The 57,671-nt window shown below is 46.8% G+C and carries 47 protein-coding genes and 1 tRNA gene (2 of these 48 cut by a window edge); 27 read left to right on the forward strand and 21 right to left on the reverse strand.

Annotated elements, in window-relative coordinates:
* The 4 genes from HHL16_RS06720 to HHL16_RS06735 form a co-directional block, all read right to left on the reverse strand.
* A protein-coding gene (locus HHL16_RS06720; RefSeq protein ID WP_169424359.1) for an ATP-dependent Clp protease proteolytic subunit crosses the window boundary here: on the reverse strand, window positions 1-359 show its 5' portion. The gene continues 280 nt to the left of window position 1, outside the view; the window shows 359 of its 639 coding nt (coding positions 1-359); the start codon lies at window positions 357-359; the stop codon falls past the left edge of the window.
* A 26-nt stretch (window positions 360-385) separates the two neighbouring features.
* A complete protein-coding gene (locus HHL16_RS06725) occupies window positions 386-1,078 on the reverse strand; it encodes an ATP-dependent Clp protease proteolytic subunit (RefSeq protein ID WP_169424360.1) in 693 nt (230 codons plus the stop codon).
* Window positions 1,079-1,300: 222 nt separating this feature from the next.
* Window positions 1,301-2,680, reverse strand: a complete 1,380-nt coding sequence (tig, locus tag HHL16_RS06730) for a trigger factor (protein WP_169424361.1) — start codon at window positions 2,678-2,680, stop codon at window positions 1,301-1,303.
* A gap of 146 nt (window positions 2,681-2,826) precedes the next feature.
* Entirely contained in the window at window positions 2,827-3,642 is an 816-nt protein-coding gene (locus HHL16_RS06735) for a universal stress protein (RefSeq protein ID WP_169424362.1), read from the reverse strand.
* Window positions 3,643-3,885: 243 nt separating this feature from the next.
* On the opposite strand from HHL16_RS06735, the gene HHL16_RS06740 reads away from it, so the two are divergent.
* On the forward strand, window positions 3,886-4,677 hold the full coding sequence (locus HHL16_RS06740; RefSeq protein ID WP_169424363.1) for a S1/P1 nuclease: 792 nt from the start codon (window positions 3,886-3,888) through the stop codon (window positions 4,675-4,677).
* 73 nt (window positions 4,678-4,750) lie between these two features.
* Here the strand turns inward: HHL16_RS06740 and HHL16_RS06745 are convergent, their stop codons facing one another.
* Window positions 4,751-5,938: a C1 family peptidase gene (locus HHL16_RS06745; protein WP_169424364.1), complete on the reverse strand. Its 1,188-nt coding sequence runs from the start codon at window positions 5,936-5,938 to the stop codon at window positions 4,751-4,753.
* Between the two features lie 227 nt (window positions 5,939-6,165).
* Here HHL16_RS06745 and HHL16_RS06750 point away from each other — a divergent pair, with 227 nt between their 5' ends.
* From HHL16_RS06750 to HHL16_RS06765, 4 genes are all read left to right on the forward strand, one after another.
* Entirely contained in the window at window positions 6,166-7,269 is a 1,104-nt protein-coding gene (locus tag HHL16_RS06750) for a histidine kinase (RefSeq protein WP_169424365.1), read from the forward strand.
* Window positions 7,266-8,021, forward strand: coding sequence for a LytTR family DNA-binding domain-containing protein (locus HHL16_RS06755; protein WP_169424366.1), 756 nt, complete (start codon window positions 7,266-7,268; stop codon window positions 8,019-8,021). Before HHL16_RS06750 ends, HHL16_RS06755 begins: the two co-directional genes overlap by 4 nt.
* A 137-nt stretch (window positions 8,022-8,158) precedes the next feature.
* Window positions 8,159-9,304, forward strand: coding sequence for an efflux RND transporter periplasmic adaptor subunit (locus HHL16_RS06760; protein ID WP_169424367.1), 1,146 nt, complete (start codon window positions 8,159-8,161; stop codon window positions 9,302-9,304).
* Window positions 9,305-9,339: 35 nt separating this feature from the next.
* Entirely contained in the window at window positions 9,340-13,884 is a 4,545-nt protein-coding gene (locus tag HHL16_RS06765; protein ID WP_169424368.1) for an efflux RND transporter permease subunit, read from the forward strand.
* Between the two features lie 64 nt (window positions 13,885-13,948).
* Here HHL16_RS06765 and mqo read toward each other — a convergent pair whose 3' ends face one another.
* Window positions 13,949-15,439: a malate dehydrogenase (quinone) gene (gene mqo, locus HHL16_RS06770; RefSeq protein ID WP_169424369.1), complete on the reverse strand. Its 1,491-nt coding sequence runs from the start codon at window positions 15,437-15,439 to the stop codon at window positions 13,949-13,951.
* 195 nt (window positions 15,440-15,634) lie between these two features.
* Here mqo and HHL16_RS06775 point away from each other — a divergent pair, with 195 nt between their 5' ends.
* The gene (locus HHL16_RS06775) at window positions 15,635-16,108 is read left to right on the forward strand and encodes a hypothetical protein (RefSeq protein WP_169424370.1); all 474 of its coding nucleotides are present in this window, start codon (window positions 15,635-15,637) and stop codon (window positions 16,106-16,108) included.
* 72 nt (window positions 16,109-16,180) lie between these two features.
* Here HHL16_RS06775 and HHL16_RS06780 read toward each other — a convergent pair.
* Window positions 16,181-16,262: transfer RNA gene (locus HHL16_RS06780), tRNA-Leu, on the reverse strand.
* Window positions 16,263-16,378: 116 nt separating this feature from the next.
* Between HHL16_RS06780 and HHL16_RS06785 the strand changes: the two genes are divergently transcribed.
* The 6 genes from HHL16_RS06785 (at window position 16,379) to HHL16_RS06810 (ending at window position 26,896) form a co-directional block, all read left to right on the forward strand.
* Window positions 16,379-18,607, forward strand: a complete 2,229-nt coding sequence (locus HHL16_RS06785) for a bifunctional (p)ppGpp synthetase/guanosine-3',5'-bis(diphosphate) 3'-pyrophosphohydrolase (RefSeq protein WP_169424371.1) — start codon at window positions 16,379-16,381, stop codon at window positions 18,605-18,607.
* 492 nt (window positions 18,608-19,099) lie between these two features.
* On the forward strand, window positions 19,100-22,030 hold the full coding sequence (locus HHL16_RS06790; protein ID WP_169424372.1) for a SusC/RagA family TonB-linked outer membrane protein: 2,931 nt from the start codon (window positions 19,100-19,102) through the stop codon (window positions 22,028-22,030).
* 18 nt (window positions 22,031-22,048) lie between these two features.
* Window positions 22,049-23,383, forward strand: coding sequence for a RagB/SusD family nutrient uptake outer membrane protein (locus HHL16_RS06795; protein WP_169424373.1), 1,335 nt, complete (start codon window positions 22,049-22,051; stop codon window positions 23,381-23,383).
* 191 nt (window positions 23,384-23,574) lie between these two features.
* Window positions 23,575-24,840 carry an adenylosuccinate synthase gene (locus HHL16_RS06800; RefSeq protein WP_169424374.1) on the forward strand — a complete coding sequence of 422 codons (1,266 nt, stop codon included), beginning with the start codon at window positions 23,575-23,577 and terminating at the stop codon, window positions 24,838-24,840.
* Between the two features lie 244 nt (window positions 24,841-25,084).
* A complete protein-coding gene (locus tag HHL16_RS06805; RefSeq protein WP_169424375.1) occupies window positions 25,085-25,558 on the forward strand; it encodes a hypothetical protein in 474 nt (157 codons plus the stop codon).
* A 126-nt stretch (window positions 25,559-25,684) separates the two neighbouring features.
* Window positions 25,685-26,896: an anthranilate synthase component I family protein gene (locus tag HHL16_RS06810; protein ID WP_240965877.1), complete on the forward strand. Its 1,212-nt coding sequence runs from the start codon at window positions 25,685-25,687 to the stop codon at window positions 26,894-26,896.
* Between the two features lie 80 nt (window positions 26,897-26,976).
* On the opposite strand, the gene HHL16_RS06815 is transcribed toward HHL16_RS06810, so the two are convergent.
* From HHL16_RS06815 to rny, 5 genes are all read right to left on the reverse strand, one after another.
* On the reverse strand, window positions 26,977-28,005 hold the full coding sequence (locus tag HHL16_RS06815; RefSeq protein WP_169424377.1) for a lytic transglycosylase domain-containing protein: 1,029 nt from the start codon (window positions 28,003-28,005) through the stop codon (window positions 26,977-26,979).
* Window positions 28,006-28,212: 207 nt separating this feature from the next.
* On the reverse strand, window positions 28,213-29,661 hold the full coding sequence (gene gatA / locus HHL16_RS06820; protein ID WP_169424378.1) for an Asp-tRNA(Asn)/Glu-tRNA(Gln) amidotransferase subunit GatA: 1,449 nt from the start codon (window positions 29,659-29,661) through the stop codon (window positions 28,213-28,215).
* A 77-nt stretch (window positions 29,662-29,738) separates the two neighbouring features.
* Window positions 29,739-29,966 carry a twin-arginine translocase TatA/TatE family subunit gene (locus HHL16_RS06825; RefSeq protein ID WP_169424379.1) on the reverse strand — a complete coding sequence of 76 codons (228 nt, stop codon included), beginning with the start codon at window positions 29,964-29,966 and terminating at the stop codon, window positions 29,739-29,741.
* A gap of 592 nt (window positions 29,967-30,558) precedes the next feature.
* Window positions 30,559-30,969 (reverse strand): 50S ribosomal protein L19, encoded by a 411-nt coding sequence (gene rplS, locus HHL16_RS06830; protein ID WP_169424380.1) that lies wholly within the window; start codon window positions 30,967-30,969, stop codon window positions 30,559-30,561.
* Between the two features lie 167 nt (window positions 30,970-31,136).
* Window positions 31,137-32,702: a ribonuclease Y gene (rny, locus tag HHL16_RS06835; RefSeq protein ID WP_169424381.1), complete on the reverse strand. Its 1,566-nt coding sequence runs from the start codon at window positions 32,700-32,702 to the stop codon at window positions 31,137-31,139.
* Window positions 32,703-32,967: 265 nt separating this feature from the next.
* Between rny and HHL16_RS06840 the strand changes: the two genes are divergently transcribed.
* The 4 genes from HHL16_RS06840 (at window position 32,968) to HHL16_RS06855 (ending at window position 36,618) form a co-directional block, all read left to right on the forward strand.
* Window positions 32,968-33,432 (forward strand): hypothetical protein, encoded by a 465-nt coding sequence (locus HHL16_RS06840; RefSeq protein WP_169424382.1) that lies wholly within the window; start codon window positions 32,968-32,970, stop codon window positions 33,430-33,432.
* Between the two features lie 20 nt (window positions 33,433-33,452).
* Window positions 33,453-33,788: a hypothetical protein gene (locus tag HHL16_RS06845; RefSeq protein ID WP_169424383.1), complete on the forward strand. Its 336-nt coding sequence runs from the start codon at window positions 33,453-33,455 to the stop codon at window positions 33,786-33,788.
* A gap of 81 nt (window positions 33,789-33,869) precedes the next feature.
* A complete protein-coding gene (pheT, locus tag HHL16_RS06850) occupies window positions 33,870-36,314 on the forward strand; it encodes a phenylalanine--tRNA ligase subunit beta (protein ID WP_169424384.1) in 2,445 nt (814 codons plus the stop codon).
* Window positions 36,315-36,330: 16 nt separating this feature from the next.
* Window positions 36,331-36,618 carry a hypothetical protein gene (locus tag HHL16_RS06855; protein WP_169424385.1) on the forward strand — a complete coding sequence of 96 codons (288 nt, stop codon included), beginning with the start codon at window positions 36,331-36,333 and terminating at the stop codon, window positions 36,616-36,618.
* A 4-nt stretch (window positions 36,619-36,622) separates the two neighbouring features.
* Here the strand turns inward: HHL16_RS06855 and HHL16_RS06860 are convergent, their stop codons facing one another.
* Window positions 36,623-36,877, reverse strand: a complete 255-nt coding sequence (locus HHL16_RS06860; RefSeq protein WP_169424386.1) for a hypothetical protein — start codon at window positions 36,875-36,877, stop codon at window positions 36,623-36,625.
* Between the two features lie 158 nt (window positions 36,878-37,035).
* Here HHL16_RS06860 and HHL16_RS06865 point away from each other — a divergent pair, with 158 nt between their 5' ends.
* A complete protein-coding gene (locus HHL16_RS06865) occupies window positions 37,036-37,332 on the forward strand; it encodes a cell division protein ZapA (protein WP_169424387.1) in 297 nt (98 codons plus the stop codon).
* Window positions 37,333-37,338: 6 nt separating this feature from the next.
* Here the strand turns inward: HHL16_RS06865 and HHL16_RS06870 are convergent, their stop codons facing one another.
* Together HHL16_RS06870 and HHL16_RS06875 are read right to left on the reverse strand one after the other, a co-directional pair.
* On the reverse strand, window positions 37,339-38,196 hold the full coding sequence (locus HHL16_RS06870; protein WP_169424388.1) for a DUF6263 family protein: 858 nt from the start codon (window positions 38,194-38,196) through the stop codon (window positions 37,339-37,341).
* Between the two features lie 130 nt (window positions 38,197-38,326).
* A complete protein-coding gene (locus HHL16_RS06875; protein WP_169424389.1) occupies window positions 38,327-38,578 on the reverse strand; it encodes a hypothetical protein in 252 nt (83 codons plus the stop codon).
* Between the two features lie 609 nt (window positions 38,579-39,187).
* On the opposite strand from HHL16_RS06875, the gene dnaB reads away from it, so the two are divergent.
* Both dnaB and HHL16_RS06885 read left to right on the forward strand, forming a co-directional pair.
* Window positions 39,188-40,759, forward strand: a complete 1,572-nt coding sequence (dnaB, locus tag HHL16_RS06880) for a replicative DNA helicase (protein WP_169424390.1) — start codon at window positions 39,188-39,190, stop codon at window positions 40,757-40,759.
* A 27-nt stretch (window positions 40,760-40,786) separates the two neighbouring features.
* On the forward strand, window positions 40,787-41,503 hold the full coding sequence (locus HHL16_RS06885) for an RsmE family RNA methyltransferase (RefSeq protein WP_169424391.1): 717 nt from the start codon (window positions 40,787-40,789) through the stop codon (window positions 41,501-41,503).
* Window positions 41,504-41,566: 63 nt separating this feature from the next.
* Here the strand turns inward: HHL16_RS06885 and HHL16_RS06890 are convergent, their stop codons facing one another.
* Window positions 41,567-42,385: a TerC family protein gene (locus tag HHL16_RS06890; protein WP_169424392.1), complete on the reverse strand. Its 819-nt coding sequence runs from the start codon at window positions 42,383-42,385 to the stop codon at window positions 41,567-41,569.
* A 73-nt stretch (window positions 42,386-42,458) separates the two neighbouring features.
* Window positions 42,459-43,505 (reverse strand): quinone-dependent dihydroorotate dehydrogenase, encoded by a 1,047-nt coding sequence (locus HHL16_RS06895; RefSeq protein ID WP_169424393.1) that lies wholly within the window; start codon window positions 43,503-43,505, stop codon window positions 42,459-42,461.
* A 118-nt stretch (window positions 43,506-43,623) separates the two neighbouring features.
* Here HHL16_RS06895 and HHL16_RS06900 point away from each other — a divergent pair, with 118 nt between their 5' ends.
* On the forward strand, window positions 43,624-44,802 hold the full coding sequence (locus HHL16_RS06900) for an acetyl-CoA C-acyltransferase (RefSeq protein ID WP_169424394.1): 1,179 nt from the start codon (window positions 43,624-43,626) through the stop codon (window positions 44,800-44,802).
* Window positions 44,803-44,887: 85 nt separating this feature from the next.
* Here the strand turns inward: HHL16_RS06900 and HHL16_RS24790 are convergent, their stop codons facing one another.
* Complete coding sequence (locus HHL16_RS24790; protein WP_206022272.1) at window positions 44,888-45,217, reverse strand: hypothetical protein; 330 nt, start codon at window positions 45,215-45,217, stop codon at window positions 44,888-44,890.
* A gap of 350 nt (window positions 45,218-45,567) precedes the next feature.
* Entirely contained in the window at window positions 45,568-45,750 is a 183-nt protein-coding gene (locus tag HHL16_RS06910) for a hypothetical protein (RefSeq protein WP_169424396.1), read from the reverse strand.
* Between the two features lie 682 nt (window positions 45,751-46,432).
* On the opposite strand from HHL16_RS06910, the gene HHL16_RS06915 reads away from it, so the two are divergent.
* The 7 genes from HHL16_RS06915 to HHL16_RS06945 all read left to right on the forward strand — a co-directional run bounded on the left by HHL16_RS06915 (window position 46,433) and on the right by HHL16_RS06945 (window position 55,993).
* Entirely contained in the window at window positions 46,433-48,112 is a 1,680-nt protein-coding gene (locus HHL16_RS06915) for a DUF1800 domain-containing protein (protein ID WP_169424397.1), read from the forward strand.
* 55 nt (window positions 48,113-48,167) lie between these two features.
* Window positions 48,168-49,754, forward strand: a complete 1,587-nt coding sequence (locus HHL16_RS06920; RefSeq protein WP_169424398.1) for a DUF1501 domain-containing protein — start codon at window positions 48,168-48,170, stop codon at window positions 49,752-49,754.
* A gap of 101 nt (window positions 49,755-49,855) precedes the next feature.
* Window positions 49,856-50,500 carry a response regulator transcription factor gene (locus HHL16_RS06925; RefSeq protein WP_169424399.1) on the forward strand — a complete coding sequence of 215 codons (645 nt, stop codon included), beginning with the start codon at window positions 49,856-49,858 and terminating at the stop codon, window positions 50,498-50,500.
* A 90-nt stretch (window positions 50,501-50,590) separates the two neighbouring features.
* Window positions 50,591-52,423 (forward strand): tetratricopeptide repeat-containing sensor histidine kinase, encoded by a 1,833-nt coding sequence (locus HHL16_RS06930; RefSeq protein WP_169424400.1) that lies wholly within the window; start codon window positions 50,591-50,593, stop codon window positions 52,421-52,423.
* Window positions 52,424-52,500: 77 nt separating this feature from the next.
* Window positions 52,501-52,857 (forward strand): hypothetical protein, encoded by a 357-nt coding sequence (locus HHL16_RS06935; protein WP_169424401.1) that lies wholly within the window; start codon window positions 52,501-52,503, stop codon window positions 52,855-52,857.
* 102 nt (window positions 52,858-52,959) lie between these two features.
* Complete coding sequence (locus tag HHL16_RS06940; RefSeq protein ID WP_169424402.1) at window positions 52,960-55,398, forward strand: TonB-dependent receptor; 2,439 nt, start codon at window positions 52,960-52,962, stop codon at window positions 55,396-55,398.
* A gap of 154 nt (window positions 55,399-55,552) precedes the next feature.
* Window positions 55,553-55,993 carry a DUF2721 domain-containing protein gene (locus HHL16_RS06945; protein ID WP_169424403.1) on the forward strand — a complete coding sequence of 147 codons (441 nt, stop codon included), beginning with the start codon at window positions 55,553-55,555 and terminating at the stop codon, window positions 55,991-55,993.
* Between the two features lie 31 nt (window positions 55,994-56,024).
* Here HHL16_RS06945 and HHL16_RS06950 read toward each other — a convergent pair whose 3' ends face one another.
* Window positions 56,025-56,477: a DUF983 domain-containing protein gene (locus HHL16_RS06950; protein WP_169424404.1), complete on the reverse strand. Its 453-nt coding sequence runs from the start codon at window positions 56,475-56,477 to the stop codon at window positions 56,025-56,027.
* Window positions 56,478-56,519: 42 nt separating this feature from the next.
* On the reverse strand, window positions 56,520-57,671 hold the 3' portion of the coding sequence (locus HHL16_RS06955) for an ABC transporter ATP-binding protein (protein ID WP_169424405.1). 633 nt of this gene lie beyond the right edge of the window; 1,152 of the gene's 1,785 nt are visible here — the last part of the coding sequence; its start codon lies beyond the right edge, outside the window; the stop codon is at window positions 56,520-56,522.

Below are 57,671 nucleotides of genomic sequence, written 5' to 3' on the forward strand. Positions count from 1 at the left end.
AACAGTGATCCCATGCTTGCTGCGAGACCCATACAAATGGTGCTCACAGGGCTTTTGATCAGTTTCATGGTATCATAAATAACCATGCCGCTGGTTACAACACCACCGGGGCTGTTGATGAAGAATTTGATTTCTTTACCGGGATCGTCGTTATCCAGCAACAACAGTTTGGTGGTAACGTCTTTGGCAGATTTATCGTCCACAACACCCCAGAGATGAACGGCGCGTTGTTCGAAGAAATATTTTTCGAGTTTTTTAGCGAACATCATCAGGTCAGACTTCGGCTGTTCTTCCTTTTCTTCTTCTTCCCCATCATCCATGCGGTATGGATTGGTCAGGTATTTTGAATACTTGCTCATGCTATTCGTTTAGTGTTTTTAGTTAGTTAGTCTTTCTTTTCCTTGCGTGGGTTGATCAGCAGTACTTCGTCTACAACGCCGTATTCTTTGGCCTCTTCAGAAGTGAGCCAGTAATCACGGTCACTGTCTTTTTCCACGGTCTTAACCGGTTTGCCGGTGTGGTAAGCAATGATGTCGTAGAGATTTTTCTTGATCTTTCTGATCTCGTTCACGGTGATTTCGATATCACTCGCCTGTCCACCGATGGCGCCGCTTGGCTGGTGCATCATGATGCGGCTGTGCTTCAGTGCAGTACGTTTTCCGTTTGTTCCTGCACAGAGGAGAACAGCTCCCATAGAGGCGGCCATTCCGATACAGATGGTAGATACATCGGGTGTGATGTACTGCATGGTATCATAAACACCGAGACCGGAGTAAACGCTTCCGCCGGGTGAGTTGATGTACATCTGAATATCGCGATGACGGTCTGTGCTTTCGAGGAAGAGCATCTGCGCTGTAATGATGTTGGCCACTTCATCATTGATGGGGTAGCCGAGGAAAATGATACGATCCATCATTAGGCGGCTGTATACGTCCATCACGGCAACATTCATTGGCCGTTCTTCGATGATATTGGGAGTGAGGTTAGTGACCTGGTGTTTAGTATAAGAGTCCAGGGTATTGCTCGAAATGCCCCTGTGTTTCACTGCATATTTTTCAAATTCTTTTCCAAGGTTCATAACGTATTCCTATTGATTTAGTTAGCAATATAAGTCATTTGACAGACCAAATACCGTGCTACTTCAAAAATCCGACATTTTGCCACGAAATCAAATGGGGAGGGCAGAAATAGCGGATTGGACGGGTAATTATTGGCAGGGGAAGTGAGAGATAGGTGACGTATTGGTGGAAAAAAAAGAGCGTACCATCGGTACGCCCCTTCTATATCTTCACATCACCTGTTAATGATGATGGTGCTGATGTTTTTCCAGTTCTTTTGTGAACTCATCGATCGTTACAGGCTTATCTGTAGGTTTCACCTGGGTTTCTGCCCATCCGAATACTTTTTCAGTTTGTACACGGTGGTATGCATCTTCCACAAACTTCCTGTCCTGCATCATACGATTCACGTAGTCTGCAATCCATGGTTGTTCTTCGTCTCCTGCATTCATTCCCATGTATCCGAACAGCTGTTGCTTAGCGAATGCCTGAATGTCTTCGGGTTTCACTTCAACACCATGCTCACGAACGATCTTGTCGATGATTACAGTCCATTTCAGCTGATTTGCAAATGAAGGGAACTCCTGTTCTGCCTGTTCTGCAGTTTTAGGTTGTTCGCCACCTTGCTGGATCCAGCGTTTCAGGAAAGTCTCAGGGAATTCGATCTTGGTATGATCGAGCAGCACGTGATAGATCTCGTGTTGCATATGATTGCTCGCCTGCTTATCCCAGTATGATTGAATTTCTTCTTTCACTGCATTGCGGAAATCAGCTTCGTTTGCGATCTCTTTTCCGGGGAATGCTGCTTTGAAGAACTCTTCGTTCAGTTCTGCTTTTTCAACGTGACCAACTTTAGTGATCAGCATTTTGAAAGTCTTTGCTGCTGCGGCTGCATCGTGTTTGTCGAAACCGAGGTCTCCGAGGATCCACTCTCTTTCTTTCTCATCGAATGCAGAAGCCAGTGTGAGCACAACGCTGTCGTTGTTCTTCTTGCCGGTGAGGCTTGCACGGAATGATGGTGCAAAATATTTTACCAGCAGGCTGTTGTCTTTCTTCACGCCACCTTCTACTTCGTTGCCATCAGCATCGCTTTCGATGAAGGTTACGTTCAGTACGTTGTCGTCGCCGGCAACTGACTCAGGCTCGGTCATTTTACCATGACGCATACGGAGACGATCTTCTTCTTCGTTGATCATCTCTTCTGTAACAGACACTTTATAACGCGTGAGTTTTTCACTACCGAGATCAGCTACTTTGAAGTCGGGTTTCAGTCCGATTTCAAATGCGAATGCATATTCCGCAGGATTGTTCATGTTGAGCTGACGGGCATCATTCTCAGACATGGGAAGAGGCTGGGCAAAGATCTCCAGGTTCTCTTTTGTCATGTACTCGGTGAGTTCTTTCTCCACAGTGCGGAGAACCTCATCGGTAAATACGCTCTGACCGTGCATCTTTTTGATCATGCCGGCAGGCACCATTCCCTTGCGGAAACCTGGGATGGTAGCGGATTTGCTATATTGTTTCAGAGCCTTCTCAAAAGAAGGCAGGTAATCTTCCTTTGCTACTTTTACTGTGATTTTGTCGTTCAGCAGCCCTATATTCTCTCTGGTAACGGTTGCCATATTACAATTTTTAATTGGGGTGCAAATGTATGGAAACTCGCGCTCAATTGGGCAAATAACCCAAAAAGATGGCCGTAAGTCCATCATTTTTATGGCTTTTTTCACTAAGAAGACCGTTTCAGGAGGAATTTCCGGCCTTCCGGCGGCTATTCTTTGTTGTGCAGTATCAGCAGCGGAATGCTGGTTTCGTAGGCCATAGCGGTGGTATTGCTTTTGGAAAATACCCGCTCGAAGAAATTATGACGATGCGCCACCATCGCCAGCAACTCGCAGGGGTGCTGGGCCAGATATTCGCTGATCCCCTTGGTTACATTGCTGTCTTCCGCAGTCACAAACGAAACCTGACGCCCATTGAACACCTGTTCCAGTGCGGAAATTGCTGCTGAACTGGACTCATTTTCTGAGGGCGACTGCACATGCAGCAACGAAAACCTGCTCTGGTAGCCCGACGCGAGATCCAGCAGCGGCTGAAACAACGCCACATTGGAAGGATCATTCAGATCGTAAGCATAAGTTATATGAAGTATCTGCTGGTAGGTTGCTTTCTCCGGAATCACCAGTACCGGTACTTTCAGTTTGCGGATCACATTGGTGGTGGTGCTTCCGATGATCTTATCCAGTCCACCTGCACCCTTCATGCCCATCACAATCAGGTCTGCTCCTTTTTCGGCGGCCAGCGCCTTCACTTCATCCGACGCAATGCCTATCCGAACCTGCCACTCCACTTCAACCTGATAAGTTGTGTGCAGATGTGCTGCTTCATTTTTGATGAACTCCTCATTCTCTTTTTGCATCTCATCGGCTGTTACCATCACATAAGGCACTTCGCTTACCGGTGTTGGAAGCATGTAGGCATGGAACAACAAAAGTTTTGCATTGAATTTCTTTGCCAGCTCTGCAGCATAGATCGCGGCATTCCGGGAAACAGGAGAGAAGTCAACAGGAACAAGGATATTTTGCATGGTATCTGGTTTATATAAAGTTACGTGCAAGTTGTGATAATTGGACCTATGTATTTATGATACTCATCAGGTGTTTCTATGACCTGCAGCAGCTTGCTGCAAACCTGGTGCCGGCATACGGGTATCCGGACAATCATTTCGCTCACTCAGGGTACAGAACGCAGGTGTAGTCGATGCCACATACAATCGCATCCCCTTTTGCATGAAGAAATGATCTATTTTAGCGCAGCAAAATCACCTTTCATGAAAGTATTGAGAAAATTGCTGCTGGCAGCAGCGTTGTTTTATTTGCCATTTCAATCGATGGCATGGGGAATGCTGGGGCACAGGATTGTAGCGGAGATCGCTGAATCTTACCTCACAAAGAGAGCGTGCAGACAAGTCAAGGGCATTCTCGGATTCGAATCGATGGCCATCACCAGCAACTGGCCCGATTTCATCAAATCGGACACTACCTTCAATTATCTCGGCCCATGGCATTACATCAATCTGAGAGAAGGATTGGCGGAAGCCGAAATCGAAGCCATCCTCGCAAAGGATACCACCGTTAATGCGTATACGAAAATTAATTTCCTTACCCAGCAACTGAAAAATCATAAACTGCTGACGCAGGATAAGAAACTGATGTACCTGCGATTGCTGATCCATATTGTAGGAGATGTACACCAGCCAATGCATGTAGGCAGGTTTGAAGATCTGGGCGGCAACCGCATCAAACTTTACTGGTTCAACGAACCTTGCAACCTGCATAGTCTTTGGGACGAAAAACTGATCGATTACCAGCAGCTCAGCTATACAGAATATGCTGCATCTATCAATCATACTACCAAAGAACAACGCAGAGAACTGCAGAGCCAGCCTGTAAGCGCATGGATCATCAACTCTTACAAAATTGCGCAGGATCTGTATGCAGGAGTAAAGCCTGAACAGAAACTGAGCTACCGTTACAATTTCGATCACGTTCAAACCATGAATGATCAGCTGCTGAAAGGCGGTGTTCATCTCGCCGGTTTGCTGAACGAGATCTTCGGATAATCGAATTACTTCTTCCAAAAAAGAAAGCCGTTCCATCTGATGGAACGGCTTTCTTTTTATGAGGTAACTCCAATTAGAGTTTCAGTTTCTGAGCCATGCCTTTGGGCAGGGAATTCTTATGCACCATCAGCGCAGTGGTTTTGTACTGCACGTAGTTCTTGGTTACATAGAGGAATCCTTTGTAGTCGTTAGACAGTCCCCATGAGTTCTTCACCATATAGTATTCTTTACCATTCTGGTCTTTGGTGATGCCTACGATCTGCATACCGTGATCGTCCTGAGTTTCGTAGTTGTCGAATGCTTTCTGACGAAGCTCGGCAGTGATAGCCATTTCTTTCTTAGGTCCGTTGAAAAGTTCAGCCTGCTCTGCAGGGCTCATTTTTTCTACCGGAGTTTCGGGAACGTATGCTACACCATTCTTCCAGCTGAAATATTTTTCGCTTACGTCTGTTGCCCAGCCTACAGTGTAGCCGGCTTTCAGTGCGTTGTCGATGATATCGGTAAGATCAGTGGGAGTTACGTTGTACACCTGGCTGAAGCTCCAGTTATCAGGAACAGGCAGGAAGGTTTGTGTGTAGTAAGGAGCGGTAGTGAGTGAACCCAGCTCGATGTAATCAGCAGCGTTGATGCCGATCACTTCTTTCGCAAATGATTGCGGAGTGTAAGTTTTTCCTTTGTAGCTGAAGCTTTCAGGAACTTTTCCGAGATAGGAATCCAGCACTGCAGTGAAGGCGGTGAGCCAGTTTGGAGTGAGGGTTCCGTTGCTGTTTTTGATGATGCCGTCGAGCATGCCTTTCAGCACATCCTGCATTTCACCGAATTTGTTTTTGTCGGTTCCGTAGTTGAGACCGGTATAAACTTCCTGTGGAAGCGCGCCATAAGCGGCATAGATATTAGTTACATCATGAAGTGCACCACCATCTCCCCAGCTAACGGCACCGTGCATGCGAACATAGTTCTTTGCTTTTTCGATGTATACGCAACGGGCAGTATAGATCTCTGCAATGTCCACTGGCTGTTTGCCCATGCGGATCATTTCTGATTCGAGGAATGAGTTACCGGAATAGCTCCAGCAGGTACCGCTGCTTCCCTGATTCTTCACATCTGTACAGCTGAGGCTGATAACGGGTGTAAATTCAAATTTCTGTTTGGCATTGGCACTGGCGTTTCCGTTCAGTGAGTTCACCAGGTTATCCTGGCCATACGAGGCAATCGCAGCAAAACTTGTAAGAGCGATCAGTGAGGCTTTCTTAAAGTTCATGTAGTAATCAATTTTGAGGGGCCAAAGATAGGGGCATTGTAAAAACCGCCGTTACCGTACCTGTAAGTTTTATGAATTTTAATTTGTTTCGGTGCCCCCAAAAGCTGTTTTGGTAGCAGGTTTATGACGTTTAGGTTTATTTTTACGATACGCTGTAAGCACATATAAGTAGCTTCGCAGGTGAAATTTTACCCGGCGAAAGCCGCTGGCAGCTTCAAAAAAACTACATGGGATACTTCGAAGGCAATAATCTGGTGAGTAATAAAAGAAGAAGAGTGGCGATCATTCTTGTTACTTTTCTAATGTACTACCTGATGTTTTTTCTGTTGCATCCCGACGCCAAATTCTGGAAAGAATATCTGAAAACACCTACAGGAGAGATTATTATCGAATTGTCACTCGCACTGTTTTACAGCCTGTTGATATCTGAAACCAGCTTCTTCATCAATGAAAAGCTGAACAGGAAAATCTCCTGGACAGACAATGCCAGCAGAAGATTGCTGGTTCAGTGTTTCCTGCAATTGATAGCTGTGCTGGTGATCAGCTGTATACAATTCGGATTACTGCTCTTCTTCTTTTATGATAAGATCAAGGATGAAGAGATCTCGTGGCGCGACCCCGAACTCTGGCAATGGCTGACGGTTAGTTTTCTCCTCGGCCTCATGACCAGTACCCTCTATGCCGGGCAATACCTCATCGCGAACTGGAAAAAAACTGCGATGGAAGCCGCTGAACATAAGTTGAAAGCCGCCGAGCACAAGCAGGCTGCAGTTGAGGCGGAATTGCAGGCCTTGAAACTCCAGATCGATCCGCACTTTGTTTTCAATAATCTCAGTGTGCTTTCCGAACTGATTCTCACCGACCAGCAACTGGGATACGAGTACTCCGAAAACTTTTCCAAGGTTTATCGTTACCTGCTGATGAATGCAAAAAAAGACATCATCACTCTGGAAGAAGAGCTGAAATTCCTGAATGCTTATATCTTTCTCATTCAGCAAAGAGCAGGTGAAGGCGTACAGTTCGATGTACAGGTGGATGATGAATGCCTGCACCTGTACCTTCCTCCCATGTCGCTTCAGTTACTGATCGAGAACGCTTTGAAACACAATAAGACCATCAAGGCTGATCCGCTGAAAGTGAGTATCCGCGGTACTTTATCCGATGGGCTGGTGGTTTCCAATGCAGTGAAACCATTGGAACATGCAGCCCGTTCGTCCGGTATCGGACTGAGCAATGTGATAGAACGATACAGGCTTCTTTCAGATAAAGTGCCGCAGGTAAGAAAAGACCGTCATTCATTTGTTGTTTCATTACCATTGCTCGAATTATGATCAAAAACGTGCTGATACTCGAAGATGAAAAGCTGAACGCAGACAGACTCAAAAGGTTGATCACCGATCTGCGCCCTGATCTGAAGATACTGGGTGTGCTGGAAAGTGTTGCAGAAGCAGTGGATTGGATCGAAAACAACGATTCGCCTGATCTCATCATGATGGATGTTCGTCTCGCCGACGGACTCAGCTTCGATATCTTCGAAAAAGTGAACATCAAAAGTCCGATCATCTTCACCACTGCTTACGATGAATATGCAGTGCGCGCCTTCAAATTCAACAGTGTAGATTATCTGCTCAAGCCGGTGGAGAAAACCGAGCTCGATGCAGGTTTCAGAAAAGTAGAGGCACAGGCGATGGCAGCCGCACAGAAGTCCATCGAAGGACTCATGAATTACTTCCACAAAAAAGACTATCGCACCCGCTTTCTGCTTCCCTTTCGTGATGGATACAAAACCGTGCTGGTATCCGAAGTGGAATATTTTTTCTCAGAGCAAAAGATCACGAGAGCGAAATTGCTCAATGGTAAAACAGAAGTGCTTCCCCAAACGATGGAAGAACTGGAGCAGCAGCTCGATCCCAAATTATTCTTTCGTGCCAACAGGCAATTTATTATCCATATCGATTCAGTAGCGCAGATCTACAATTACTTCAACGCAAAGATCAAGGTGGTGTTGAAGCAAAGCCCGGCAACAGAGATCATCGTAAGCCGCGAGAAAGCCGGCGTATTCAAGAACTGGCTTGATTCTTAGGCAATCTGTATCCTCGCTCATTAAAAATATTCTCCTTATTCCGTTTCGGTAACCGATTATGACGCTTGGGTTGCTTTTGGCCAACTGATCCGCTCATGTTTCAGTCAATTTGCCTTAAATATTTCAACTCAAGAAAAATGAAAAGGCAAATCATCGGCACAGAACGCACATTGCTCGGATTTCTCATCTTGTGCGCTATGGTTGTACTCGCATCATGCGGAGCATCAACTGCCGGAAACGAAATGACACAGGCCCCTGCGCCTGAAGTGAACTTTATTCAAGCCACTGCTGCCAATACAACATTCGAAAGCAAATATCCCGGCATAATTGAAGGAAGCATTAATGTGGATGTACGCCCGCAGGTGACCGGTTATCTCGAAGCGATCTACGTAAAAGAAGGTGACTTCGTTACGAAAGGACAACCATTGTTCAAGATCAACGACAAGCTGTTATCCGAACAGGTGAACAACGCAGCCGCTGCCCTAAAATCGGCACAGGCTGCACAAACGAAGGCCTCAATAGAGTTGGAGAATCTGAAACCACTGGTGCAGGAAAAAGTAGAGTCTGGCGTTCAGCTTCGCACAGCGCAGGTGAGCTATGATGCAGCTACAGCCGATGTTGAAAGAGCCAGAGCAGAATTGGGCACTGCGAAAATCAATGCAGCCTTCAGTTTGATCCAGGCACCTGTAAGCGGATACATCGGACGCATCCCCAACAGAATTGGGAATCTGGTTGGTCCGGCAGATGCAGCGCCGCTCACTGCCCTCTCAGAGATCAATTCAGTACTGGTGTACTTCTCTATGAGCGAAGCAGATTATCTGGAGATGATGAAATCGAAATCGTCCAATGGCATTGCCAATACTGCCGAACTGATAATGGCAGACGGAACAAGGTATGCCCACAAAGGAACGATTGAAATGGCCAGCGGAAATATCGACCGAACCACAGGAAGCATCGCTATGAAAGCAGTGTTTGCTAATCCTGATAAACTCCTTCGCTCAGGTGGCGCAGCCAGAGTGGTACTCACCAGATCTGTATCCTCTGCTATCACAATCCCCATGGAATGCGTGCGCGATCTGCAGGATAAATATTTCATCTATACACTCGGCGACAGCAACAAAGTTGCCATGCAACTGATCACCGTAGGTGGAAAGAAAGGCAATCGCTTCCTCGTAAAAGAAGGTGTAAATGCAGGAGATAAAATTGCCATTACCGGCACAGAATTGCTGAGTGATGGTGCACCTGTAAAACCGCAGATGGTGGCCGATTCAACCGGACTGTAAGGCAAGAAAAATCACAGACAACAAACAGACTAATCATGTTAAGAAGAATTATAGACAGACCAGTACTGGCCACAGTAATTTCTATTGTGCTGGTGATACTGGGAGTGATAGGATTGACGCGGCTTTCCGTGACGAGATTCCCGGATATTTCTCCGCCTACAGTAACGGTGAGCGGAGCATATCCAGGCGGTAACAGCGAAGCTGTGATCCGCTCGGTAGTAACGCCACTCGAAGAATCCATCAATGGTGTGGAAGACATGCAGTACATCAAATCCACTGCAAGCAATGATGGAACATTTTCTATCAGCATCATTTTCAAACAGGGAGTGAATGCAGATCAGGCAGCAGTGAATGTGCAGAACCGTGTGTCGCAGGCAACACCAAAGCTGCCGGTGGAAGTGATCCGTCAGGGATTGACCACTTCGAAGCAACAGAACAGCATGATCATGATCTTTAACCTCTACACCGAAGACAATAATAAGTATGATGAACTGTTTTTGCAGAACTATGCGAACATCAATCTGATTCCGCAGATCAAACGTGTGCCGGGAGTAGGACAGGCGCAGGTTTTCGGGATGAAGGATTACTCTATGCGCATCTGGCTCGATCCGAGAAAGATGGCGAATGCAGGTCTTGTTCCGGATGATATCAAAGCAGCGATTGCAGATCAGAGTCTCGAAGCGGCTCCGGGTAAACTGGGCGAAGAATCGAATGCAGCACTTGAGTATGTGATCAGATACAAAGGGAAGAAAAACCAGACCGAGCAGTATGAGAACATGATCATTAAGACAAACAATGGTCAGGTACTTCGACTGAAAGATGTGGCGAGAGTGGAGTTTGGATCAATTGCCTACAGCGGTGATAACACATCCAACGGACAAAATGCAGTAACGCTTGCCATCCTCCAGACCACTGGGTCCAATGCAAACGAAATTGAGATAGGTGTAAAGAAGGAGATTGAAAGATTATCGAAATCGTTTCCTCCGGGAATTAAGTTCGCCAATGTAATGAGTACCAAAGAGCGATTGGATGAAGCGATCGGGCAGGTGAAAACCACACTGATAGAGGCTTTCATACTGGTGTTCATTGTGGTGTTCCTGTTTTTGCAAGACTTCAGGTCAACGCTCATTCCTGCCATTGCAGTGCCGGTGGCGATTATCGGAACATTCTTCTTTCTGCTCGTATTCGGATTCACCATCAACGTACTTACACTTTTTGCTTTGGTACTCGCCATCGGAATTGTAGTGGATGATGCCATTGTGGTGGTGGAAGCAGTGCACAGTAAAATGGAAGGATCTGATCTGTCTGCCAGAGAAGCAACGCGCAGCGCGATGAGCGAAATTACAGGAGCAGTTATCTCAATCACCATGGTGATGGCGGCAGTATTCATTCCGATCGGCTTCATGACAGGCTCTTCGGGCATCTTCTACAAGCAGTTTTCCTATACGCTGGTGATTGCCATCATCATCTCTGCGGTGAATGCGCTTACGCTGACGCCCGCGCTTTGTGCATTGTTCCTGAAGAATCATCATGCGGATGCACATGGAAAGAAATTGAGTATCGGTAAAAGATTTTCCACAGCATTCAATGCGGGATTCAATAATCTCACCGGAAGATATGTTCGTGGATTGCAGTTTCTGGTAAAAAGAAAATGGCTGGCCGCTTCATTTGTAGTGGTGATCGGTACGCTGGCAATCGGCATCATGTCGGTGATCCCGAAAAGTTTTGTACCGATGGAAGACGATGGATTCATCATCTACAGTGTAACGATGCCAGCCGGTACAGCATTGGATCGTACTACAGCTGTTGCGCAAAAGATAAACGGTTTGATGAAAGAAGTGGAAGCCGTCGATAACAATACAAGCATTACAGGATACAACCTGTTAAGCAGCAGTGCCAGCACTTCGTATGCGATGGGATTTGTAAAGTTGAAAAAGAAAAACGAGAGAGGAGCAGTAAAAGACATCGACGAGATCTTAGGCATCATCAATGCGAAGCTGAGTACAGTTAAGGAAGGTTCGATCATGGCCCTGCGCATGCCTCCGGTTGAGGGTTATGGGGTTGCCAGTGGGGCAGAGATTGTGTTGCAGGATAGAATGGGCCGTGATCTGAACTCTTTCAAAGCGCAGGCTGATAAAGTGATTGGTGAGATTATGCAGCAACCCGGAGTGATGATGGCATATACGATGTTCCGGTCGGACTATCCGCAGTTCGATCTTGAAGTGGATGAAGACAAAGCCAAACAGATGGGAGTAAGTGTTGCAGGATTGCTGTCTGCCATTCAAACTTACCTCGCGGGAGATCAGTCAGCTGATTTTTCAAGATTCGGAAAATTCTATCGGGTTTCTGTAAAAGCCGATGGCGTGTTCAGAACTGATGAAGATGCGTTCAATGAAATTTTCGTGCGCAACGACAAAGGTGGGATGGTGCCCGCAAAATCGTTGATCTCATTGCATAAAGTGTATGGTCCGGAATCGGTGAGCAGATACAATATGTACAATGCCATCAACATAAATGTGGTAGGTATTCCCGGATACAGCAATGGACAGATGATGGAGAATCTCGAAAAGCTGCTCGATAAACTTCCATCGGATTACAGCTACGAATGGACCGGACTTAGCCTGGAAGAAAAATCAGTGGGCAATCAGACGATCCTGATTTTCGGACTCTGTCTTTTGTTCGTGTACTTCCTGCTTGCAGCGCAGTACGAAAGTTATCTGCTGCCGTTGAGTGTGTTGCTCTCTATTCCAACCGGTATACTCGGAGCATTCAGTGCCATTGCATTGGCAGGTCTGGATAACAATATCTATGTGCAGGTAGGATTGATCATGCTGGCAGGATTGCTGGCGAAGAATGCAATCCTGATTGTGGAGTTTGCTGTGCAGCGCAGAAAAGCAGGAATGAGTTTGCTGGATGCTGCGATGCTTGGTGCGAAGGCAAGGCTGCGCCCGATTGTAATGACCTCGCTGGCATTCATTGTAGGGTTGATTCCGCTGATGTTTGCACAAGGTGGAATGGCAGTCGGTAACAAATCGATCAGTATTGGTGCGGGTTTCGGAATGCTGAGTGGTGTGGTGCTGGGAATATTTGTAATTCCCATTCTGTTCATCTTCTTCCAATACCTGCATGAAAAAATTGCAGGTAGCGAAAAACAGTTTCAAACAATAAAAGCAGGAGTGATGAATAACACAACGATGATATTGCTGCTGGCAACTGTGGTGACGTTCTCTTCTTGTGTGGTTGGTAAAAAATACAGCAAGCCGGATTTGAATATGCCGGCGCAGTTCAGACAGGAGGTTCCGGTAACAGCAGACACGGTGCTGCTTCCATGGAAAACGTTCTTCAAAGATCCGCTGCTCACGAATCTGATCGATTCGGCTTTGAAGAAGAATTATGACATGCAGTATGCCGCCATCACTTTGCAGCAGCTCGATCTGAATTATAAACAGGCGAGGCTTGCATTGCTTCCAACTGCGGATTTCAATATCGGGGCAAACAGGAACTATCCTTCTAAGAATTCAATGAATGGCGCACTGGGCGAGCAGTTCATCGGAACGAGGTATATCGATGATTACAATGCGAATGTGCAGCTGTCGTGGGAAGCTGATATCTGGGGGAAGGCAGCGATGCAGAAGCAGGGCGCGAAAGCAGAGTACGTCCGCCAGAAAGAAATGATCACTGCCACTAAGACCCGCATCATTGCTGAAGTAGCACAGGCTTACTATAATCTGGTGAGCCTCGATGAACAGCTGTTATTCGCAAAACGCAGTGTAGAACTGGCTGACAGTACATTCAGAATGGTAGAGCTGCAATACAATGCCGGAAGAGCCAATTCACTGGCTTTAGAGCAGGTGCGGGCACAAAAAAATACAGCAGAGCTGTTGGTTCCGCTGACCATTCAGAATATCGAAGTGCAGGAGAATGCGTTGAGTATTTTATGTGGAAGTTATCCGGCTTCGATTGCGCGGAGTAATAGCCAGTTGCAGGTTTCAGAATCATTCAGTACCGGTGTGCCGGCACAGCTGCTGAGCAGAAGACCCGATGTGAGATCGGCAGAGCAGGCTGTTGTATCTGCTTACTCTAAAACAGGATTGGCGAAAGCCGCGATGTATCCATCGTTGAGCATTTCAGTACAATCTGGTTTGAATGCTTTCAAATCACATCAATGGTTTATGATTCCGGCATCGCTATTTCACACTTTTGCTGGAAATCTTACGCAGCCGATCTTCCAAAAAAATGAACTGAAAACAAATTACAGAATAACGCAGTTGGAAGAAGAAAGACTGGTAACGCAGTTCCGGCAAACAGTAATGGTGGCGGTGGGAGAAGTATCAGATGCAATGTCGAAGGCTTCGCATGCTGCAAAAAGACTAAAAATAATTGAAGAGAAAACTGCTTCGCTGGATAAAGCAGTGGTTGATGCATTATTGCTCTACAGAACAGGAAAGGCCAATTATCTGGAAGTGATCACGGCGCAGAATAATGTGTTGCAGAACGGAGTGGAAGCGATCAGTATCAGGCGTGAGCAGCTGCTGGCGCAGACTGATCTGTATCGTGCGCTGGGCGGTGGAGCAGAATAACGCCCCGGCTTCATTTGGCGGTTTTAACGCAACACCGGTGCAGTCCTGCACCGGTGTTTTTTTGTCAGAGATTCAATGTCTTTGCATTCTCTGCTCTGAGCTTGAGGCAGAGATCGGGTTGCTGCAACAACGATACACCGTAGCTGGGAATGATCTGTTGCAGTTTATCTTTCCATCCTTTGTTTTTCAATTGATCTGCAAAACAAGTTTCGATCACACCAAGCATAATCGCAATTGCAGTGGAAGCACCGGGCGAGGCTCCCAGCAAGGCTGCCACAGTATGATCTGCAGAACTGATGATCTCTGTACCGAATTTCAATACGCCACCATGCTCCTTGTCTTTCTTGATGATCTGAACACGTTGCCCTGCCTGTTCGAGACGCCAGTCGCTTTCTTTGGCGAGCGGATAGAATTCCTGCAATGCATCGAAGCGTTTCTCATCCGATTCGAGCAACTGGCCGATAAGATATTTCTCCAAAGACCAGTTGTCGCGGCCCACGGCCAGCATGGGCAATATGTTGTGTATGTCTATCGATGTAAAAAGATCGAGGAAAGAACCATGCTTCAGAAATTTTGTAGAGAAGCCTGCATACGGGCCGAAGAGCAGCGAAACCTTTCCGTCGATATTGCGTGTATCGAGATGCGGCACAGACATGGGAGGTGATCCTTCTGCTGCATTGCCATATACTTTTGCATGATGTTTTGATGTGATGGCCGGATTGTCTGTACGAAGCCAGATGCCGCTTACAGGGAAACCTGCATAGCCATCGCCTTCGGGTATATCTGATTTTTGCAGCAGATGTAATGCACCGCCACCGGCACCGATAAATACAAAACCGGCATGTACATAAAAATGATCTCCGCTTTTCTCATCCCTGATCTTCACTTCCCATCCATTGCCTGAACGTTGGAGGTCTTCAACGCGGCTGTTGTACCGGATGGTGAAACCTTCCGTATTTTGAAGATGTGACAGATAGAGTTTGGTGAGGCTGCCATAGTCTACATCCGTACCAGTACTCATTTTGGTGGCGGCTACTTTATCGTTGGGATCACGGCCTTCCATTACAAGTGGGAACCATTCGCTGAGAAGGTTGCGGTCTTCGGTATATTCCATCCCCTTGTACAACGGATGCGCAGTAAGCGTTTCAAATCTTTTTTTCAGAAAAGCAATGTCTTTATCTCCGCGAACAAAGCTGTGGTGTGGCACCGCATGTATGAAGGCCTGCGGATCACTGATAATGTCCTGCTTCACAAGGTAAGCCCAGAATTGACGGGAGAGATCGAACTGAGTGTTTACGTCGAGTGCTTTGGATATATCGATGCTGCCATCCGGTTGCTCGGGAGTGTAGTTGAGTTCGCAGAGTGCAGCATGACCGGTTCCTGCGTTGTTCCAGGCATTGGAGCTTTCGAGAGCGGGGCCATTCAGAATTTCATGAATGGAGATTTTCAGTGAAGGGTCAAGCTCTTTCAGCAGCATGGCAAGAGTGGTGCTCATGATGCCTGCTCCAACGAGCAGTATGTCTGTGGAATACTGGTGTTGTTGGTTCCTTATCATTTCTATTGGATTATGAAAGGAAAAGGTAAGGATTTTTTCAGCTACCTGATGTAAAGTTGTGTTGCGATCTATGCGTGAGCATGTAGGAGTTTGTGTTGCGGACAATTTTATGATCAGCAAAAGAGGAGTAATAGATAATTAGATTCTACTTTTACATCCATCGGCGCTTGCCGGTACCAGAAAACGAATACAATTATGCACGCTGCATCCAGTGATACCATCAAAACCGAGTTGAAACAACTTCCTCCCAAACAGCTGCTCGAACTGCTGCTTCGGCTTGCAAGATTTAAAAAAGAAAACAAAGAGTTGCTCACCTACCTTTTATTTGAATCTGCAAATGAGAGTGAATATGTAGAGCAGGTTAAAAAGGAAATTGCCGGGGAGATGGAAGAAATTGATACGCTTCCGGGTTATCAGTATAAAAAACAATTCAGGAAGGTTCAGCGAAAAATAAACAAGCCTGTAAAATATATCGGCAGTAAATCTGCCACGGCTGAATTGTACCTGCACATGGCAACCCTGATCAGCGAAAAGAAAAAAACAACCTATCTGGCTCCTTTTCTGGAGAAAGCAGTGCAGCAATACACCTCCAAAATTGAAAAATTGCTGCCGGGCATCGAAGATGATCTCGCAGCGGACATCCGAAAAAAGCTGAAGCAAATCAAGTAGCCAGGGGACCATACAGGCAATAGTGCACAACATAAAAAAAACGGGAGCTCATCAAAGCTCCCGTTTTCTCTGTCCGCACGGAGGGACTCGAACCCCCACGGATCACTCCACCAGATCCTAAGTCTGGCGCGGCTACCAATTACGCCACGTGCGGAAATTATCTCCCTTTTTTCTCTTACTTTTCTGCACCTAACCGTTTCAGGGACAGCAAATGTATATGATTTGGCCCATAACTGGAAAAACAGTTCTTTTATCGTAAATTCGTACGTTATGGCAACGACAGCCGCGATACCAAAATATAACCTCAACGACGACCAGGAGAAGAAGCTGATCCTGCGTGAATACCGTGCCCTGCTCAGAGGTCTGAAGCCCAAACTCAAGCCCGGCGACAAGGAACTCCTTCGCCATGCTTTTGAAATGGCGGCCGATGCCCATAAAACCATGCGCCGGAAAAGTGGCGAACCCTACATTCTTCACCCCCTTGCGGTAGCCCGCATTTGCGTGGAAGAGATTGGTCTTGGTGTTCGCTCAACCATTTGCGCACTCCTGCACGATACCGTTGAAGACACAGATATCACTTTAGAAGATATTGAACGTGAGTTCGGCGGAGAGATCGCCCGCATTGTGGATGGACTTACCAAGATCTCCACTGTAATCGACGTGAATGCTTCGCAGCAGGCAGAGAACTTTAAGAAGATCCTGCTCACGCTCACGGATGATCCCCGCGTTATCCTCATCAAACTGTCCGATCGCCTGCACAACATGCGCACGCTCGACAGCATGAAACGCGAGAAGCAGCTCAAGATCGCTTCCGAAACCGTTTATGTGTATGCGCCCCTCGCTCACCGCATGGGTCTCTACAATATCAAAACGGAGATGGAAGATCTGGCGATGAAATACCTCGAACCAGAGGCTTACAGAGAGATCGCCCGCAAACTCGCTGAAACAAAAAGAGAACGCTCCCGATACATCAACGAGTTCATCAAACCAATTAAAGAGAAGCTAGACCATACCAGTTTTCCTTTCGAGATCTATGGCCGCCCCAAAAGCATCCACTCCATCTGGAACAAGATGAAGAAGAAAGCCGTAGCCTTCGAGGAAGTGTACGATCTCTTCGCTATTCGTGTGCTGCTCGATGTTCCGCAGGAACTGGAGAAAGAAGCCTGCTGGAAAGTGTACTCATTTATCACAGACGAATACACACCTGCACCAGAAAGGCTGCGCGACTGGCTCTCCGCACCCAAATCGAACGGATACGAAGCGCTGCACACCACCGTGATGGGCCCACAGGGTAAATGGGTGGAAGTGCAGATCAGAACCAAGCGGATGAATGAAATCGCAGAGAAAGGACTTGCCGCCCACTGGAAATACAAAGAAGGCGCTACCGATGAAAGCCGCTTCGATAAATGGTTTCAGCAGATCAGGGAAGTACTCAACGATAAAGACAACGACTCTATCGACTTCCTGCAGGATTTCAAAACAACCTTCCTCGCAGAAGAAATATATGTGTACACACCGAAAGGTGATGTAAAAATGCTGCCCGTCAATTCCACTGCACTGGACTTCGCATTTGCCATCCACAGTATGGTAGGGGCGCAGTGTATCGGTGCGAAAGTGAATCATAAACTGGTTCCCATCAGTCATAAACTGCGAAGTGGGGATCAGGTGGAGATCATTACTTCTGCCAAGCAGAAGCCAAACGACGGTTGGCTCGACATAGTAGTAACCGCCAAAGCAAAGAGCAAGATCAAGGATGCGCTGAAAGAAGAGAAAAGGAAAGTGGCAGACGAAGGCAAGTACACGCTTCAGCGCAAACTCGAACAATCCGGTGCTGCCTTCAATCAGCACAATGTGGATGTGCTTACGGTGTTCTACAAACTTCCTTCGCCGCTCGATCTGTACTATCAGATATCCATCAAGGCGATCGATTTAAAAGAGCTCAAAGAGTTTCAGATACTCGGCGATAAGCTCGAGCCGCCCAAGCCTGTTAAACCGGTAGAGCATAAGGTGGAAGTGCAGACGGTGAAGCCAAGCAAAGACACGGAGCTGATCATCTTCGGAGAGAGCAGCGACAAGATCGTGTACACGCTCGCGAACTGCTGCAAACCCATTCCCGGAGACGACGTATTTGGTTTTGTTACAACCGGCAAGGGACTTACCATCCATCGTACGAACTGCCCTAATGCCACGAAACTGCTGTCTAACTACGGACACCGCATCGTTAAAACAAAATGGGCGAAGAATAAAGAGATCTCGTTCCTCACCGGTCTCAAGATTGTGGGGCTCGACGATGTGGGTGTTATTCATAAGATCACCAACCTCATTTCGGGCGAAATGAAGATCAATATCAATGCCATGACCATCGAAGCCAAGGAAGGGCTTTTTCATGGAAATGTAAAAGTTTACGTTCATGATAAAGAAGAACTGGAAGAATTGGTAGACTATCTGAAAAAACTTCCGGGCATTGAAACAGTTGATCGCTACGATGCAGAAGCGTAACTGCATTGATAACTCAACCGATCAGAATTCCACTAAAATTTAATGTATATCAGCCTGCCATCTAGGTTTTTTAAGGCGGGCTGATCTATGAAATGCAGGTAATGCAGTATGAACTGCAAAAGCAGTGTACTGTAGTATAGTGCAATCTTTTGTCTGCGAATTGTTTTTTTATATCTTTAGAAGCCGGCTTATCCCCCGGTGAACTATTTCTTTCCCGATATAGTCAGGTTCATTATCGTGCAGCTATGGGCAAATAAAATTTGTCTGACTGTGAGATCCTTTTAAACACATTTATTATTTTAAAACCTTTCCACCATGAGCGAATCACATAACATAGACACCTGTTAATCTTTTTCAGCTTTCTCCTGCACATTTCAGATTTCAATTTCACAAACCCCGCTCCGTATCCCTGTGTAATTCACGGGCAGGCTTTTCGTGTGCCTGCATGTGGATCCTTTTAAACACAATTCAAAAACAAAAAGTTACACCAGCATGAGACATCTGCTCAAACATGCAGTGCTAGCCATTATTTGTGCTGCATTGCCAACGCTGCTATTGGCTCAGGTCAGCGTTACCGGTACTGTAACGGATGCTGCCAACAATCCATTGGCGGGGATTTCCGTTAAAGTCAAAAATTCCAACCTGGGAACCTCAACTGACGCTTCAGGAAAATTCGTTCTCACCATTCCTTCAAAAGGAGCTACACTTGAATTTACTTCTGTGGGTTATAAAACACAGAGTGTTCAGGTTTCTGAAAACAACGCCATTGTTTCCATCAAAATGCTTGAAGATATCGGCAGATTGGATGAGGTGGTTGTAACTGGTCTGGCTACCAGTGTGAAAAGAAAAAATCTTGCCAATGCCGTAGTAACGGTATCCAGTAAAGATCTGACCGGTACTGCTCCCGCTCAGACCTTCGATGCTGCATTGAACGGTAAGGTGCCCGGTGCGCTCATTAATGCCAACTCCGGCGCTCCCGGTGGTGGTATTTCCGTGAAGCTCCGCGGTGTTACCTCTGTATTCGGAAACACGCAGCCACTCTTTGTGGTGGATGGTGTGTTTATCGATAACCGCTCCACACCTGCAGGTTTGAATACCGTTACAGGTGCTGCTAGAGGCGGTAATGCTTCCAATCAGGATAACCCATCGAGCCGTGTTGCCGATATTAAGGCAGAGGATATCGAGAACGTGGAAATCCTGAAAGGCGCATCTGCTGCTGCTATCTATGGGTCGAAAGCTGCTGCCGGTGTGGTGCTCATCACCACCAAACGCGGCAAAACAGGAAAAACAAAACTCACTGTTTCTCAGGATCTCGGCATCATGAAGGCCAGCAAGCTGCTGGGCCAGAGAGAGTGGACGGAAGAACGTGCACTGGACTTCGGTAAAGCCGCTGCAAAAGCAGAATACATTGCGGCAAAGAATGCCGGTAAGATCTACGATTACGAAAAAGAATTGTATGGTGAAACCGGCTTTACCAGAAACACCAATATCAGCCTGGTAGGCGGTAACGAAAAAACCAGCTTCTTCCTTTCCGGTGGTGTGAAAGAAGAAGATGGTATCATCAAAAGAACAGGTTACGGCAGCAAATCGCTGCGCGTAAACGTAGACCACAGAATTACAGACAATATCAAGGTGGGCGTGTCTACTTCTTATCTCAATTCAACAGCAGACCGCGGCCTTACCAATAACGATAACAACTCGGTTACTTTCGGTGTGGCACTTTCTTCTACACCCGGTTTTACTGAGTTGCACGCAACAGAAGCAGGTTACCCAGACAACAATTACAGCGCATCGAACCCTCTTCAGACAAGGGATCTGATGACTAACCGCGAATCTGTGAACCGCTTCATGTCCGGAATTACCCTCGAAGCAATACTGCAGAAATCAGCTGCTTCAACTACACGATTCATTGCAAGAGGTGGTTTCGACTATTACACATTGAAAACAAATGTTCACTTCCCCAACGAACTGCAGTTTCAGAAAACTGTGGAAGGAACATCCGTTCAGGGCTTTGCAAAGAACCTGAACTACAACTACATCCTCAGCCTTGTAAATAACTACACACCATCAGATAAGTTCAACCTTACTTCATCTCTTGGTCTTACACAGGAAAACGGAGACTTCGACAATCTGCTGAACGTTGCCAATAAACTGGTGGCTGGTCAGTCGAACATCGATCAGTCCAGTGCGCTTTCCGCTACTCAGCTGCGCAACAAGTTTCAGGACAATGGATTTTACATTCAGGAAGAAGCCACGCTCATCGATGCGATTACCCTTACTGCGGGTGTTCGTTTCGACCGATCTTCCAACAACGGGGATTACAAGAAACTGTACGGATATCCCAAGGCTGGCGTTAGCTGGAACCTTACCAATATGGGTTTCTGGCATAGCTCACTCTTCGATAACCTGAAGGTTCGTGCGGCTTACGGCCAGGCAGGTAACTTCCCTACATTCGGCAGCAAGTACAACCTCATCAGCAACTTCAATATCGGTGGCAATACCGGTCTTTTGCTTTCAACTATACGAGGCAATAAGGATATCGCACCTGAAAGAACTTCCGAGCTCGAAGCCGGTTTCGATCTGAGCATGTTCAACGGCAGAATCGGTCTGGAGTTTTCAGTGTATGAAAAAAGAATTACCGACTTTCTGCTGCAACGCCCTGTTGCAGGCTCTTCTGGCTGGTCTACTCAGTTCTCCAATGCGGGTGATCTTCGCAACAGAGGTATTGAGATCAGTTTGAATACAGTTCCTGTGAACAATAAGAATCTGCGCTGGACTTCTACCGTTAACTTCTGGCAGAACCGTTCAAAAGTTACCAGAATGGAAGTTGATCCTGTGGAGCTGGGTGTGTTCGGGCCTACACTCGGTACATTCAAAATCGAAACAGGCAAATCTGCAACACAGATTGTAGGTCTTGCAGGATCTGATATTTCTGTGCCTCTCGGAGATGCAGAACCGAAATTCCAGATGAACTTCCTCAACGAAGTTACTTTCCTCAAAAACTTCTCATTCCGTTTTCTGCTTCACTGGAAAAATGGCGGACAGAATATCAACCTCAGCCAGCTGCTGACAGACCTTGGTAAAACATCACCTGATTATGATGAGCCAACTAAAGAAGGAAGCATAAAAGGAAAAGCCCGCGTAGCGCGTTTCGGTGCGAAATATGCTGATGTTTGGGTACAGGATGCCGGTTATCTGCGTCTGCGTGAAGTAGGTCTCTACTATCGCTTCACCAAACTGCCAACATCTGCCATCAAAGGACTTCGCGTTGGTGTATCTGCGAATAACCTTTTCACCATCACCAATTATGCAGGGTATGATCCTGAAGTGTCGAACTTCGGAACAGGCTTCTCTACCAACGTAGATGTAATGCCTTATCCAATGTCGAAGCGCCTGGGCTTCCACCTGTCAGTAGAATTCTAAACGAATAAAATGAGAATCATGAAAAAATCATTCATCATATATCTTTCTTCCGGCCTGTTGGCGGCAGCAGCGTTGCCTTCCTGCTCAAAGGAGTTCGGAAGTCTCAACGGGGCTGTGATTGAGGATCTCACTACCAATCCTACCGAGTTCCAGATGATCAACACCATGGTAGGAACCGAATCGGGCATCCGCAATAACCTCGATTTCTATTTCGATGCAACGGGTGTAATAGGTCGTGAAATTTATCGCTTCGCAGGATCTGAACCACGTTATACAACTGAGTTGCTTGGTAAGGATGCGGCTACACTCAATAACAACACATTCTATCTTACCAACTCCTGGAACAGCCGTTACAGAGGTGTGAAAAATTGCAATACCATTATTCAGGGTTGCACCAATTCAAAACAAATTACAGCTCCCAAGAAGAAAGGTTTTCTTGCAGTGGCAAAATTCTTCAAGGCATATCAGTTGCTGCTGAATCTTAACCTCACTTACACCAATGGTATCAGGGTGGATGTAAATGATCCTGATAAACCAGGTCCGTTCCTCAGCTATGATGAATCTCTGAAAGCTATTTCTGATCTGCTCGATGAATCCAAAGCGGATGTAGCAGGTGCTGAATTTGCTTTCCCGCTTTCCGCAGGATTCGACATTGTGAAAACTGATGGAGCTATCGATGGAGCTAAATTTATTAAACTCAACCGTGCATTGGCTGCGCGTGTAGCGGCTTACAGAAAAGATTGGCCTGGTGTGCTCTCCCGTTTGAACGAGTCTTTCTTCGATCTGAACGGAAGCCTTACTATGGGCGCTTACCATGTGTTTTCTACCGGAGCCAACGATCAGACCAATATCACTTTCTTCCGTAAGAACAGCAATGGAGAAATTCGTCTGGCACATCCAAATTTCCATGCAGAAGCAGTTGCCCAACTTGGACCCAATGACGACCGTATCGGAAAAGCTACGCTGCGCGATAAGGTTGCAAGTTCTGACGACCTGAGCAGTCAATGGGATGTATGGGTATACACTTCCAATGTGGCGCCGATAACCATTGTGAGAAATGAAGAATTGATTCTGCTGTATGCTGAAGCAAAGATTCGTCTGACTCAGTATCCTGATGCGATAGTTGCGCTGAACCGCATCAGAACATCACACAATTCGTCCGTTTATGGTGGTTTGGTTACAGATGATGAACTGACCACAGACCTCCTTCGCCAGCGCAGGTTCTCCTTCTACTTTGAAGGCCACCGCTGGATAGATATGCGCCGTTACAACAAACTGGGCGATCTGCCTAAAGACAGACCTAACGACGATGTTTTCGATAAATTCCCCAGACCACTTACAGAGGGCCAATAACCCTTTCTGACGTAAATATTCGGCAGGCCCCGGCTTCTATAACGAAACCGGGGCCTTTTTGCAAATATTTCTGCCCCTTTGCCCACGATTATAATCCGCTTTTTATTTTCCGCTTTTCTGCCATTCGCCTATTTTTGCCCCCGTTTTCCGGAGGTATTCTCCTGGAATGCTAAACACACATAAATTCTGTTATGGTTGATGTATTATTAGGCCTTCAATGGGGCGATGAAGGGAAAGGAAAGATCGTAGACTATTTTGCTCCGCGGTATGATATTATTGCACGTTTTCAGGGTGGACCAAATGCAGGGCACACGCTGTATGTAAACGATAAAAAAGTAGTACTGCACCAGATCCCTTCCGGCATCTTTCACGAAAATACCATCAACCTGATCGGTAACGGCGTTGTGCTCGATCCGGTTATCTTCAAAAAAGAGTGTGATACAGTAGCTGCGTTTGGCGTAGACTTCCGTAAGAACCTTTATATTTCTGAACGCACTCACCTCATTCTGCCTACACACAGAGCCCTCGACAAAGCTTCTGAGCTTTCCAAAGGGAACGATAAGATCGGGTCTACCCTCAAAGGTATCGGACCTGCATACATGGATAAAACCGGCCGCAATGGCCTCCGCGTTGGTGATCTGCTCGATAAGAATTTCACTACGCAATACATCAGACTCCGTCTGAAACACCAGAAAATACTCGACAGTCATAATTTCCACGAAGACATCACTGCATGGGAAGAAGAATTCTTCGACGCCATCGAATTCCTGAAAACTTTCAAGATCGTTAATGGAGAGTACTTCATCAACGAAAAACTGAAAGAAGGGAAAACCGTACTGGCCGAAGGTGCCCAGGGCAGCATGCTGGATGTGGACTTCGGAACCTTTCCTTTCGTAACTTCTTCCAACACCATCTCTGCAGGAGTTTGCACCGGCCTCGGTGTAGCGCCTCAGAAGATCAGAGACGTGATCGGCGTAACCAAAGCGTATTGCACACGCGTAGGCAGCGGTCCGTTCCCCACTGAACTGCACGATGCAACCGGCGAAGAACTGCGCCGTATCGGCAGTGAGTTCGGTGCAACTACCGGCCGTCCCCGCCGTTGTGGCTGGATCGACCTGGTAGCCCTCAACTTTGCCTGTATGGTAAACGGCGTTACCAAAATTGTAATGACCAAAGCCGATGTGCTCGACGCCTTCGATGAGCTGAATGTTTGTACTTCATATAAGATCGATGGACAGTCAGTTAAAGCCGTACCTTTCCAGATGACCCGCCTGGCCATTGAGCCGGAATACAAGGCACTGAAAGGATGGAAAACTGATGTTACAGCGCTGCAATCTGCTGCTGCTTTGCCTGCAGTAATGAAAGACTACGTGACTTTTATCAATGAATATCTTGGAGTTAAGATCGCCTGGATCTCCAATGGGCCAGGGCGCGATCAATTGATAGAAATTCAGTAGTTTCATGGCATAATCTTATCAGGGCTTTAATGATCGTCCGATCAGGCATCCCGCTAATGAAATAGCCAGGAAATTATTATTATTTTTGCAGGTATTTTTTTGTTTGAAATGCGTGTGTATCTTAACTGAACGTTCGCATAGCTGAACAGAAAATGGCCCAGACTTTTATACCGTAAAAAAAATTCAAAAAAAGTTTGGCGAATTAAAAAGTTCGCGGAATTTTACAACACAATCTTACCAGACAATGGCAGCAAAATCTGACAAGGAAAAAAAGACTGGCGGAAGCCCTGCACCAAAGTCTTCTAAGGAACTTCCTAAGAAAGAATCCTCAAAAGCTAACAAAGATGAGGATGATGATGAGGATGATGATTTTGAAGATGGTGAGCTGGAAACTCCAAAAGCCGCAAAGAAAGCAGGTGGAAAAGCAGCATCTAAGAAAAAATCTTCTGATGACGAAGAAGATGATGACGATGGCGATGATGATGGAGACGACGAAGTAGATGACTGGGACAAGCCCGAAGAAGATGAGAATTGGGATCCCGATTTCGAAGAATTCGATCTTCCCAAATCCAAAACAAAAAAATCAAGCGGCAGCAGCGGCGGCGGCGGAAAGAAATCTGCCAAAGACGATGATGACGATCTTGGTATCGACGATGAATTCAAAGACATGGACCTCTTCAACGACAGAGGCTTCGACGACGATGAAGATGATTTCTAAATTGTGCTTCGCTGAACACCTATCATGCAAGTGAGCAGAAGTTTCACTTCTTTTTCAATAACTGATTTTCAGCAAACAAAACATCAAATGTTGAACTGGGCCAACCGGTTCAGCATTTGTTGTTTTTTGGATAACCAGCAATATGCCGGTGAGCATCATTCCTATGAATGCCTGCTCGGAGCCGGAGCGCTCCATCGCCTGGAATGCAATGCAGGAGAGGCTTTTAGCCAGCTGAAAGAATTTCATATCCAGCATCCTGACTGGATCTTCGGCCATCTTGGTTACGATCTCAAGAACGAATTATTCCCCCTTACATCCTCGCATCCAGACCCCACCGGGTTTGCCGATATGTTTTTCTTTGTACCCGAACTGGTGATCCAGCTCGGCAGAGATGCCATGCATATTGGTTCTTACGGAGAGGATCATTTGAAAATATTCAATGAGATCGTTACTGAATCTATCGAAGCTCCTGTACCCGGCATTTCGCCATTCGAAGTAAAGCAGCGGTTTTCGAGAGAGGAGTATATCGGTATCATTGAACAACTGCGGCAGCATATTCTGCGCGGAGATTGTTATGAGATCAATTTCTGCCAGCAGTTCTATGCAGAGCAGGCTGTGATCTCTTCGGTGAGAACGTATCAGTTGCTCAGTGAACTTTCACCCAATCCGTTTGCTGCATTTTATAAAGTAGACCAGCGATACCTGTTGTGTGCGAGTCCGGAAAGATACCTGCGCAAAGAAGCACAACAGTTGTTGAGTCAGCCAATCAAAGGCACTACGCCGCGCGATCGAAATGATCAGCAACTCGATGAACAATACAAAGCACAATTGTTCAACAGCGCCAAAGACCGTTCTGAAAATGTGATGGTAGTTGATCTGGTTCGAAATGATCTGGCGATTGTTTGTGAAGAAGGATCTGTAAAAGTGGATGAACTGTTTGGCATTTACAGCTTTCCGCAGGTGCATCAGATGATCTCTACGGTAAGCGGACAACTTCGCAGCGATCTTCACTGGACGGATGCCATCAAAGCAACCTTCCCGATGGGGTCTATGACAGGGGCGCCTAAACGAAAAGTGCTTGAGCTGATTGAAAAATATGAAGCGGTAAAACGTGGCATTTTCTCCGGCGCTGTTGGTTACGTAACACCCGATAGCGATTTCGATTTCAATGTAGTGATCCGCAGCATTCTCTACAATGCTGCAGACAGATACCTGAGCTGGCTTGCGGGAGGCGGAATCACTTTCTACAGCGACCCAGAGATGGAGTACGAAGAAAGTCTGCTGAAAGCAGCCGCTATTCAAAAAGTATTGAACGGACTGATGCCGCAGCAACCATAATTTTAAAATAGGGACTTCCCCATAAAAAAAGATCCCGGCTCACAAGGCCGGGATCTTTTTTTATTATCTCTTCAGTAAGATTACTTCACCTGATTTGAAACGGATGAACCGCTTAACAACATCTGAACAGACTCGTTGAGGATGTTGTATTTGTTGGCCATGAAAAGATCCATCTTCTCGGAAGGCAGTTTCAGTTCGTAGGCATTGTCTGCGCTGGCCATCTTCTTATCGAAATCAGGATTGTACCTGTTGAAAGTATTGATGTCCATCAGCACATGCCTGGCGATGCAGCTGCTGTGATATTTTCCTGAGATGGTGAGGCTTTTTGAAGCGCTCAGCTCTTCCGTGCTCAGCTTGCGGTTGAGCAGGTAAGTGGCGGTAACACCCATCTGTTCTTTGGCTTCTTCCTTGGTGAGTGTGGTGATGCCGCCCTGACCTTCGAATACGTAGTGAGTGCCGATGAATTTCTTCACGTGTGTGCGTGATTCGGCTGGAAGGTAGTACTGCAGATCCCAGAAATTGCGGCTTCCGCTTTTCTTGATGGCTGAGTATACGTTGCCGGGGCCTCCGTTATAGGCAGCGATCACCAGCAGCCAGTCTCCAAACTCGGTATAGAGATCGCGGAGGTATTTGGCGGCCGCATGGGTGCTTTTATAGAAATCTGTGCGTTCGTCCTTGCCACGGGCTACTTTCAGCCCTAACAGGCGCGCTGTACCGGGCATAAATTGCCAGGGACCAACAGCTCCGGCCCAGGAAACGGCGGTGCGTTTCAGCTTGGATTCGATAACGGCGAGGTATTTCAGTTCGGTGGGCAGGCCGTATTTGGCCAATACTCCATCCATCATATTGAAATAGGGACGGCCCCAATCTTTCATTTCGAGCAGGTCTTCACCATGCTTGTCCATGTAATCCTCCACAAATTTCATAGCCCTCGGATTCAACCTTACTTCGGCTGAAGTGGTTCCGGCTTCTTCTTCATCGAACAGGCTGCTGAAACCACCGGTCCGGGGAGCGGTAGAATCGGCCTTTCCGGGAAGGAGCAGGCTTGTCTCCAATACGAAGTGATTGGAACTGGGTTTTTGTTTACCGGCTCCCTTAGTCGAAGCCATAGTAAACCATACCAGACACAGTAAACTGGCAAAAAATAACTTTCTTTTCATCATCATTTGTTTGACACAATAATGCGACCCACAGGTATGGATTCAGAGTTAAAGGATGATGTTTCGATAGGATAGAGATACTGCTTTTACGTAGGATAGGAGCTAAAAAAAATCGCGGCAGAGAAGTCCGGGGGTCGAGCGTTTAGGCTTTTCATGTTAACCGGCGAATCTGTACCGCTGTATCCACTGATGGGATAACTGCAGCAAAGATAACTCGCAAAATCGGTTCGTCATAATCTGCAACCCATAGGGCATGCCATTACTGTGCCAAAAAAGCGGGATTGAGATACCGGGAATACCGGTGAGGTTGGAAAATACTGTAAAAATGTCAGCCAGATACATGGCGATGGGATCCTCCATTTTTTCGCCGATGCGGAAGGCGGTGGTGGGAGCGGTGGGGAGGATCAATGCATCGAACTGGTTGAATACCATGTTCGTTTTGTTAACGAGTAGTTGACGTACCTGCTGGGCCTTCGTAAAATAGGCATCGTAATAGCCCGCACTGAGAACGAAGGTTCCCAGCATGATTCTACGCTTCACTTCCCAGCCAAAACCGCCAGAGCGGCTGGCTTTGTAAAAATCCGTTAAATCGGTTTTTTTATCCACATCGGCCCGGAAGCCATACTTCACCCCATCGAATCGGCTCAGATTGGAGCTGCTTTCGGCAGTTGTGAGTACATAATAGGCCGGAACGATATAGTCGAGGTACTCGAAATCTACAGGGCTAACAGTATGTCCGTCTGCTTTCAGCTTGTCGATGAGGGCAAGGATATTCTCCTTTATCTCTGCATCGAGGGCCGGACTTTCCAGTGCTTCCCTGAAATACGCAATTCGTAAAGGTTTCACGGGAGCTGTGGTTACAGCTGCGGCAGCAGGAACAGCTTCAGAAGCAGCGGTGGAATCGAATTCGTCTTCACCTGCGATCACTTCGAGCACCTGCGCAACGTCCGGAACGTTGTTGGCGAAGATGCCGATCTGATCGAACGAAGAGGCGTAAGCGATGAGGCCATAGCGGCTGATACGTCCGTAAGAAGGTTTGAAACCAACAACGCCACAGAAATCTGCGGGCTGCCTTACCGAGCCACCGGTATCGCTTCCCAGGCTCACCATGCAGAGACCGGCCTGAACGGCAACGGCTGATCCGCCTGAAGATCCGCCGGGGACGCGGGTTTCGTCGAGTGCGTTGAGTACTTTGCCATGAGCGGAATTCTCATTGGTAGAGCCCATTGCAAACTCGTCGCAGTTGGTAACGCCGATGATGATGGCATCTTCTGCCAGCAGGCGTTCCACTGCAGTGGCGTTATAAACAGAATTGAAGTTCTGAAGAATCTTTGATCCGGCTGAAATGGCGTGGTCTTTATAACAGATCACATCTTTAATGGAGATCACTACACCATGGAGTTTGCCCATGGGTTTGCCATCCTTACGTTGTTGGTCAAGCGCTGCAGCCTTTTGCATGGCTTCTTCGGAGAAGACCTGCGTATAAGCGTTGAGGTTACTGCGTTTATCTATCTGCAATAAAAAATGCTGAACGGCATCTGTGCACAGCACAGTACCATTCAGCAGATCAGTATGATAATCTTGTATTGAAGTATACTTAAACAAGCGTAACCACCGGTTTTGAGCACAAAACGGTTAAAGGATTCAACCGGAATGAGGAATAACTAAATGCGAAAAAGATCTTATTGAGCAGAAGTAGCTTTCTTGTTATCTTTTTCCTGCATGCCATCTTCAATCTCTTTCTTCACGTTGTTCTTGGCATCATTGAATTCACGGATACCACGACCGATACCACGCATGAATTCTGGAATTTTACGTCCGCCAAACAGGATCAATACCGCTAAAATAATCAGGATCCACTCTGTACCTCCCGGCATTGAGATCATCAACAAATTGGCATTTAATAACATGATCAACTATTTAATTGGTTTGAACTACGAAATTACATCATTTAGCAAAGCAAAACGAAGATTAACAAGGCAAATTGTACAGGGGAGGCAGGTTCAGCCTGCTTTTTTACATCTGATTAACCATTAACCTCCTGCACAATCCTCCTCAGGGCCTTTCAGATAAATTGCTTTAATCCACTCCAAAGTCTCATCATCACTCCCATTTTTCTCCAAAGGAAAACGCCTGCCCCGAAGCACAGCTGCCCTAAAGTCCAAAAACAATGAGGCGGCAGATCGCAAGAAACGCCAGAATTGAATTCCTGCCTGCTTTTCACAGGTGGCTTCAGTCTTACCCTGCCGCAATTTCAGCGGCGTTCAGCGCCGGGAAATATGTATGTCCGGCCTTAAAACGGGTTGGGCCGAAGCCCGGTTCAGCACACAGTTCCATCCTTCATTCCATCGCTTAACCGGAGTTAACCCCTCCCTGGCCTGTTTTTCGACGGCAGACATATTTCCCGGCGCTGAACAAAATAACCAAGAGGTATACGCACAAAAAAGAACCCGCCCTAAGGCAGGTTCCCCATATTTAAAATAAGCTGAATTAACTGAAAGTCTATGCTTTTGCAGCCTTAGCAGCGGCCTTTGCTTTTGCTTTCTCAGCAGCAGCGCCAACCAGCATGCGTTTTTCCTTAATCCTTGCACTCTTACCGCTACGCTCACGGAGGAAGTACAGTTTCGCACGACGAACACGACCAGTCTTGTTCAGTTCGATTGAATCGATGTTAGGAGAGTAGATTGGGAAAGTTCTTTCAACACCTACGCCATCAGAGATTTTGCGTACAGTGAAAGTTGCAGTCTGAGCAGTTCCCTGGCGTTTGATAACGTCGCCGCGGAAGCTCTGAATACGCTCTTTACCACCTTCAATAATCTTATAGTTAACAGTGATGTTATCACCTGCTTTGAATTTCGGGAATTCTTTCGTTCCGGTCAACTGTTCGTGCACAAATTGAACTGCTGCGTTCATGACTTCTAAATTTAAGGAGGGCAAAGGTAATGAGAAAAACCGTAATTCTCCAGACTTCCCGATTCTTTTTTGAGTTTTTCTTTACTCTTTTGTCGCTTTTTCTGTCCGGTCTCTTCTATTCTACCTGTAAACCAATCCGTTGTTATATAAAATTGTTTTTTACTTTATTACTTGGCTACGTTCACAGCCCTTTTCTCTCTGATCACCGTTACTTTGATCTGTCCGGGATAGGTCATCTCGGTCATGATCTTCTGTGCAATCTCAAAAGAGAGTTTGTCTGATTCTGCATCTGTAACTTTTTCAGACTCTACGATCACGCGCAGTTCGCGTCCCGCCTGAATAGCGTATGCTTTCTCCACACCAGGATAGGCCATTGCCAGTCCTTCCAGTTCCTTGATACGGGCCAGGTACTGCTGCATAATTTCGCGACGTGCACCGGGGCGCGCACCGCTGATGGCATCACAAGCCTGTACAATCGGAGCAATCACATAAGCCATTTCCATTTCGTCGTGGTGAGCGCCGATAGCATTCACTACTGCCGGGTTCTCACCATATTTTTCAGCCAGTTTCGCTCCGAGGAGGGCGTGGCTCAGTTCAGTTTCTTCGTCGGGTACCTTGCCGATATCGTGCAGGAGACCGGCACGTTTGGCGAGTTTGGGATTGAGGCCCAGTTCTGCTGCCATAATTCCGCAGAGATTGGCTACTTCGCGGCTGTGCATCAGCAGATTCTGGCCGTAAGAAGAACGGAAACGCATCTTTCCTACAATGCGAACCAGTTCTTTATGGAGACCATGGATGCCGAGTTCGATCACGGTACGCTCACCGATTTCCATTACCTGTTCTTCGATCTGACGGCGTGTTTTTTCTACTACTTCTTCGATACGGGCGGGGTGGATACGGCCGTCGGCTACCAGACGCTGGAGACTGAGGCGGGCAATTTCCCTGCGGAGCGGGTCGAATGAAGAAAGGATGATGGCTTCCGGAGTATCGTCTACGATCAGATCCACACCGGTAGCGGCTTCGATGGCACGGATATTTCGTCCTTCGCGGCCAATGATCTGTCCTTTTATTTCATCGCTTTCCAGGTTGAAAACAGTGATGGAGTTTTCAATAGCCTGTTCTGCTGCGGTTCTCTGAATGGATTGGATGATGATTTTGCGGGCTTCCTTATTGGCTTTCTGCTTGGCGTCGTCGATGATCTCCTGCTGCAATGCCAGTGCCTGCGTATGTGCTTCCTGTTTGAGGCTTTCCACCAGTTGAGACTTGGCTTCTTCAGCGGTCAGGCCTGCAATCTTTTCGAGGCGGCGGATATGCTCTTCCTGATGTTTTTCGAGCTCGGTGCGTTTGAGATTAACTACTTCGATCTGGCGATTGAGGTTATCCTTTATTGCGTCGTTTTCTTTTATCTGTTTCTCTGCGTGTTCTACTTTCTGATTGATACTCTGCTCTTTCTGTCTTATTCTGCTCTCCGAATCGTTGATCTTCTTATTTCTTTCCAGTACCTCTTTATCGTGCTCCGCTTTCAGTTGTACAAACTTCTCTTTCGCTTCAAGTAATCTTTCTTTCTTCAGGTTCTCGGCATTGGTCTGGGCGTCTGCGAGGATCTTTTTGGCTTGTGCTTCTGCTTCTTCTGCTTTCTTCTGTGAGTTCTTGTCGTATAGCACTTTACCCACTACAAAGCCCACAGCCAGTGATACTCCACCTATTATATAGCTTAATGCATTTAATTCCATTGTATTTAAACTGTTTTATGAATTCTACCATATTATATGGCCCCAATATGTATAGTAATTTTCCCATACGAGAGGCTAATGTGCGAAAGTAAGGAAATTACACAATGATTCCCGGAACTGAACATTCCAAGGGCAATAATTGTTAGCGAAGCACCAGATTGCCAGGTTGCAGGCCTATACTGAACTCCACAGCATGATGGCTAAACAGGGATAATCTGCGCTTTAAATGTTATATTTTCACCCGGAATCAAATACCTATCCTTATATGTTTATCCCGGCTCTGACCAAACGAAGATTGATACTTCTTGCGGCCCTTTTTACGCTGTTTGCCGCCTGTAAAGTAACCCTGCTTTCCTCATATGACGAAACCACAGACAAAGTATTGTCGGAAATGCAGCAGTCTACCACCGCCTTTTTTGTGAAGTACGAAGTAACGCCCTCCGCTCCCGAACTGAAGTACGGAAACCAGTCGGCTTTCTATCAGGGACTTATCACCAGCTCCCGTACCCTCCGCATCCGCAACAATGCCATCGAAAAGAACAAGCCGATGATCAACATGCTCGATCTGCTGGACGATAATATCCGGCTGATGGACTCCCTCCATCGAGGCAAACCCGATGGACTGCTGGCGCCCCATGATGTACGGCTGCTCAAAAGCGCCTTCGAAACCCAATACACGGCCATGTTCAAATTTATCATGGCGCTGAAAAGCAGGGCCGGTATTAAATAACCTTTATCACTATTCAAGCTATGGCAACGAACCTTAACTTACCCGCACTGGCGAAAGACATGCTCTCCGCCGCCAAACCAATACTCGAAAACTACTGGAAAGAAGTAAAGCCCTACGTGGAGAAGGAAAGCAAGAATTTTTTGCAAAACCTCGCCATGATCGCCAAACTGAAAATTCAGGATAAGATCTCCAAAGAAGAAGCATTGCTGCATATCCAGATCCAGCGAAATTCTTTCCGCACCGTACTCATGGCCGTGGAAGGATTGGGAATTCTGATGGTGGAAAACGTACTCAATGCCGCCATCGGCGCCATTCGGAAAGCCGTAAATACCGCCATCGGATGGACGCTCCTGTAAGTCCGGCCCGGGAAATGCTGCCGCTAAACATTATCTTTGCCGGGAAGCCCTTTTGGAGTTAAACTTTTTATCAATACACGGATGACAATTTCTTACAACTGGTTACACGAATACCTGCCTTCAACAATTGAACCTGAGAGACTGAGCAAGATCCTGACTTCTGTAGGACTGGAAGTAGAGAGCCTTGAAAATTATGAAAGCCTCAAAGGAGGACTGAAGGGACTGGTAATCGGTGAAGTGCTCACCTGCGAAAAGCATCCCAACGCAGACAAATTATCTGTTACAACTGTAAATATTGGTTCCGGAGATCCGCTGCAGATTGTGTGCGGAGCGCCTAACGTGGCAGCCGGACAAAAAGTGATTGTTGCACCTGTAGGCGCTACCATCTACCCTAAAGGCGGAGAAGGCCTTACTATGAAAGTGGCCAAGATCCGTGGAGTGGAAAGCCATGGCATGATCTGCGCAGAAGATGAGATCGGTCTCAGCGATAACCATGCAGGCATTCTCGTACTTCCTGCCGATACCAAAGTAGGCGTACCTGCTTCCAACATCTTCCCGATCTACACAGATCAGATAATTGAAATCGGCATCACGCCAAACCATATGGACGCCATGAGCCATATCGGTGTAGCCCGTGATGTTGTTGCTTATCTGAGTCATCACGATAAAAAGGATACCCGTTTAAAGACCCCGTCTGTAAACGCTTTCAAGCCAGATAATACAAGTTTGCCGATCACAGTAGAAGTGGAGAATGCAAACGGCTGCCAGCGATACAGCGGTGTATCCATCTCAAATATCACCGTGAAGGAAAGTCCGCAATGGCTGCAGGATAAACTCAAAGCCATCGGTCTTCGTCCTATCAACAATATCGTAGACATCACCAACTTTGTGTTGCACGAAACCGGTCAGCCACTGCATGCATTCGATGCAGCTGCCATCAAGGGCAACAAAGTGATTGTAAAGAATCTCCCAGAAGGAACGCCATTTGTAACACTCGACGATAAAGAAAGAAAGCTCAGCGCAGAAGATCTCATGATCTGCAACGGAGAAGGAGAGGGCATGTGTATCGCCGGTGTGTTCGGAGGAACTACCAGTGGTGTGAAAGAAAGCACTACCAATATCTTCCTGGAGAGTGCATGGTTCAATCCAACTGATATCCGCAAAACCTCTTTCCGTCATGGACTGAGAACAGATGCGGCGGTTCGTTTCGAGAAGAATATCGATATCAGCAATACCGTGAATGCACTCAAACGTGCGGCTTTGCTGATCAAAGAACTGGCAGGCGGCGAGATCAGTTCAGAGCTGATCGATATCTATCCTCAGCCCAAAGAAAAAGTAGCGGTTCAACTGAAATATCACTACCTGCGCAAGCTGAGCGGAAAGAGCTACCACTTCGATAGCGTGAAGAAGATCCTTACCAGCCTTGGCTTTGAAGTGATCAAAGAAGGTATGGATGATCTCTGGATCTCCGCCCCTTACTGGAAACCCGATATCTCACTGCAGGCCGATGTAGTGGAAGAGATCATGCGCATAGACGGGCTCGACAATATCGAGATCCCTGCTGCGATCACTATCTCACCTTCGGTTGAGGCAGACCGTTATAAGTACCTCTACAAGGAAAAAGCATCCAACTATCTCGCATCAGTTGGATTCAACGAAATATTCACCAACTCCATTACCAATGCTGCCTACTTCGATGAGGCAGATCTCGGTAACGCTGTGCGTCTGCTCAATAACCTGAGCGCCGTACACAATATCATGCGCCCCTCCATGCTGGAAACCGGTCTGGAAGCCGTTCTCCACAACCTCAACCGCAGAAACCAGGATCTCCGCTTCTTTGAATTCGGAAAAACCTACAGTACTTCCGGTTCAGGCAAATACGAAGAGCACGAACATCTCTGTGTGTACATCACCGGAAACACTGCAGAAGCCGGTTGGAAAACCAAATCTGCCGAAGCCGATCTGTATTATCTGAAAGGCATCGTGGCAAGAATATTGCAACTCACCGGTATCAGCAAACCCAGCTGGCGCGCGGCTGAAGACAATACAGCTGCCAAAGGCAAACTGGTGAATGCATTGCAGGTAACCATCGGTACGGATCTGATCGCAGAACTCGGAATGGTATCGGACACCGAACTGAAAAGGTTCGATCTTAAGCAACCTGTGTTCTATGCAGATTTCGACTGGGAGCATCTGTTGAAGCATATGGCGAAGCAGGAACTGAAAGTGAAAGAGCTTCCCAAACAACTGCCCGTGTACCGCGATCTGGCGATGATTGTTCCGAAAGCCCTTGCGTATGCAGAAGTGGAAACGGCCGTGAAGAAAGCGAAGCTCGACAAACTCCAGCGCATCCAGTTATTCGATGTGTTCCAGAGTGAGAAGATCGGTGCTGATAAAAAATCACTGGCAATCAACTTTACCTTCCTGGATGAAGAAAAAACATTAACGGACAAAGAGATCGATGGCATGATGAGCAAGATCATGGATGCCCTCGAAAAAGATGTGAAAGCAGAGATCCGGAAATAGTTTAAAAATTTATCCCATGTCGCAGACAGATCAATCATTGAGCCGCTTCAATGAGAAGCTACAATTGGTGGTACAGCAGTACCAGGCCATGCAGCGGGATAATGCCCGGATGCAAAAAGAATTGCAGGAGCTGAAGGGGAAAGACGAATTGCACGTAGCACAGATTGCTGAACTGGAAAATAAAGTAGCGGCGCTGAAAATGGCTGCCGGTCAGATTGAAGTAACTGACAGGAAAGAGTTGGAAAAAAAGCTGAACCTGTACATCCGGGAAATAGACCGGTGTATTGCCATGCTGGGAGATTAAGAAGCTACACCCTTTTTACGAGACGCATCTTTTGTTCATCCTCACCCTCGGAGATCTCTAAGGTATAGACGCCGTAAGGCAGGTCGTTGAGACCTTTCCAGGTTACAGTGTTGTCGCCTTTGGGAACATTTGCTTCAAATCGGCTGCATTCGCAACCTTTGTCGTCGCGAAGAATTGCGCGGAGGCTGGAGCGGATAGGTTCTACTAATTCGAGTGTCAGAGCATCAATAAAGATGTTCGATCTAACTTTTGCAAACATGGTCGTTTGGTTTTGGGTTTGTATTCATAGAATTTGGATCCTTGCCTTAACCTTTTTAACCATCCAAAACGATCCTGAGCCGTGTCTTGATACGTTATTACGTCCGTTGTGAATACCGTGTGGATAAATATAGAGCACAGATTTCAAACTTGCAAGTAATGGAAGAATTAATTCCGATAAATGTTGTGATAGGTGACCGCACCTACAGAATCCGCATCTCTCCCGCCGATGAAGAGGTGGTAAGAAAAACGCTCAAGCTGATCAACGACAAGATCCTTGAGTTCAAAACCAATTTTGCCGGGAAGGATATGCAGGATTATATCGCCATGGTGATCCTCTGGTATGCCACACAACAAAAAGCGGCCGGAGACCAGCCGCTTATTGCCCGTGAGACGGAACAGCAATTGTCCGCCATGGAAAAGTTATTGGATAAGCTCCTTACTTCGGAGCCCTGATCTGAATTACTTCCTGCTCAGCGTAAGGTCAGAATCAACCTTCATTTTGAAGGGGATCTCCTGTCCGGCCATTTCTATCTTGCCATCACCATCCATATTCGTCTTCTTGGTTTTGATAAGCCCTGTAGCAGTATCGAAAGAGTACTCACCTTTCAGCAGACCCTTGATGGTCATGTTCAGGGTCATTCCCTGCTGTTGGATCTCTCCTGCACGATCCAGCGTACCGCCAAAACCGATCTGTGCTTCATTGCCCTGAATGGCCAGCACTTTGTAGTTCATCAGAAATCTGCTGTTGGCTTTGGCATCGATCAGGCTGTCCGTCCAGGTATCCCCGGCTTTCAGCTTTTTACCTGCCGGCAGTGCTGCGATGATCTCAAGGTTGGTGCCTACGAGGCTCATGCTCTCGCCTACGCTTCCTGTTATGGAGGTTATCGCATCCGCTGCTTTTGCAGCGTCAGTATCGTCGCTGGCTGTAATCTTACCATTCTTATCAACAGTGAGGTGATAGGTGGTTTTTATTTTTTTACCGAAAACTTCCGCCAACTGGCTGGTTGAATCGGCTGGTTTTTGAGAGTCATAGCTTGCACTCTGCGGACCTGCCTGAACATCGGCCACAATATGGCTGGCTTTCTGGCTGAGTTTGATCTCAGCAGGCGTAACGTCTGTAACGGTGATCTGATTGGTGAATTGATAGCTGTTCACCATTTCCATGCTCATGCCACCCATTTCCATGGTCATGTTCATTTTCATGCTGCTCTGAGTTTCGAGCTGCTGGTCTTTTTGAAAAACAACCTTTTTAGTGATTGTCTGGGCAGAGGCGGCGCCGGTTATCAATACGGCTGCGATAGCGATCAGATGTTTCATACTGATGGATGTGATTATTTAGAATGAATTAGTCGCGTTTTTGCGAAAGTTATTGCAAAAGAAGGGCAAAATATTTTACCGGGGAAGAATCAATAGGAGAAACAGAAAGAATAGATGAACCGGGGAGTATTTAGTTCTTCGCGATTACGAAATGAAACGGAGGGAATTTGCGCATATCCATCAGGCGTTGCAATCTTATCGGTTTGCGTTCGATCTTAGGGAAGGAAGTGATCTTTGCAACTTCCACTGCATTGGAGAAGGCAATGGCTTCGCTCGTGAGTATGCGACGGCATAATTGTTCGTAATGGCTCAGGAGATCCTGCTCTTTGGAGCGGAGGTCATTCAATAGAACCTCATAATGTTTTAACTGATATACCCGCATACTGGCCTTTTTTGAGCAACTGCTACTGCTAATTTCGGTTTAAAAACAGATATTTCCTATGGTTGTTGGACGATTATTTTAACAAATACCTGCGCAGTACCGCTTTCAGGTTTGCAGACACCCGCAAAGGCAGGCTGAATACGGTTTTTACACTGTCCGGATACTGCTAAAACAACCCCCTGCTGTATCTTGATCACTAAGGGTTTTCACCAAAAAAAAGCGCCTTTTTTCTTACGCACAGGGTGTGTGCATTTCTTTTGGGAACGGGTGCCAAACTTTTGTAAATTGGGGATAGGTGGCACAGTGATGTGGATAACCCCGTGCATCCTGTGAGTCCATCAGTGGATTGCGGGTGATCAAATATTGATCGGAAAAAATTTTTTTCGGAACGATGGAGGGGGTTATATTCGCCCTCCTGACTGACGCGGTAACATTGAGGTAACCCTGTAGTAACATTTTCGTAACAACAAGGCTGGATACTAACCCGCAAGTCATTGGTTGGATCACCCAATTAATGGTGTATACCCTTTTTCGCCCTATACCTGGAAAAACTGTATCAAAAGGCTGCTCAAACCAATGTGTTAACTTTTATTGACCCTCTTTTTTTGAATGGACTTAACTAACCTGAATAAAGACCGCAAAGGTCGCCGCAAAGGCTCGATCGACCTCAGCACGATGGTATATGGCAAAGTACCCCCCCAGGCCAAAGACCTGGAAGAAGCCGTACTCGGCGCCATCATGCTGGAGAAAAGCGCTTTCGACACCGTTGTGGAGATCCTCAAACCTGAGTGCTTTTATGTAGATGCCAATCAGCGGATCTATCGCGCCATGGTTAGCCTGCAGCAAAAGAACCAGCCGATAGATATCCTTACGGTGGTAGAAGAGCTGAAGAGCAAAACCGAACTGGAGATGATCGGCGGCCCATACTACGTAACCCGGCTCACCAATGCGGTGGTTTCTGCTGCCAATATCGAAGCGCACTCGCGCATCATTCTGCAGAAGTTCATCCAGCGCGAACTCATCCGCATCAGCGGTGAGATCATCAGCGAAAGTTATGAAGACAGTACAGATGTATTCGACCTGCTCGACGAAGCTGAAAGCAAGCTCTTCGAGATCACCAATAATCACCTCCGCAAGAACTTCGACAGTATCGATTCGGTACTCGTAAAAACGGTGCAGCGTATCGAAGATATGCGCCACCGTACCGAAGATATCACGGGGGTTCCGAGCGGATTCCCTTCGCTCGACAAAGTAACTTACGGATGGCAGCCATCGGATCTGATCATCCTCGCCGCCCGTCCTGCGGTAGGTAAAACCGCCTTCGCCCTTAACCTGGTGCGCAATGCGGCACTGAGCAGCAAGCAGATCCCTGTGGCCTTCTTCAGCCTTGAGATGAGCTCAGCACAGCTGGTACAACGTATCCTCTCTGCCGAATCTGAGATCTGGCTCGAAAAGATCTCCCGCGGTAAAATGGAAGAACACGAAATGAAGCAGCTCTACGCCAAGGGTATCCAGAAACTGGCGCAGGCGCCCATCTTCATCGACGATACGGCAGCCCTCAACGTTTTCGAGCTTCGTGCCAAAGCACGCCGTCTCAAAAACAAACACAATATCGGTATGATCATTATCGACTACCTGCAGCTGATGAGCGGCGGTGGCGGTAAGAACGTAAACCGTGAGCAGGAGATCAGTACCATCTCGCGTAACCTTAAAACACTGGCGAAAGAGTTGATGATCCCCATCATCGCACTGTCTCAGTTAAGCCGTGCCGTTGAAACCCGTAAAGAAGGCAACAAGATGCCACAGCTGAGTGACCTTCGCGAATCGGGTGCCATCGAACAGGATGCGGACATGGTAATGTTCATCTATCGTCCGGAATACTACGATATCACTCAGAACGAAATGGGTGAGAGCAATAAAGGTGAAACGCACGTGCGTATCGCCAAACACCGTAACGGTTCTCTCGAAACCATCAAACTCCGCGCCCAGCTTCATATTCAGAAGTTCGTGGAAATGGAGGAAGACGATTTCGGAGGCATCGGCGGCGGAGGTGGCGCATGGAGACCACTGCCACCCGAAGGCGGAGCAGCCGGCGGAGATGGCGGAGCCAAGCTTTACATCCAGGCAGGCAGCAAAATGAACGATATGCCTTACGGAGACGACGACGATTCTCCGTTCTAAGCAACTGCTGAAAAATTCCGCTTACGCATGAGTTTGCCCATTTTCTTTTTCGCATCACCTGTTACCATCAACGAGCTGGTACAATTGCCCGAAGAAACATCGAAGCATATTGTGCAGGTATTGCGAATGGATAGCGGGGAGCAGCTTCAGCTCGCCGATGGAAAAGGAAACCTGCATCTGGTTACCATCACCGAGCCGCATAAGAAAAAATGCGTGATCAAAATACTGAGCACACAGCAAAGTGATCCGCCAGCGCGAAAAGTGAAGATTGCTATTTCGCTGCTCAAGAACGCCAGCCGCTTTGAATGGTTCATCGAAAAAGCAACGGAGATCGGTGTTTCAGAGATCATTCCACTCATTTGTGAGCGAACGGAGAAACAACATTTCAAGAAAGACAGATTCGAAAATATCCTCGTGAGTGCTATGCTGCAAAGTCAGCAGAGCTGGTTGCCTGTGCTGCATCAGCCGATATCATACGGACAACTTTTCCGTGAAGAAGATACCATGCTGGCTGCACAGAAATTCATTGCGCATTGCGAAGAGCAGCAACGCACTTCGCTTGTAACTGCAGCTGATCCCACACAACCTTCGCAACTTATTCTCATCGGTCCTGAGGGCGACTTTACTCCTCTGGAGATCAAAACCGCGCTGGATCATCATTTCACACCGGTAACGCTGGGCGATACGCGCCTGCGTGCCGAAACTGCGGGCATGGTGGCAGCAACACTGCTTTGCATTCAGTGATCTTTCATGCAATAAAAAAGCGGAGCAATCTGCCCCGCTTCTATGATTAATTTTCAGCATCACTTAGTGTTGTCTGCTTGAGTTATTCGCAGCCGGACTATTCTCTTTCAGCGACGGTTCTCTCAATTCCACCGGTTTCTTTTTCTTCTCGCGCTTGCGCATCCACATATTCAGCATTTCAACGCCGAATGAGAACGCCATGGCAAAGTAGATATAACCCTTGTCGATATGGCTATGGTGGATCGGTTCGAGGCCTTCGAAGAAAAGACTGAAACCAACCATCAGCAGAAACGCGAGGGCCAGCATTTTCAGCGTAGGATGCTGATGAATGAAGCCGCTGATCTTATCGGCAAAGAAGAACATGATGATCATGGCGATGATCACGGCCACAATCATTACACCTACAATCTTCGCCAGACCTACCGCAGTAATGATGCTGTCGAATGAGAACACCATATCGATAACGATGATCTGGCTGATCAATGCACCGAATGATGCCTGTTTGTTGTTCTTCGGATTCAGGCTTTCTTCATCGCCTTCGAGTTTGTGATGTATCTCCTTCACTGTTTTGTACAACAGGAACAGACCACCTACAAACATGATCACGTTGCGAAGGTTAAAAGACAGATGTGCACCTCTGAAATCAAAACCGAACAATTCTGCATTACCATTCTTTACCAGCCAGCCGATGGCCAGCAATAAGAGAATGCGCACGGTGATACCGGCGAACATCCAGATGCGGCGGGCTTTGAGCTGTTCTTCTTTGCTCATTCGCCCCATGAGTATCGATACGAAGATCACGTTGTCGATACCCAGCACAACTTCGAGTGTTGTTAAGGTTAATAAACTGATCAGTGCGTCGATCGTAAATAACTGCTCCATGAGCGGGTGAATAATTTTTAAAACTTAAAATAAGTTAGTAGGGAACGGAATTGTATTGTTACAAATTAACTGCTTATTTCCAGGTGCGGCTGATCTTCTTCACAATTGCGGGGCCCTCGTAAATAAAGCCTGTCCATAGTTGCACTAAACTGGCTCCCGCTGCTTCTTTGGCTGCTGCGTCTTCGCCGGTGAAAATACCACCGGAACCGATCACAGGGATTTTGCCACCGGTCTTTTCGCAAATATATCGAACTACTTCAGTTGAACGTGTAAGCAGTGGTTTACCGCTGAGACCGCCGGCACCGATCGCTTCGAGGGTTGCGGCAGGTGTTTGCAGATTCTCTCTGCTGATGGTGGTGTTGGCTGCAACGAGTCCGTCGAGTTGGATTTCGAGTGCGAGATCTACTACATCATCGATCTGCTCCATGGTAAGGTCCGGAGCAATTTTGAGCAGCAAAGGTTTGGGCTCTTTACCCGAAGGTGTCAGTTGCAGATTGATGGTTTGCAGATGCGATAAGATCTTGCGGAGTGAGTCTTTCTCCTGCAGGGCACGAAGTCCGGGTGTGTTGGGCGAGCTCACGTTCACCACAAAATAATCCACTACAGCATACAGCTCGCGGAAGCAGATCTCGTAATCTTTCCAGGCATCTTCATTGGGCGTTACTTTGTTCTTGCCGATGTTGCCGCCGATGATCAGTGGAGAAGAGGCGTGTTGCTCTTTCCATTTCTTCAGTCTGTCGGCAATCACCTTTACACCGTCGTTGTTGAATCCCATACGGTTTATCAGTGCCTTGTCTTTGGGAAGACGGAACAGGCGGGGGCGATCATTGCCTGCCTGTGGCAGGGGAGTAACTGTGCCGATTTCTACATATCCGAATCCCATTGTCTCGAGCTCGCGGAGGTAGAGGGCATTTTTGTCGAAGCCTGCTGCCAGGCCGATCCTGTTCTTGAAAGTTAAACCGAATGCAGTGGCCGGAGCGCCTGCTTCTGGTTTGAAAGAAGAAGTTAACAGCCTGCGGATGAAGCCGATACTGCAGCCTGTTTTGAAAACATTCATGGCGAAATGATGCACATTTTCAGCATCGAAAAGGAATAGTAATTTGCGGATTAACTGGTACATATTGGGGGGCGAAGATAATGCAACTTTAACGGACAGCTATTTGGCAGGAAGAAAATGGTACATTAACTTTGATATAGAAGGTTGCATAAACAACTAATAATTCATTTAAATATATTTTATGCAGGAAGCATATATCGTAGCAGGGTATCGCACCGCTGTAGGTAAATCCAAGAGGGGCGTATTCCGTTTTTATCGCCCTGATGATCTGGCCTCGGAAGTGATCAGACAGCTGGTAGCTTCTGTACCCGGACTAGACCCCAAGATGGTAGATGATGTGATAGTGGGCAACGCCGTTCCCGAAGCGGAGCAGGGATTGCAGGTGGGACGACTGATCGCTGCCAAAGCGCTGGGCATCGAAGTGCCGGGAATGACCGTGAACCGTTATTGTGCATCCGGACTGGAAACCATCGCCATCGCATCTGCCAAGATCCGCACAGGGATGGCTGAGTGTATCGTAGCCGGAGGAACGGAGAGCATGAGCCTGGTGCCAACCGCAGGATGGAAACCAGTACCTTCTTACTCCATCGCAAAAGACGAACCTGATTACTTCCTCAGCATGGGCCTCACCGCCGAAGCAGTAGCGAAAGAATATGAAGTGAGCCGCGAAGACCAGGATCAGTTCTCTTACCAATCTCATATCAAAGCGATCAACGCAATAAAGAACGGCTATTTCAAAAGCGGCATCCTGCCGATTGATGTTGAGCAGGTATACGTAAATGAAAAGGGCAAACGTGCTGTTAAGAATTACACAGTCGATACAGACGAAGGCCCAAGGCCCGATACAAGTCTCGAAGCTTTAGCCAAACTGAAACCAGTATTCGCCGCAGGAGGATCTGTAACAGCCGGCAACTCTTCCCAGACCTCCGACGGAGCAGCTTTTGTGGTAGTGATGAGCGAAAGGCTGGTGAATCAACTCGGACTGAAACCAATCGCAAGACTGGTAGCTTGTGCATCCGCTGGCGTGCATCCGCGCATCATGGGAATCGGTCCGGTTGAAGCAGTACCTAAAGTGCTGAAACAAGCGAACCTGAGTCTTGGTCAGATCGATCTGATGGAACTGAATGAGGCATTTGCTTCGCAGTCCATTGCTGTGATACGTAAACTGGGCATCAATCCTGATATCGTGAATATCAATGGAGGCGCTATTGCATTAGGGCATCCGTTGGGATGTACAGGTGCTAAGCTCACCATTCAGATTACACATGATATGAAGCGGCTGAATAAGAAATATGGAATCGTAACAGCTTGTGTTGGTGGTGGACAGGGTATTGCGGGGATCATCGAGAATATCAACTAGGCATTACAGATAGGATATTGAAAGTCTTCGGTGAAAGCCGGAGACTTTTTTGTTTGGATGAGCGAAGCGTTTTGGTTGAAAATTTTCAGTTCGATGCAAAGTCAGAAGGAAACCTTTGCAGTTGGTGCAACCATTCCTGATAGTCGATTTCTCTTCGGGGCATAAAAAAGCCTTTGATGCAGTTGGGGTTTCTGATGCAGATCTGGATATGGGTTTTCTCGTGGAGGCACGAACCGTCGAATGCGGGGCCTCCTTCGATGAAAGCACATCGGGTAGAGTCGAATGGCCGCCATAGGGAATTACTGGTTTGATCAGGAGTAATGTGAGTGTTCTCTGTAAGTTCCAGGTGCATGAACTCAATGACGGCACAGTCGAGATACCTGAGTAGTTTATTGTTGAACTTATCTGAAGGCATATTCAAGTTTTGAGGAATTGATCTTCCGATTTTCTGATAGTCTATCCGCATTGTGTCGAAGGATCTGGACAGAAGACGCAGATACTTGCTTTCCAATAGATCGCAGCAATGCCCCAATTGAAGTACAGCCCCAATTACACCTGGATTATTGATGCCGCCCCGATTTTTCTTCTCTACAGCCCATTGCATTGCACGATCGTAATTATTTTCCCAGAAATATAAACCATGCCCAAGCCAGTCATATGGTTTTTGACTGATCATGATTTCGTCAGGCTGATTCAGCAATTTATCCCTTACGTCAGTATCACACCCATGAAATCCTATAATTAAGCCGGGTTTGATATCATACATTACCATTGGATTTCTGTATTTGCAAAGTACCATTCCAGGTCTTTGTATGGCTCTCGGAAATTACCTTCTTCATCCATAATGCCAGCACGGACAAATTTGCTCAAAGCTTGTTCCGGTGTTAATTCTTCATTCATACGCCTGTCAAATGCTTCCATAATTTTTCTATAATATTCATCGGTCATATACTTGATTATTTTAGTGATAAAAATTCTAAGAAGGTACAAAAGGACGTTTCCGGTAACAGCAGGATTTAATTGCAAATCTATCTCCCATGCGAAGGCCACTCAGCTTACAGTGTTATCACACCAGTATCTGATAAGCTATGCCAGCATACAGCACTCCCAGGGCCTCTTATCGAAGCCGAAACAATAACCCGTCTAATGTCAGTTGGAAATTATCAGATACCGAACACTGTATCTGACACAGTTGGTTTAGAAAGCTCGAAACAATTGTTAAGCCTTAATCTCTTCGCTGCTTATGCAGCGCCACCTTCATTACCAGAATCAAGACACTAAATTAAATTTTTTCCTCAAATAAAAAGCGGGAAAAATAACGCTAAAAGAAGTTTTTTTTCTCCTGCTCGTCTCACCAAAATTCGTTACTATTCTCTGATGTTATCGGACCCGTTTGTATATCGTATGTGCATCATAGTTATAGTAATAATAATCCCCGTTTAAACATACATTGCTGCATTTGATTTTTCTCTATCCTTTACTCCGGAATTCCATGTTCAACCATCTACACTTTCCGCCACTGGTATAATTACGCAATCCTCTGAAAATTTACCCGTTTCCCCTTTTTTTGATCAAGTGGCAACATTTTTGCGCAATTATTGCGTTTACTGCATACCCCAAAAATAACCTTATGGATAGAAGAGCATTCTTCGCCCTGAAACCAGCATCCAATATCCCTGCTGAAGCACCTTTTGGCGGCCTCCGGCAAATCACCACCGGCCTCAATACCTACGCCGGCACATGGAGCACCAACGAAGTGACACACCTTCTCAAAAGAACCATGTTCGGTGCCAGAAAAGAAGACATCGATCATTTCAAGTCTCTTAGTATGTCGCAGGCTGTTGATGAACTACTCAATGTGCCTGTAACCACACCAGCACCTCCTGTTAAGAATTATACCAATGAAGATATCAACCCTGCGGATCCCGATTACGCCATTCCTGTCGGATCTACCTGGGTGAACACACATTCCGGTGATGGTCAGGCAAACTTCAATCGTGTACTCAGCTGGAAAGACTGGTGGGTTGGTCGCATGATCAATCAGGAAAGAAATATCGGAGAGAAGATGATCCTCTTCTGGCACAATCATTTTGCTACCGAAGCCAGCACCTATCAGACAGGCATCTATGGTTACCGTCACTACCTGCTCTTGAAGCAATTTGCCATGGGTAATTTTAAACAATTGGTACGAGGTGTAACACTCGATCTCGCCATGCTCAATTATCTCAATGGCCAGTTAAATACCGATACTGCTCCCGATGAAAACTATGCCCGTGAGTTACAGGAGCTCTTTACACTTGGTAAGGAAAACAATCCTAACTATCAGGAGCCTGATGTTTTCGCAGCTGCCCGCGTGCTTACAGGCTGGCGCATCAATGAAGACACCGATACCGTTTTCTTCGATGTTACCAAACACGATAAGGACCCCAAGAAATTCTCTTCTTTCTACAACGGCACCACCATTGCTGGCAGAAGTGATGCCAATGCAGGCAATGCCGAACTCGATGATCTCCTCAATATGATCTTCGCCAAACAGGTTGAAGTTTCTGAGTTCATTGTTAAAAAAATCTATCGGTTCTTTGTTTACTATACTATCGATGCCAATACCGAAACCAATGTTATCAAACCACTGGCGCAGGTATTCAGAAATAATAACTGGGAGATCAAACCCGTACTCAGTCTGCTTTTCAAGAGCGAACATTTCTTCGATGCCTTATCGCAGGGATGCCTCATCAAGAGCCCGCTCGATTTACTCGTTGGCCTCTGCCGCGAATTTGCAGTTGCCTTCCCGGCTGCTTCCGATACTGTAAATTATTACAACATGCTGGGGTTTGTTCGTTTTCAGGCAGGTGAAATGCAGGAAGACCCCGGCGATCCTCCGGGCGTTTCGGGGTGGCCCGCCTACTACCAGATACCACAGTTCCACGAAACCTGGATCAACTCCGACACACTCCCCAAACGAAATATTTTCTCCGATATGCTTATCGGTATGGGCTATACCAGAAATGGCATGATTCTGAGCATCGATCCGATTAAATTCACCGAGTCTCTGCCCAACGCAGTTGATCCCAATGCACTCATCAACGACGCGCTGGATATCCTCTATCGCGTTCCCATTTCCGCTGCCTCCAAAGCAGCTATCAAAAAAAGTATACTGCTCACCGGCCAGACGCAGGATTACTACTGGAGCAATGCATGGAATGCCTATCGTGCCGACCCAACGAATATGACCAAAAAAGAAGTGGTATTCCTACGGTTGAAATCGCTCTACAAATACCTTATGAACCTGGCCGAATATCAATTAGCATAAACCAACCCCGTTGTAATCTGCTTCCATTGCGGATTACAGCCATAACCAGTTTTCTATGAAGCGCAGAGAATTCTTTTCCCAAACACTGCCCGCAGCCATTACACTGCCCGGCTTATTCAAGGGTTTTTCTGTTAAGGCATATACAAGCTCCTCACCATTAATCCAATCCCTGTTAGCCACTACAGAAACCGACAAAGTGCTGGTACTGATCCAGCTCAACGGAGGTAATGATGGCCTTAACATGGTGATCCCTGTAGAATACTATCAGGGATATGCAGCCGCAAGAAGCAATATCGCCATTCCGCAGAACAAAGTGCTGCCGTTGAATGGTGTTGTAAAAACCGGTCTGCATCCTGCAATGAAAGGCATGCAGACTTTGTACAACGAAGGAAAGCTCAGCATTGTTCAGGCTGTAGGTTATCCTTCTCCCAACTTCTCTCACTTCAGAGCAACCGATATCTGGATGAGCGGATCAGATTCCGAACAGGTATTGAATACCGGATGGACAGGCCGCTACCTTGCCAATGAGTATCCGAATTATCCTAACGGATATCCTAATACGCAGATGCCCGATCCTCCTGCCATTCAGATAGGCGCCGTTTCTGCGCTTGCTTTACAGGGGCCTACCATCAACATGGCGATGAATATCCTTAACCCTGCAAGCTTCTACGATTTTCTGGACAATGTGCCGGATGATGTGCCCGATACTCCATGGGGCAAAGAATTGAAATACATCCGTCTCATTGCCGGACAAACGGAAAGATATTCACTGGCTATCCGGGCAGCCGCAGCCAAAGTGCCCGCACAAGGCGCCTACCCCGGTGATAACGATCTTGCGCAGGAATTGAAAATAGTTGCACGCCTGGTGAAAGGTGGATTGAAAACCCGTGTGTACATGGTGAGCACCAGCGGCTTCGACACACATGGTGGACAGGTAGAAGAAAAAGACACTACTTCGGGTAACCATGCCGAACTGCTGGGACGCGTTTCAAATGCCATCAAAGCCTTTATGGACGATCTCAAAGGATTGGGTGTGGAAGACAGAGTGATTGGCATGACATTCTCCGAATTCGGCCGCCGCATAAAATCCAATTCAAGTCTCGGTACCGATCACGGCGCTGCGGCTCCGGTTTTTGTTTTCGGAAAAAATGTAAGGCCGGGCATCGTTGGTAACAATCCGTTTCTTCCTGCCAACGCTTCAGTAACAGATAATGTTCCCTTTCAATACGACTTCAGAAGCATTTATTCATCACTGCTCAGTCAATGGTTCTGTGTAAAGGATCTCGATCTGGAAACCATCATGCTGAAGAATTTCCAGAATATTCCGCTGGCCTACAACAATGCCTGTACAACCACAGGCATCGAAGATGTGATCAGAAATTCCGGCGAGCAACTGGTGATCAATTATCCGAATCCATTTACCGATTCAACCAAAATTACCTTTAAAACCAAGGGAGGACATACACTGTTGCAGGTATTGGACTCGCTGGGAAGGGTAGTGAAAGTGCTGGCCGATAAAGTATACGCGCCCGGCGCCTACACTGTGTCGTTCGAGAGCGTGGGCCTGCCCACAGGCGTTTTCTACGCCCGGTTGCAGAACGGAGCCAATCAGCAGGTGAGGTCGATGCTCAAAGTAAGATAGCATTGCGAACATATTAGCAGGAATAATCTTTAAGCCCTTTTCAGGGCTTTTTGCTTTCATATGGCAAATAGTTTTAAATTGCCCCATATTGTTTACATCCTATGGTGAAAGTTTTTATTACAGATGACCACGAATTATACCTTGAAGGTCTAACCCTATTACTCGCAAAACAAGATGGCATACAGGTTGTAGGTACTGCCATGAATGGTGGTCATTTGCTGAAACAATTGCCGGAACTGGATATCGACGTACTGCTGCTGGATGTTCATCTGCCCGATATCGAAGAAGAAGAGCTGCTGCAGCAGATCCGCGCACTTCGCCCAAATCTGAAAGTGCTTTACCTCACCCTCATGCGCGGCACACGATACATTCATAAACTGGTGAAGTATGATATTCAGGGCTACCTGCTCAAAAATGCCAGCATGGATGAGCTCAAACGCGCGCTTCAAGCCATTGCTACCGGCGATAAATACTTCAGCAAAGAGATCAATATCCTCGATACCGATCAGGATTTCCGCAATACCATCACCATCGAAGACAAGAAGGTAGAAGAGATCCTCTCCAAACGTGAAATTGAAATTCTCACCCTCATCTGCAAAGAATACAGCAATTCCGAGATCGCCGAAAAGCTGTTCCTCAGTGTTAGCACGGTAGAAACGCACCGGAAAAACCTGATTGCCAAACTCGGCGTAAACAACACGGTTGGGCTGGTGAAGTTCGCACTCAAGAACAGACTGATCGACTGAACAGAGACCCCGTTCATGTAATTTTAATTGCCACTCATGGTAAATGGGTAGTATATTCCTTATCTTTCCTGTAAGCAACTGTTCAATCATTTGAGACCCTGGCTGTTTATTCTGCTCCTTATTGTGGGCCTGCCCTCCCTGGCACAGGTAGATACTGCGTACCTGAAGTCGCTGTACGACAGATGTCTCGATTTCTCCGAAGACAGAAAAGATTCCATCCGATACTATGCCGGCTTTATCGAAGAATCAGCTACTCATCTTAAATTCAATAAGGGAGAAGTGCTGAGCAGTCGTCTTAAAGGCATCGTCGAAGAGATGAGCAGCAACTATGAAGCCGCCATCAACTATTATCTTCAGTCGCTGGAAGCCGCCCGCAAACTGAATATGGTCGAGTACGAGATATCTGCTCTAAGTGATCTGGCCATTCTCTATGCAAATATCAAAGAGCCGCAGCAGGCGAAGAATTTCTATCTGCAGGCAGCAAAGCTATCCTCTTTCAGAGGTGATGCCTACAATGTGGTAAGCACTTACAACAATCTCGCTGTGATCTATATGCAGCTTCGTCAGTACGACAGTGCCCGCATTCTGCTGAGCGAAGCGCTTCGCATCGGCAAGCCCTTCGAAAAACAAATCGATATCACCAGCACCTACAACAATCTCGGAAGTCTCAATTTCAAAGAGAAGAAGTATGATGAGGCGCTGCCCTATTTCAGAAGCAACCTGCAAATGCATACGGCCAGTAACAATGCCGGAGATCTATGGGTTGATCTGCTGAACCTGGCTGATCTCTTCACCGAAAAAAAGAATTTCGATTCTGCTGCTTATTATGCAGACAGAACCATGGAGCTGGCCCGCAAGCTCGATTCGCGGAGTAAAGAAGCAGACAGTTATGCCATGCTTGCCAAGCTGGCCGAATACAAAGAAGATTATTACTCGGCATACGATTACCTCAAGCAGTGGTATGCACTCGATACAGCCATCGTAAACGGAGATACACATCAGACCATTGCAGAGTTGCAGGAACGTTACAATGCCAAAGAACGCGAAGCTGCCAATAAACTGCTGAAAGAGCAGGTAGAAAAAGAAACGCTGAAAGCCAAGGGCATCACATTGCTGGCCATTGCGCTTGCTATTATTGGTATACTCATCGCCATTGCGTTTATGACCAAACGCAATGCCAACAGGCGTTTGCAGGCAACCAATCAGCTGATTCTGCAACAGAACGAAAAACTGGCCGAGCTCAATCACGAAAAGAATTCACTCATCAGCATTGTGTCGCACGATCTCAATACGCCATTCGCTACCATTCAGGTTTGGGGGCATCTGATGGCGCATGATGCAGACAGGCTTTCCGACGAACAACATCGTGCACTCGGCAAAATTATTCAGGCCAGCAATTACGGCGAAGGGCTGATCAGGCGAATACTCGATGTTGAGAAAAAAGATATCGGCTCTCATAAACTTCAGCTCGAAAACTTCGACCTCACCATTCTCACAGAAGATCTGGTTGATAATTTTCAGCCGATGGCCAAACAAAAGGAGATCAAAATGCATGTGGATCTTCCTGAAAAAGAACTCTACATTCTCAGCGATAAACATCTCGTAAGCCGCATCTGCGAAAATCTTTTTTCCAATGCCATCAAATACACTCCACGCGGAAAGAATGTATACGTTAGTGTGAACGATGAGCAGGATGCCATCAGCATCAAAGTGCGCGACGAAGGTGTGGGCATCGATAAAGAAGAAATGCCATACCTCTTCTCCAAATACAGCAAAATATCTTCGCAACCTACCGAAGGAGAAAATTCCAATGGCCTCGGCCTGTCCATCGTTAAGCGCATCGTAGAAGAGATCAATGGAAAGATCTCCTGCGAAAGCGAACCAGGGCAAGGCTCCCTCTTTACCGTGATTCTCAGAAAGTAAGCCGGTACCACTTTGCATTTCTGCTCCACCAATCAATAATTTTTAGGGATGAATGCTAAATGCTCTATATTTGCAACATGGTGGCAATTATTTCTGAAGGCAGGAAGCAATGGCTGAAGCGCGGCATCAGTGCTGTGCTGGTGTTGCTGTTTGCACTCAGCATTACGCCTAAGAAAGTATTGCACGACCTGCTGGTCGATCACCAGGATGATATCGCTTATCATCTCAAATCAGCTCCGCTGATCATCAAATCCGGTTTTCATTGTGATACCGAAAATCAGGTAGCTGAATCTCCCTTCACCACTACGGCAACAGTTATTCTGCCGCAACCTGCACTGATCACTTTCATAACACACAATGAAAAACCAGTTGTTGGTCTGCATGCCGTTTCTGCCTTCCACTATTCACTCCGCGGCCCACCCGCAACAGCGTAAGTATTCCCGAACCTGCATGCGCAGGCTATTTGCTGATTGATCCGGAACCTCCAGGATCTGATGATACTTATTTACTGATTGCGTATTTAAATCTGAACGAAGATGAAATTTGTTCTTCCGCTGTTTGTATTCATTACCGGCTTTGCCGTACAACCCCTGTCTGCCCAGAACTTCAGTGCTTCCAGTAATGTACCTGTTGTTAATAATGTAAGAGTTGCTTTCTCCGGAAAAATAACAGACGCTGCTACGGGCGAAGCATTATCCGGTGCATCTGTTTATCTCCCCGATCTCCGTACCGGCGCTACTACCAATGCGCAGGGTATTTATTCATTCAAAAATATTCCTGCAGGAAAACATCTGGTAGAAGTAAGCTTCACCGGTTATGCTCCTGTGATTGAAAATATAGAAGTGGGTGCGCTCACTCAAAAGGACTTTGCCCTTACACGATCTTATGTGGAGAATGAAGCTGTAACGGTAACCGGCGTATCTGCTGCCACGTCCGTGAGGCGCACACCCGTGCCGGTGAATATTGTGAAGAAAGAAGAATTGTTCCGCTCGGCTTCTACCAACCTCATCGATGCTTTGAGCCGCACACCGGGTGTGTCGCAGGTTTCAACGGGGCCGGCTATTTCAAAGCCAAGCATCCGTGGCCTTGGTTACAGCAGGGTAGTGGTAGTGAACGATGGCATCCGTCAGGAAGGCCAGCAATGGGGCGACGAACACGGCATCGAGATCGATGAGTACAATGTGAGCAAGGCCGAGATCCTGAAAGGTCCGGCTTCACTGATGTACGGAAGTGATGCGCTTGCAGGTGTAGTGAATATCATCTCCATTGTGCCCGTTGCTGAAGGAACCATCAAAGGAAATATTTTCAGTACTTACCAAACCAATAACCGCCAGCGAGGATTCCACGGCGATATCGGCGGCAATCAGAAAGGTTTCATCTGGGGCGCCTACGGATCATACAAAGCAGCGGCTGATTACAAGAACAAATACGACGGCTACGTTTTCAATTCGAAGTTCAACGATAAAGCATTCGGTGGTTATCTCGGTCTCAACAGGCAGTGGGGTTACACGCATGTGTACGCCAGCATGTACGATCAGCACCTTGGACTGATCGAAGGCGAACGCGATGCTGCTACCGGACGTTTTCTCAAACCTATAAACCACAATGGGGAAGCTGAAGAAGAAATAGCAGAGCACAAAGATTTCACTTCAACAGATCCTTTCGTTCCCCGTCAAAGGATCAGACACTTCAAAGTGGCTGCAGACAATAGTTTCAGACTGGGCGACGATCGCATTACATTTACACTTGGCTTCCAGCGCAATCAACGCGAAGAGTTTGGCAATGTGCTCGATCCGAAAGAAAAAGAATTGTACTTCGATCTCAAAACCATCAATTACAATCTGCAATACCATTTCGGAGAAAAGAATCACTGGAAAACCACCATCGGTGCAAACGGTATGCGTCAGGAGAATCAGAACAAAGGAGCCGAAGCGCTGATCCCGGAATACAATCTCTTCGATATCGGAGGATTCATTTACACACAGAAAGAGATCAATAAGCTCACACTGAGTGGGGGACTTCGCTTCGACCACCGCTCACTCAATTCGAAAGAGTTTGCAGAAGGCGATGAGATCAAATTCGAATCTTTCAAAAAAGACTTCAACAATATTTCCGGAAGCCTGGGTCTCAGCTACAGAGCCAGCAAGGATCTTACGCTGAAATTCAATGTGGCCCGTGGTTTCAGAGCGCCGAGCATGCCTGAGCTGGCGAGCAACGGAGCGCATGAAGGCACCAATCGTTACGAGTTCGGTACCCGTGATCTGAAATCAGAGACAAGTTTCCAGATCGACGGAGGGGTTGAGCTGGCAACGCCGCATGTATCGTTCGCGGCTAACCTCTTTTACAATTCCATTCAGAACTTCATCTACTATCGCAAACTGTCTTCTGTGAACGGAGGCGACTCCATGATCGTGAACGATGAAGGCGAATTCTTCGCGTTCAAATACGATCAGCATAACGCAGCGCTTTACGGAGCCGAGCTGAATATCGATATACACCCGCATCCGCTGGATTGGCTGCATTTCGAGAATACGTTCTCTTACGTACGCGGGCAACTCAGCGAGGTGCAGGACGGAAGCAAAAACCTTCCCTTCATCCCTGCCGCCAGACTGATCAACGAACTGAAAGTGGATCTCTTCTCCAAATCCAAAACCTTCAAACAGGTGTATGTGAAAGCGGAGCTGGACAATACTTTCACTCAAAGCAATCCATTTACAGGATACAATACCGAAACCAAAACGCCTGGTTACACGCTCGTAAATGCTGGCATCGGCGGAAGCGTACTGAACAAAAACAAAGTGCTGTTCAGCATCTTCTTCTCTGCCAACAATATCGGGGACGTAGCATGGCAAAGTCATCTCAGCCGTTTGAAATACACTGCTGAGAATGAGCTCACTCATCGAATGGGCGTATTCGGAATGGGAAGAAATTTCAGTGTGAAGCTGAATATCCCGCTGAGTTTCACCGCCAACTGATGAAACCGGCTACCCTCGCGGGTTCGCTACATACTAAAACCAAAAGAAATTCGTTCAGATAATGGTTACTTACTAACCCAACTTATATGATTGATAAAGCCCCGCTGAGAAGTGGGGCTTTATTTTTATTATATTGGTGTTGTAAATCAACAGAATGGAATTATCGATCACAACCCCTGCACTGCTTTTTCCCGCCATTTCACTGCTGATGCTGGCGTACACCAATCGTTTTCTTGGCCTTGCCAGTCTTATCAGAAATCTGCGGGAGCAATACAGAAAAGACCCTGCTGAAAAACATATCGTACATCAGATCAGGAATCTTCGTGTGAGGGTAAGATTGATACGTTCGATGCAGTTATTCGGAGTACTGAGTTTTCTGTTCTGCGTACTCTGCATGTTCTGCATATTCCGCGGATGGGCACATGCCGGATACATCATCTTTGCGCTGAGCATTGCTGCTTTCACAGTAAGTCTGGTGCTTTCGCTGATAGAGATATTTCTCTCCACCAAGGCACTCGAATTTGCTTTGAGCGATATGGAGGAAATTACCCGAACCAATTTCCTGTCGGAAATTCTGCGGGGGAAAGACGAATAGCCTTTTCCGTTATAACAGCTGCAAAATAAGATTAATGCTGATGTTGATGCGCGGTTGCATCCTGCTCAGTTTCTTTGTGTGCATCGGCGTAATCCGGATTGTATCTCACGAAGAAATACAGATAGATCACGCGGCTCAGGCGCATCAGCCATGGCTGCAGCACAATCAGCAGCACAATATTGCTTCCCATCCACCAGAAGAAGCGGGTGTCCTGTACGCTCATTCCGATCAATACATACCAGGCAACAAACGTAGCTACAGACAGGGCTACCGATAAGGCGTAGCTTACGTAGCCGGTTCCATACCAAAAACCTGGTTCCAGTTCAAAAGGTTGTCCGCATTCTGAACATTTTTCAGGCATATCGAATACCTTTTTCAAATTCCAGGGATTACCGGAGTTGTACATATTGCCACGACGGCAATGGGGGCATTTCATGGTGAGAATGCTCCAGAGAAGATTGGGTCTGGATGCTTTATTACTCATAATGCCACAAAGATACAAATAGTTTGTTACCTATATGTTTAATCAGGCCATCGCGGGCTTCTTTCTCTCTCCGATCTGCTGTCTCCACATGGCGTAATAAAGGCCTTTTTCTTCCAGTAAACTTTCGTGTGTGCCTGTTTCCACTACGTCTCCTTTTTCGAGCACATAGATTCTGTCGGCATGCATAATGGTGCTCAGACGGTGTGCAATAAGAATGGTGATCTGATTCTTTTTGGATGAAACGTCTTTGATGGTATTGGTGATGTCTTCTTCGGTTAAGCTATCCAGTGAGGAAGTGGCTTCATCGAAAATTAAGAGGTGAGGATTTCTCAGTAATGCGCGCGCAATGGAGAGCCGTTGTTTTTCTCCTCCGGATAATTTCAATCCGCCCTCACCGATCATGGTATCCAATCCTTTTTCTGCACGATCGAGCAATCTCGATACCGCTGCTTTTCTCATCGCTTCCAGCATTTCTTCTTCTGTTGCAGACGGATTTACGAACAACAAATTCTCGCGAATGGAGCCGGAAAACAATTGAGTATCCTGCGTAACAAATCCGATCTGATTCCTCAGATCGTCAAAGCTGATGCTGGTTTCATCGATTCCGTTGTAAAGGATTTTTCCTTGTTGCGGACGATACAGACCTACCAGTAATTTCATTAGTGTGGTCTTTCCTGAACCCGATGGACCAACAAAGGCGATGGTCTCTCCGGTCTTTGCGGTGAAGCTGATATTTTCTATCGCACGTGCCTGTGCTGTCTGGTGCTTGAAACCAACACTCTGAAATTCCAGCGTCTGAATATTGCCCAGATGTTTAGGTTGAAGAGGCGCCTGTTCGGGTTGCTTGGCCATCAGATCTCTGAAGTTGTTCAGCGACGCTTCTGCTTCGCGATAGCTCAATATGATGTTACCGATATCCTGCAATGGGCCGAAGATGAAGAAGGAGTAGATCTGCATGGTTACCAGCTGCCCCGCAGTGATTCCGTGATTGTGAAATACCAGCCACATCAGAATAAAAAGTATCACCTGACGAAGCGTATTTACAAAGGTTCCCTGAATGAAACTGATGCTTCTGATCCGCTTCACTTTCGTGAGCTCCAATCCTAAAATTTTATAAGTGTTTTTGTTCAGGCGGTCTACTTCCTGATTGGTCAATCCGAGGCTTTTCACCAGTTCGATGTTCCGAAGCGACTC

The sequence above is a fragment of the Pseudoflavitalea sp. G-6-1-2 genome (assembly GCF_012927185.1).
GTDB lineage: Bacteria > Bacteroidota > Bacteroidia > Chitinophagales > Chitinophagaceae > Pseudobacter.

What these genes read in the sequence shown, in the direction of transcription:
- HHL16_RS06725 (WP_169424360.1), bottom strand. Translation starts at nt 1,078, where the DNA reads ATGAACCTTGGAAAAGAATTTGAAAAATATGCAGTGAAACACAGGGGC.
- tig (WP_169424361.1), bottom strand. Translation starts at nt 2,680, where the DNA reads ATGGCAACCGTTACCAGAGAGAATATAGGGCTGCTGAACGACAAAATC.
- HHL16_RS06735 (WP_169424362.1), bottom strand. Translation starts at nt 3,642, where the DNA reads ATGCAAAATATCCTTGTTCCTGTTGACTTCTCTCCTGTTTCCCGGAAT.
- HHL16_RS06740 (WP_169424363.1), top strand. Translation starts at nt 3,886, where the DNA reads ATGAAAGTATTGAGAAAATTGCTGCTGGCAGCAGCGTTGTTTTATTTG.
- HHL16_RS06745 (WP_169424364.1), bottom strand. Translation starts at nt 5,938, where the DNA reads ATGAACTTTAAGAAAGCCTCACTGATCGCTCTTACAAGTTTTGCTGCG.
- HHL16_RS06750 (WP_169424365.1), top strand. Translation starts at nt 6,166, where the DNA reads ATGGGATACTTCGAAGGCAATAATCTGGTGAGTAATAAAAGAAGAAGA.
- HHL16_RS06755 (WP_169424366.1), top strand. Translation starts at nt 7,266, where the DNA reads ATGATCAAAAACGTGCTGATACTCGAAGATGAAAAGCTGAACGCAGAC.
- HHL16_RS06760 (WP_169424367.1), top strand. Translation starts at nt 8,159, where the DNA reads ATGAAAAGGCAAATCATCGGCACAGAACGCACATTGCTCGGATTTCTC.
- HHL16_RS06765 (WP_169424368.1), top strand. Translation starts at nt 9,340, where the DNA reads ATGTTAAGAAGAATTATAGACAGACCAGTACTGGCCACAGTAATTTCT.
- mqo (WP_169424369.1), bottom strand. Translation starts at nt 15,439, where the DNA reads ATGATAAGGAACCAACAACACCAGTATTCCACAGACATACTGCTCGTT.
- HHL16_RS06775 (WP_169424370.1), top strand. Translation starts at nt 15,635, where the DNA reads ATGCACGCTGCATCCAGTGATACCATCAAAACCGAGTTGAAACAACTT.
- HHL16_RS06785 (WP_169424371.1), top strand. Translation starts at nt 16,379, where the DNA reads ATGGCAACGACAGCCGCGATACCAAAATATAACCTCAACGACGACCAG.
- HHL16_RS06790 (WP_169424372.1), top strand. Translation starts at nt 19,100, where the DNA reads ATGAGACATCTGCTCAAACATGCAGTGCTAGCCATTATTTGTGCTGCA.
- HHL16_RS06795 (WP_169424373.1), top strand. Translation starts at nt 22,049, where the DNA reads ATGAAAAAATCATTCATCATATATCTTTCTTCCGGCCTGTTGGCGGCA.
- HHL16_RS06800 (WP_169424374.1), top strand. Translation starts at nt 23,575, where the DNA reads ATGGTTGATGTATTATTAGGCCTTCAATGGGGCGATGAAGGGAAAGGA.
- HHL16_RS06805 (WP_169424375.1), top strand. Translation starts at nt 25,085, where the DNA reads ATGGCAGCAAAATCTGACAAGGAAAAAAAGACTGGCGGAAGCCCTGCA.
- HHL16_RS06815 (WP_169424377.1), bottom strand. Translation starts at nt 28,005, where the DNA reads ATGGCTTCGACTAAGGGAGCCGGTAAACAAAAACCCAGTTCCAATCAC.
- HHL16_RS06825 (WP_169424379.1), bottom strand. Translation starts at nt 29,966, where the DNA reads ATGTTATTAAATGCCAATTTGTTGATGATCTCAATGCCGGGAGGTACA.
- rplS (WP_169424380.1), bottom strand. Translation starts at nt 30,969, where the DNA reads ATGAACGCAGCAGTTCAATTTGTGCACGAACAGTTGACCGGAACGAAA.
- rny (WP_169424381.1), bottom strand. Translation starts at nt 32,702, where the DNA reads ATGGAATTAAATGCATTAAGCTATATAATAGGTGGAGTATCACTGGCT.
- HHL16_RS06840 (WP_169424382.1), top strand. Translation starts at nt 32,968, where the DNA reads ATGTTTATCCCGGCTCTGACCAAACGAAGATTGATACTTCTTGCGGCC.
- HHL16_RS06845 (WP_169424383.1), top strand. Translation starts at nt 33,453, where the DNA reads ATGGCAACGAACCTTAACTTACCCGCACTGGCGAAAGACATGCTCTCC.
- pheT (WP_169424384.1), top strand. Translation starts at nt 33,870, where the DNA reads ATGACAATTTCTTACAACTGGTTACACGAATACCTGCCTTCAACAATT.
- HHL16_RS06855 (WP_169424385.1), top strand. Translation starts at nt 36,331, where the DNA reads ATGTCGCAGACAGATCAATCATTGAGCCGCTTCAATGAGAAGCTACAA.
- HHL16_RS06860 (WP_169424386.1), bottom strand. Translation starts at nt 36,877, where the DNA reads ATGTTTGCAAAAGTTAGATCGAACATCTTTATTGATGCTCTGACACTC.
- HHL16_RS06865 (WP_169424387.1), top strand. Translation starts at nt 37,036, where the DNA reads ATGGAAGAATTAATTCCGATAAATGTTGTGATAGGTGACCGCACCTAC.
- HHL16_RS06870 (WP_169424388.1), bottom strand. Translation starts at nt 38,196, where the DNA reads ATGAAACATCTGATCGCTATCGCAGCCGTATTGATAACCGGCGCCGCC.
- HHL16_RS06875 (WP_169424389.1), bottom strand. Translation starts at nt 38,578, where the DNA reads ATGCGGGTATATCAGTTAAAACATTATGAGGTTCTATTGAATGACCTC.
- dnaB (WP_169424390.1), top strand. Translation starts at nt 39,188, where the DNA reads ATGGACTTAACTAACCTGAATAAAGACCGCAAAGGTCGCCGCAAAGGC.
- HHL16_RS06885 (WP_169424391.1), top strand. Translation starts at nt 40,787, where the DNA reads ATGAGTTTGCCCATTTTCTTTTTCGCATCACCTGTTACCATCAACGAG.
- HHL16_RS06890 (WP_169424392.1), bottom strand. Translation starts at nt 42,385, where the DNA reads ATGGAGCAGTTATTTACGATCGACGCACTGATCAGTTTATTAACCTTA.
- HHL16_RS06895 (WP_169424393.1), bottom strand. Translation starts at nt 43,505, where the DNA reads ATGTACCAGTTAATCCGCAAATTACTATTCCTTTTCGATGCTGAAAAT.
- HHL16_RS06900 (WP_169424394.1), top strand. Translation starts at nt 43,624, where the DNA reads ATGCAGGAAGCATATATCGTAGCAGGGTATCGCACCGCTGTAGGTAAA.
- HHL16_RS24790 (WP_206022272.1), bottom strand. Translation starts at nt 45,217, where the DNA reads ATGCCTTCAGATAAGTTCAACAATAAACTACTCAGGTATCTCGACTGT.
- HHL16_RS06910 (WP_169424396.1), bottom strand. Translation starts at nt 45,750, where the DNA reads ATGACCGATGAATATTATAGAAAAATTATGGAAGCATTTGACAGGCGT.
- HHL16_RS06915 (WP_169424397.1), top strand. Translation starts at nt 46,433, where the DNA reads ATGGATAGAAGAGCATTCTTCGCCCTGAAACCAGCATCCAATATCCCT.
- HHL16_RS06920 (WP_169424398.1), top strand. Translation starts at nt 48,168, where the DNA reads ATGAAGCGCAGAGAATTCTTTTCCCAAACACTGCCCGCAGCCATTACA.
- HHL16_RS06925 (WP_169424399.1), top strand. Translation starts at nt 49,856, where the DNA reads ATGGTGAAAGTTTTTATTACAGATGACCACGAATTATACCTTGAAGGT.
- HHL16_RS06935 (WP_169424401.1), top strand. Translation starts at nt 52,501, where the DNA reads ATGGTGGCAATTATTTCTGAAGGCAGGAAGCAATGGCTGAAGCGCGGC.
- HHL16_RS06940 (WP_169424402.1), top strand. Translation starts at nt 52,960, where the DNA reads ATGAAATTTGTTCTTCCGCTGTTTGTATTCATTACCGGCTTTGCCGTA.
- HHL16_RS06945 (WP_169424403.1), top strand. Translation starts at nt 55,553, where the DNA reads ATGGAATTATCGATCACAACCCCTGCACTGCTTTTTCCCGCCATTTCA.
- HHL16_RS06950 (WP_169424404.1), bottom strand. Translation starts at nt 56,477, where the DNA reads ATGAGTAATAAAGCATCCAGACCCAATCTTCTCTGGAGCATTCTCACC.